Source organism: Desulfatiglans sp. (assembly GCA_012513605.1).
In the GTDB taxonomy this organism is placed as follows: Bacteria; Desulfobacterota; DSM-4660; order Desulfatiglandales; family HGW-15; genus JAAZBV01.
Map to the genome: position 1 here is coordinate 1 of JAAZBV010000010.1, position 50,165 is coordinate 50,165.

Below are 50,165 nucleotides of genomic sequence, written 5' to 3' on the forward strand. Positions count from 1 at the left end.
GCTGAAAATACAGGTGCCACGAAAACTGATAATAATAAAATCAATGGTATTAATGTTCGCATAATCATAATTATAACCAATACTCTTCTGTCGATTAAATATTATTTATAATCAAATATAAAATTTGGTTTGTGACCATAAGACAAGAATTAAAGTCTGAATAAGGTATTCAGCATTCAACTATCAGCTGTCGGCTAACTTAATGGTTTGAAAGCCTATTGCTGAAAGCTGAACACTTAAATCTAAAAACGAAAGTTTTTAGATTTAAATTAATCGGTTACTTCTATTTTAAAGTACTCATCAATCTTGGACTTGCAGTCAGGCTTGGCCTTAACTATAAACTGGATAGTCTGGCCTGCATTCGCAGAGGCATCGATTTCATAGTTCCCATCCATACCAACGACGCTGCTCACCTCACCATCCTTAAGTTTAAAATCCTTTTTAGGGTCTGCCTTCTCCCCGTAAAAAGGGCCATTACAGTAGGTAGAAGAGCGGTATTTAACCTTAAAGGTATATGTGTGCTTTCCTGGCAAAACATACATGGTTGCTGCAGATCGTACCTTCTGACCATCAATCATAACGATCTTTTCCATTTCCGGAATGATAACCTTCACCAATTGAGTAACAGGAGTCGTCTGAATGGTGTCTGGATAGTAACTGACAGCATAATTAGTACTAGTGGTGACACAACCTCCAATCAATACCAAAAAAAACAAAGCTGAAAAATAGAAACTGATGATTTTAATTTTTTTTCCCATGTGTTTTGTCTCCTTTTTTGTACCTGAAATGATGTTTTTAATATTTTTTAGGCTTGATATGGAAAAAATGCAAGGGAAAAAAGTAGATTTAATTTGACCCATAAAACTATTTTTTCTATACTCACAGGCTGAAAATAGTCCCATAATTATTTCTTAATTTTATCAAGGAGATAGGCAATGATTAACAAGCAGATGGTTCAGTTCCCATTGACATACAATGACAGGATCGGCGGTGTTATTGTCGGTTGGGGCGCTCATGAGATGGTTGCAGACGAGGCTAAAAAGGCAGGGATAAAAAATGCCCTGATTACCACCACAGGCTTAAAAGGCACAGGGATTGTCGATGAAATTGTAGGCATACTCAGGCATCATGGCATATCAACAACCGTTTATGACAAGGTATCATCAAACCCGAGAGATACCGAGGTCTATGAGGCAGCAGAGGTATTCAAGAATGCCGGTTGTGACGGTGTTGTATCTGTCGGTGGAGGCAGCTCACATGACACAGGAAAAGGCGTAAGGGCACTGGCAACAAATCCCGGCGCAAACCTGTGCGATATGGCTGCAAGGGTCGATCCTCCCTGGATGGAGGTCATTGGCAGGTTCAAGCCCAATAAGATTCCGCAGATCAGCGTTAATACAACTGCTGGGACAGGCGCTGAATCTACAATGGGAGGGGCTATTATAGATACCAAAAACAGGGCAAAGATGTTCTGCGTGGTACCCAACCTTGCACCAAGCTGCGCCCTGAATGACCCTGCTCTGATCCGCCTGATGCCTGCAAACCTTATTGCATGGACAGGCTTTGATGCCTTCTCCCATGCCTTTGAATCATATGTATGCAAGCTTTCATCTCCCCTTAACCAGGGTGCAATGATACACGTGATTAAACTTATTGCAGAAAACCTGAGGGAATTTACATATAACAAAATGAACTATAAGGCATGCGAAAACATCTGCTGGGCATCATGTTCTGCCGGTGTTGCACTGGGGTTTGGAGGTGGCGTCGGTATTGTGCATGGCCTGGGCCATGGCCTCTCTGTACTCTATGATATTCATCATGGCTTAGCAAATGCAGTGGTAACCCTTGGTATTGAAAGATACAATCAGAAATGTGTGCCTGAAAAATTCGCCGAGATGGCAAGGGCTATGGGTGTAGATACAACAGGCATGACCAAGATGGAGGCATCTGATATGTGGTTCTGTGAAACAGAAAGATTGCTTAATGACCTGGGCATCAAATCAGGAGGTCTTAAAGAACAGTTCGGGATAAAAAAAGAGGATATCCCCCATATCGTTAAGAACCAGTATGAGAATGACTTTGCACGCCAGGGAAACCCCAGGGATTTTGATTTTAATGAGAGCGTACAGCTTCTTGAAGAACAGCTATAACATAATAATTATATTTTTCACCTCTGTTTAAAAAAATAAACAGAGGTGAAAAATCACTCAAAAGCAAAATATCAGGAGAATCGAAAATGAGCGATCATGTAAAGGTCTATTTAAAAGGGAAACCCGGTCATGAAGATCTTCATTTTAAGGAGGAGGACGCAAAACTTATCCGCAAACTCAGAGAAAAAAACAAGGAGGAAGCAGACAGGGAGTACCGAAAAACCCATGCTGAACACTGTTTTCGATGTGGGACAAAAAGCCTGGTAGAGGTCGACAGGGGCGAAATAAAAATCGATATATGTGTCAATGAAAACTGTGGCGCTATTCATCTTGACCCTGGAGAGCTTGAGATCATACTGAAAAACGAAAAAACGGTTTTGGGAATGAGAAAATCCTTTTTATCGATTTTTAAAAAATAACAGGGTTTCAGATTATTCAACTGGATTCCATTTTTTATTGTATTATCACCTTTCCTGATATTTTTACTGGATCGAATCCAACCCGGGTCTAAATATGATAAACCGGGTTTTAACTCCCCTTTTTTAATAAGCGCCAAAATAATAACCTTATGCCATTATTACCAACATAAAAATTGTTATTTAAAAATGGTATCTCCAACTAATAATTAATAAAAATTAGTTTTAATACGATAAAAATCGGTAAAAAGTAGTATCAACTTCAATCTGCATCAGGTAGCATATTAATCACCCAATTTTTTTAACATCCCTTGTTATTTGGTAAAGATTTTGCATAAGTATCTTATTTTCCTTGGTCAATTTACAGTTTTATATTAATAAATTTTAAAACAGCTGTTTTCAGGTAAAATCAGGGCACTTTAAAAACAGCAGATTGGAGAGGGAAATTATGAAAAAAAGACTATTTTTATACCTCGTTTGTGTATTACTGGCTACCTCAAATATATACGGTGGTGAGGTGATCACGTTAAGGGCAGATATCTGGGAACCATATAATGCAGAGCCGGAATCAGCAAAACCCGGATACATGATAGAGGTGGTCAAAACCATTTTTACAAAGGCTGGGTTTACTGTAGATTATCAGTGCAAGGGCTGGACATGGGAAAGGAGTATAGAAGAGGCAAGACAGGGGAGGATAGATGGAATTGTCGGCGCTGCCGTGGATGACGCCCCTGATTTTATTTTCCCAGAAGAGACATTTATCAATCAGCAGATGACCTTTTTTGTTAAAAAGGAAAATGCCTGGCGCTATAAGGATATAACCTCACTTGATAATATCAGATTCGGTGTAATAAGTGGCTACGCCTATGATGATGAGATTGACTCATATATAGAAAAAAACAGCGGCAAAGAAAATGTTCATACAATAAAAAATGCCAATGCCCTTGAACTCAATATCAAAAAACTTGAAGCAGGACGTATTGATGCAACAATTGAAGATGCCTCAGTATTTGAAATGAAGGCCGCATCACTGGGTATGAACGGGAAATTTGAAGAGGCTGGCGTTGTGGGCGAACCTGATAACATCACCATTGCCTTTTCACCTGTAAAAGAAACATCAAAGAAATATGCAGAGATACTCTCAAAAGGGTTGAAAGAGATGAGAGCATCCGGAGAATTGAAAAAGATACTGGAAAAATACGGGCTTAAAGAATAGAGAACGGGGTATGAAATTGTCTAAAAGCAGAGCTCTTTTAACAAATATACAGGGTATACAGTTCAAGGTCATAAGCATCATTGTTATTGTGGTGATGATAAATCTGCTAATCTATGCAGTCTATGACTATATTAACACCAATAACAGACTGAACCAGGAGATGTCTACCCTTGAAGAGAGCATTGCATCAAGGCTATCTGTAATATTAGCCGATCCGATCTGGAATATGGATAATGGCAGTGCAAAGGCTATTCTTGAGGCGGAGATGGCAGATAAAAGGGTCTGCTGCCTGACAATTTTTGAAGGAACTACAAAAAAGATCTTTGAAGCACTCCAAAAAGATGAATCGGGAAAACCGGTTGAGGTTAAGGAACTCCTGAATAACGCAGATCGGGTTAAAGAGATAGGTATAACTTATGAAAACAAGAAGATTGCCACACTCCAGATCGGGCTTACAAAAGAGTATTTAAACCATGAATTGAGCACCCTTATTTACAGTAGTATACTGGGCGTTTCTGCTGTTACACTTATTATCTCCTATATATTGTTAGTTTTTTTGCGAATCATAATTATAAAACCTCTGAGTTTGATTATGAAAAACCTGCAGCAGATGTCATCAGGAGATTACAGATCTGACGTGAAAATCGATAAAAAAGATGAAATAGGCATAATGGCAGAGGAAGTAAACAATGTGCGTAAGACTGTTGGCGAGATGATCACAGATATTGGCCAGGGCGTAAAAACCCTTGTATCTTCTTCAGGGGTTCTCTCGAATGTCTCATCTCAACTTTCAGATGGGACACAGCAGATTTCATCACGGGCATCAGAGGTTGCTGCGGCAGCAGAGCAGATGAGCGGTAATATAGGTATTCTTGCAGCCGCAAGTAAAGAGATCGCCTCAAACATGGACAGGGTTGCTATCGGCACCGAAGAGATACCGACAACCATCACCGAGATATCAAAGAATTGCGAGAAAGCCCAGTCTATAACACTGGATGCCGTTACAAAGGCAAAGGAGGCGTCATCGAAAATAGAGAGATTCGGTACAGCAGCGATAGACATAGGAAAGGCGACCGAGGCCATTGATGATATCTCGGATCAGACCAATCTTCTGGCCCTGAACGCAACCATAGAGGCTGCCCGTGCAGGTGAGGCAGGAAAAGGGTTTGCGGTTGTGGCTAATGAGATCAAAGAACTAGCCAAGCAGACAGCTCAGGCCACAAAAGACATCAAAGAAAAGGTGGCAGGGATACAATCATCATCATCTGATGCAACAATACAGATAAATGAAATTTCAATGGTTATCGATAATGTAAGCAGGATTGTTACAGAGATATCGATAGCAATAGAAGAACAATCAGAGACGACAAAGAAGATTGCAGAGAATGTCTCTCAGGCAGCAGCAGGTATCCAGGAGGTACACAGGAATGTATCTGAAAGTTCAAATGTAACAAAGGAGATTACAGGCGATATTTTAGATATTAACAGCCGTGTTTCCGAGATCTCTGACGGTAGTTCAGAGGTAAAAAACCATGTTGCAGAACTGGAAAAACTGGCATCCAGACTTCATGAAATGGTGGGAAGTTTCATGGTCTGATTTCTTTACCAAGATTCCAGGAAATTTTTATCAGAACCCCCTCTCCTCCCTTACTTTCTCATATGCCTCCTGAATCTCCTGAAATTTTTTTGTAGCCTCTTCAACAAATTCGGGAGGCATACCCTTTGAAATAATCATATCAGGATGGTACTCCTTAACCAGCTTCCTGTAATTTGCCTTTATTTCATCATCAGGGTTTTCCTTGGTGCAGTTTAATATTCTGTAATACATATCGCTCTGCCTGAAGTGGACAGACTTAAGATTATTAAACTGGGCATCGCTGATCCTGAATGTTTGCTTCAACCTGGATAATGCGGCCTCTTCTGATTCATGAAGTATACCATCAGCAGATGCTAGTTTAAAAAGAAGATCCATAAAAGAGACAAGCACTGTCGGCTGGACCTGATTCATCTGGTATAACTGTGAGGCAAAATCATCTATGGTGTAGGGTGATTTTTTTGCTTCGTTGAAAATATTACGCGCAAACTGTTTCTCATCTTCCGGAATCCTCAGGGTGGAAAGAAACCGATCAACAACATTAATTTCCTCCCTGGTTACAATACCATCTGCCTTGGCCATCTTGGAAAGGATAGAAAAGAGGCATACAAAATAGGCTGCCTGTGCCTGATCAGCCTGCCCAAAGGGGAGTGTCTCCGGTTCAGCCCGATATTCCCTGTCAAAAAGGTGATGTCCAAGCACAGCCCCTGCTATAGCCCCAAGAGGTCCTCCCATAAAAAGCCCGAGTGTCCCAAGGGTAAGTTTGCCAAACCATCCCATTATTTATTCCTTTTCTTTAAGCAAAAGCCATAAGAATTCATTGGTGAAAATACAATATTTTTTTCACCACGGAGAGCACGGAGAACACAGAGTAAAACTAAAAGATAAATCTCCGTGACCTCTGTGTTCTCCGTGGTTAACAATAACAAGTTATTATTTAGATCATTGCATTAATACCATAGATAACCAGGCCATAAAGATAAAAAAATAGCGGCCAATAAACAGACCGCTATTTTTATCCAATTAGAAAAATTTTATTTCTTTCTGTTTTCAGGCCTGAGTTTTCTGACAGCAGCTCCCGCCTGCCACATCTCGGAATTCTTGATCCTGTCAAGTTCTACACGAAGCTTTTCCTTGTAATCCGGTGCGCTGTTAGCCTTCATGACTATCTCTGTCTCCTTGCCCGTCTTAACACTATCATACAGGGCATCAAATACAGGGGCTACTGCATCACGGAAACGATCCTTCCAGTCAAGCGCCCCCCTCTGTGCTGTGGCGCTGCAGTTTGCATACATCCAGTCCATACCGTTTTCATCAACAAGGCGGATCAGGCTCTGGGTAAGCTCTTCTACTGTTTCATTAAATGCTTCGCTCGGACTGTGGCCATTTTTCCTTAACACATTATACTGTGCCTCCATTGTGCCGGCAAGACATCCCATAAGAACGCCTCTCTCACCAACAAGGTCACTGTGTACCTCCTTCTCAAAGGTTGTGGGGAAGAGATAACCTGAACCTATTGCAATGCCAACCGCCTTTGTCCTCTCCTCTGCCCTGCCTGTGTAATCCTGAAACACGGCATAACTTGAGTTGATGCCTGCGCCTGACAGGAAATTTCTTCTGACCGATGTGCCTGAGCCCTTTGGTGCAACAAGAATAACATCAACATCAGCAGGGGGAATAACCTCCGTCTGCTCCTTGTACACTATTGAAAACCCGTGTGAAAAATAGAGTGCATCACCCGGATTAAGACATTTTTTAATAGTAGGATAAATAGTCTTCTGGGCCGCATCTGTTACGAGCATCTGGATAATTGTCCCGCGTTTTGCTGCCTCCTCAATCTCAAAGAGTGTTTTCCCGGGAACCCATCCATCTGCAACCGCCCTGTCCCAGTCAGCCATATACTCTTTTGACTGGCCAATAATAACATTAAAACCGTTGTCCTTCATATTAAGGGACTGGCCTGGGCCCTGAACCCCATAACCTATAACCGCTATTACCTCATCCTTGAGTATCTCTCTTGCCTTTGCCAGAGAAAACTCATCAACTGTGGTGACCTCTTCTTCAACTCCTCCAAAATTAATCCTTGCCATTTATTATCCTCCTTAAGTGTATTTAATTATAATATTGTAATTATTAATAATATATATTTAGATTAAGTATAAATATAAATATAACAAATGATGTATGTCTCACATATACCTATTTTTTCTCTCTTGCAAGCGCTATTGCTCCTGTACGGGCGATTTCCTTGATTCCAAATGGGCGTAAAAGATCGAGCATTGCGGTAATCTTGTCTTCGCTGCCTGTCACCTCAATGGTATAGCATTCAGGGCTTACATCAATAATCCTTGACCTGAAGATATCCACCAGCCGCAGTATTTCCGCCTTGCTCTCCTGTTTTGCCTTGATCTTGATCAGCACCAGCTCCCTCTGCACAAAGGGGGTGCCTGTAAACTCAAGCACCTTCACAACAGAGATAAGCTTGTTAAGCTGTTTCTTGATCTGCTCAAGGATAAACATGTCCCCTGTGGTAACAAGCGTAACACGGGAGATGTTCTCTTCGTTTGTCTCTGCCACACAGAGGCTTTCTATATTAAACCCCCTTCCGCTGAAGAGACCGGATATCCTTGAAAGGACTCCCAGTTCATTCTCAACAAGCAATGAGAGGATATGCTTTTTATTCTCTGTTTCATTATTCATGGACTTCACTCCTGTTAAAAAAGCATCAAATTTCCATAAACCGTTTTTACCTATACAAGCAGCATCTCTGTGATATCTGCCCCTGAGGGTACCATCGGGTAAACGCCCTCTTCACGCTCAACAACAAAATCCATTATCACAGGCTTATCCGATGCAAATGCCTTTTTGAGCACAGGCACAACCTCCTCAGGTTTTGTTGCCCTTAACCCCACAGCCCCGAATGCTTCAGCCAATTTAACAAAATCCGGTGTATGAGACATCTCTGTACAGGAATAGCATTTTTTATAGAAAAGCTCCTGCCACTGACGCACCATTCCAAGATAACCATTGTTGAGGATAGCGATCTTCACAGGCAGATTGAACTGCATTGCAGTGGCCATCTCCTGTATATTCATCTGGATGCTGCCATCTCCGGCAATATCGATAACAAGCTTGTCAGGGCATGCAACCTGTGCACCTATGGCGGCAGGAAGACCAAACCCCATAACACCAAGGCCGCCTGAAGTTATAAAACAATTGGGTTTATCAAAGTTATAAAATTGTGCGGCCCACATCTGGTTCTGACCAACCTCAGTTGTTATTATTGCATCCCCCTTTGTTATCTCAAATATCTTTTCCACTACGAACTGAGGCTTTATTATATCTCCCTGTTCATAAGCAAGGGGTTTAGTGGATTTCCACATCTCTATCTGATCAAGCCAGGATTTCCTTGATGCCTTTATTCCTTTAAAATCTTCCTCGCCAAGAAGCCCGTTCAGCCTTTCAAGGGATATTTTGCAGTCACCCACTATGGGTGTGTGAACAGCAATATTCTTGCTTATGGATGTGGGATCAATATCAATGTGCACTATCTTTGCCTTTGAAGCAAAGGTAGAGGTCTTCCCTGTAACCCTGTCGTCAAACCTTACACCGATAGAAATAAGGAGGTCGCACTCCGCAGTTGACATATTGGCCCTGTAGGTACCGTGCATTCCAAGCATTCCAAGCCATAAAGGGTCTGATGCCGGATATGCACCAAGCCCCATAAGGGTCGTTGTTACCGGGGCCTGAATCTTTCGTGCAAACTTTATCAGCTCCTTTGATGCCCTGGAAAGAATAATTCCGCCGCCGCCAAAAATAAGCGGTCTTTTAGCGTTTTTAATCATCTCAACAACCCTGCCAAGCTGTTTCATGTTGGGCTCATAGGTCGGGTTGTATGACCTCATTTTAATGGCCTTCAAGGGTTTGTATTCTGCAAAAGCCTGCACAACATCCTTTGGGATATCCACAAGAACAGGACCAGGCCTACCTGTTGTTGCTATATAAAAAGCCTCCTTTATGGTCTTTGCCAGATCCTTTATATCCTTTACAAGATAGTTATGCTTTGTGCATGGCCTTGTTATGCCAACTATGTCTACCTCCTGAAAGGCATCATTACCTATCAGACTGGTATTTACCTGGCCTGTAAGAATAACCATCGGGATAGAATCACAATAGGCGGACGCAATGCCCGTTACAGTATTAGTAGCCCCCGGGCCGGATGTAACAAGACAGACCCCTGGTTTACTGACTGCCCTTGCATAGCCATCAGCAGCATGAACGGCTGCCTGCTCGTGACGCACAAGAATATGTTTTATCTTTTCACTCTTTATCAGCTCATCATAGATATCTATAACAGCCCCACCCGGGAATCCGAAGATTATTTCCACACCCTCGTCTTCGAGGGCCTTTATTAATATCTCTGCACCTTTAATCTTGATGATAACCACCCCCTTTTTCAATTATCAGTTAACAATGATCAATTATCATTGTTCGCTGTTCATTGATCATTGTTTTTTAACATACTCAACCAGGCCGCCAGCATCTATTATTGCCCGCATAAAATCGGGTATGGGGCTTGCCTGGTATTTAACACCTTTATTCACATTTGTTATTTCCCCCGAAATGAGATCAACGCTGACAGTATCGCCATCCATAATTGCCTCCACTGCCTCTTTAGACTCAAGTATGGGGAGACCTATGTTAAAGGCATTTCTGTAAAAGATCCTTGCAAAACTTTTTGCAACAATAACACCTATCCCTGCTGCCTTGATAGCAAGAGGGGCATGCTCCCTTGATGATCCGCATCCGAAATTGCTGCCACCTACTATAACATCTCCCTTTACAACGCTACAGCCGAACTCCGGCCTTAGATCCGCAAAACAGTTCTTTGCAAGTATATCCTTGTCAGATACGTTCAGAAACCGGGCAGGGATAATCACATCAGTATCTATGTTGTCACCAAACTTCCAGACCTTTCCTTTTATATTCATAATATTCTCCTTTCCGGTTATATCTCTTCAGGTGAGCCTATACGGCCCAGAATAGCTGATGCAGCCGCAACCGCAGGCCCCACCAGGTATACTTCACTGCCTATATCACCCATCCTGCCTAAAAAATTCCTGTTACTTGTAGATGCACATTTTTCACCTTTTGTTAATATCCCCATATGCCCTCCAAGGCAGGGACCGCATGTGGGAGGGCCGATTGTTGCCCCCGCGTCCAGAAATGTCTCAATTATGCCCTGCTGTATGGCCTGTTTATAGATCAGCTGAGAGCCCGGGATTACAATAAGCCTCAGTCCATCCGCTTTTTTTCTACCTTTTAATATTTCAGCAGCCTGAGCCAAATCTTCAAGCCTGCCGTTGGTACATGAACCTATAAATACCTGATCAAGCTTTACACTGCCTGATTCTGAAACAGGCCTTACATTATCAGGCGAATGTGGCCATGCTACCTGCGGGCCGATTTCAGTTACATCGACATTGATCTCCCTTTCATAATTTGCATCAGGGTCTGCGTTGTATATTACAGGCTTTCTTGTTGTCCGGCCTTTGACATAATCCATAGTGATTTCATCCGCCTCAAAGATCCCGTTCTTTGCCCCACATTCTATTGCCATGTTTGACATGGTAAACCTGTTCTCCATTGAGAGTTCCTTCACAACAGGCCCGGTAAACTCTATTGCCCTGTAATTGGCCCCCTCCACACCAAGTTTACCAATAAGGTGGATTATGAGATCCTTTCCACCCACCCATTTCTGCAGTTTGCCTGTAAAAACCACCTTTATTGTTGGAGGGACCTTAAGCCATACCTCGCCTGTAGCCATTATTACACCCAGGTCAGTGCTGCCCACACCTGTTGAAAAGGCCCCTACAGCGCCGTATGTACATGTATGGCTGTCCGCGCCTATCACCAGGTCACCAGGGATAACAAGCCCCTTTTCTGGCAGGATAACATGCTCAATACCCATATCGCCCACCTCAAAGTAGTTTTTGATATTGTGCTTTCTGGCAAAATCACGCATGATCTTTGCCTGTGCCGCTGAAGGTATATCCTTGTTCGGCACAAAGTGATCAGGCACAAGCGCAATCTTATCCCTGTCAAAGACATCGCTTCTTCCCACCTCATAAAAGACCTTTATTGCCAGTGGTGCAGTTACATCATTAGTTAACGCAAGATCAACCTTTGCCTGGAGCAGGTCTCCGGGTTTAACACTGTTTTTACCCGAATGCGCTGCCAGAATCTTTTCAGTAATGGTCATTCCCATTTAATTTTTCTCCTTTTTTTATAAGCTTCGTTCCTGTGCATCTATGGAAGGATTTCTTTTTAGATATTTTAACCTGTTTAGCCCGTTTATATATGCCTTTGCCGCAGCAGTGATAATATCAGGATCAGTTCCCTTTCCAAGTGCCAGCATTCCGCCTTCCTCCAGCCTTACCGTAACTTCGCCCTGTGCGTCCATACCACCGGTAATGGAGTTTACGGAAAACCTGACAAGGGTTGACTTCGTACCGGTCATCTTTGCAATAGTATTATAGGTTGCATCTATAGGGCCCATACCGAAACCTGAACTTTGTGTCTTTACCCCTTCTATGAAAAGAATAACTGTAGCAGTGGGGATAGTGACTGTTCCACTCACCACATTCAGATAATCGAGTTTGTATATATCCGGGACCCTGAGATGCTCTTCTGCAATAAGTGCATCAATATCTTCATCAAGCAGATCCTTTTTCTTATCAGCCAGCTCTTTCATTTTGATAAAAAGGTTGTCAATCTCTTCCTTTGTGAGATCATAACCCAGGTCCTTGAGCTTGTCTCGAAAGGCATGTCTGCCGGAATGTTTGCCCAGCACCAGCCTGTTTGATGTTAAACCCACTGTGGCAGGCTCCATAATTTCATATGTCATCCTGTTTTTAAGCACACCGTCCTGGTGTATCCCGGCCTCATGGGCAAAAGCGTTAGCGCCTACAATAGCCTTGTTGGGCTGAACAACTATACCGGTTATCATGGATACCAGTCTGCTCGTCGGCACTATCTCATGTGTGTTAATAATACTGTCAAGATTAAGCAGGCTCTTCCTGGTGTGAATACTCATCGCCACCTCTTCAAGACTGGTATTTCCTGCCCTTTCGCCAATGCCGTTTATTGTTACCTCTGCCTGCCTTGCGCCCGCTATAAGCCCTGCCATTGTATTTGCTGTAGCAAGACCAAGGTCATTGTGACAGTGGACGCTTATTACTGCCCTGCCGATATTTTTCGTATGCCCTTTAATATAGCTTATCAACTCACCGAACTCATTAGGCAGTGCATAACCCACTGTATCAGGTATATTGACAGTTGTTGCGCCAGCATCTATGGCTGCCTCAAGAACCCTGCACAAAAAGTCCCTGTCGCTCCTGGAGGCATCCTCTGCTGAAAATTCCACATTATCTGTAAGGGACCTGGCATATTTTACCGACTCATAGGCGGTCTTTATCACCTGATCTCTATCCATCTTGAGCTTATGTTTCAGGTGGATATCGGATGTCGCAATAAAGGTATGTAACCGGGGATGGGCTGCATCCTTTATTGCCCCCCATGCCCTGTCTATATCATCCTTTGAGGTGCGGGCAAGCCCTGCCACCTGGATTTTTGTCATCTTCTGGCTTATTGCCTGAACCGCCTCGAAATCACCAGGAGATGCAGCCGGAAACCCTGCCTCTATAACATCCACTCCAAGTTTTTCAAGCTGAGTGGCAAGACGCACCTTTTCGGCAGTATTCATACTGGCGCCAGGCGACTGCTCACCATCTCTCAATGTTGTATCAAAAAAAATTACTCTGTCCATTCAGGGGATTCCTCCGTTGCTTGAAAAAGAATCATGCCTCCAATAATAAAAATCCGTTATCAGGGGGCCTGATAACGGATTTCTATTTGTTCATTAATTCTACTATCCCATTATCATGCCCGGCGGTATACCCCTAGCACCAGAAGGTTTACTACGACAGGTAGGACCTCTACTGCATTTCCGGCAATAATGTTGATAGTGTTTATATTCATTTAAGTCTTGTTTTCCTGTTTTGATCAAATTTTTAATGCATATTCCCACTATAAAGAAGCAATGTCAAATAATTTTTTATAATTTTTTGATCATTGCTTGACCTGTATAAAAAAAAATAGTAGGAAACTTTTTAAAGGGTTATGTACTAGGCAAAAGCCATCCAGACTCATAAAGTCGGGATGGCTTTTTTTATTGTAGCCGATTGAATGGCTACAATAACCACGGCCTGGCTCTTGAGAGCGATGCCGTGTAATTTCCCTGCGCAAGGGCTATAAATATGGGTATTCAAAATGGAAAAACTACTGGTCATAGATAACTATGACTCCTTTACATACAATCTTGTCCAGATGTTTATGGATTACGGGCTTCAGATAATGGTCTACAGGGCTGATAGGATATCGGTTGAAGAGGCAATATCTCTGAAACCTGATTACATCCTGATAAGCCCTGGCCCAAAGGACCCTGCACATTCAGGCATCTCTATCACTGTAATAGAAAGATTCTACCAAGATGTGCCTGTCTTGGGCGTATGCCTCGGGATGCAGTGCATAAACGAGCTGTTCGGTGGAAAAACCGTGAGGGCGCCTGTCCCTGTGCATGGTAAAACAAGTCAGGTAACACATAAAGGAGATGGGATTTTTAAAAATATTCCTTCCTGCTTCACTGCTGCAAGATATCATTCATTGATGATATGTCCATCAGATGATCAGTTAACCATAACAGCAATGAGTGAGGATAATGTAATCATGGGGATTTCACATCCTGAGCATCCTCTTCATGGTGTGCAGTTTCATCCTGAAAGTTTTTTAACTGAATATGGAGATATGCTTATAAAAAATTTTCTTAATCTGGGCCCAATGCGCCTGTAATATTAAGGCTATAAAGTGAAAAATATCAGAGAATTTACCGGGCACTTAACCGGTGTTGGAATCAAAAAGTTTTTACTAGGCATCTCTTTTGCTGAGATAGCAGCCTCTTTTGAAAAAGAAACAGGTACTGTAATACTTATGAGCGGAGGATGCCTTGACTGTGCAAGATACCACATCCTCGGCATAAGGCCATGGATGAGCCTTTCCGGAAAAGGCAATAATTTTACATTACAGGTATCAGGAACAGAGTATAAATATGAAGGAAATCCTTTTGATATACTTAAGGGGGTACTGACTGCATTTAAAATAAATAACATGCCTCACGATGTCCCTTTCGGGGCAGGCCTAATGGGTTATCTTTCATATGATCTCAAGGACTACCTGGAAAAACTGCCAAGGACAACTGTTAACGACCTGAATCTCCCTGTATTATCGCTTTATGCCCCATCGATTATACTTATATTTGATAAACATTCCGGGCAATATACCCTTTGCCTGCCAGAAATAGATGGCAAACCCTTTGTAGAACCTGATGAGGCAGAAAAGATACTCTTATCCGGCGTAGAAAGAATACGAGATACTGACGCAGATTATAAAAGCCGGTCAGCCAGCAGTTTCAGGTCAAATTTTACACAGGAGGAATATGAAAAGGTAATCCTTAAGATAAGGGAGTATATAGCCTCGGGCCATGTGTACCAGGTTAACATGTCCCAGAGGTTCGAAATGGATTATTCAGGTGACCCCTTCAGCCTTTTCATGAAGCTTTACAATGAAAACCCTGCGCCCTTTTTTGCCTTTATAAATGCTGGAGACCATCAGGTAGTCTCCACCTCCCCAGAAAGGTTTCTTACCCTCAGGAAAAGCTATGTGGAGACAAGACCCATAAAGGGTACTAAACCCAGGGGAAAGACAGAGGAGGAGGATGAGAGGTTCAGATCACAGCTTGTAAACAGCAAAAAGGATGAGGCAGAACTCTCCATGATCGTTGACCTTATGCGTAATGACATTGGAAAGGTGTGTGAGGCATCTACAGTAAAGGTAAAGGAGCACAAACGCCTTGAGACCTATGAAAATGTGTATCATCTTGTGAGCATTGTTGAGGGCAGGCTTAAAAATGGATGTGATGAGACAGACCTTTTAAAGGCCACCTTTCCGGGAGGGTCTATAACAGGATGCCCGAAGATAAGGGCAATGGAGATCATAGATGAACTTGAGCTAAACAGGAGGCATGTTTATACTGGATCCATAGGATATATAAGCTTTCATAAAAGCATGGATCTTTCCATTGCCATAAGAACCTCGATTATACATAATAACCGGATCTATTTTTCCTTTGGAGGCGGGGTTGTTTATGACTCTGACCCACTGGATGAGTATATTGAAACCCTTCACAAGGGAAAAACCATTATGGAGACACTACAAACAGATGGTAGCAAAAAAAACCATGAACCTCTTGCGTGGATAAACGGATCGCTTAACCCGCTATCACAGGTAAATATAAATATTTCTGACCTCGGATTTCAATACGGATATGGTCTTTTTGAGACCATTCGGGTAGACAATGGGCGCATTCTTTTTTTTGAAGACCACATTGAAAGGTTCAACAGTTCATGGAGAGCAATATTCAATCAACCTGTGCCAGACCTTACATGGGATGAGATTATAAGACAGGTAATCAGGGCAAACAGGCTTGATAAATCTGTTGTTGCTGTAAAAATAATGGCCACCTGTGGTGACAGGATTATCCCTCCATACAATCATAGTCTGATTGTAACAGCCAGACCATATAAACACAGGCTTACAGGCAAAACTGAAAAAGGTCTGAGACTGGGTGTGTATCCTGAACAGCGGCAAACCCCAGTGGCTGATCACAAGACACTTAATTACCTCTACTATTATATGTCAGGGAAATGGGCAGAGGAAAACAGCTTCGATGAGGCGCTCATACTCAACCCTGACAATAGCCTCTCTGAGACAAACACGGCAAATATACTCCTTTTAAAAGATCAAAAAGTCTTACGACCTGCTTCGCAGCATGTTTTAAAAGGCGTAATGGAAAAGAATACCTGCAAAATCCTTGAGGCAAATGGTTATTCTATAGAAGAAAGGTTGATATTACTTAATGATCTTTCTCACTCGGACAGCCTTATTATAACCAATTCTCTTATCGGTGTTGTACCGGTGATAAGTATCGGAGAGATGAGATTTCATATCTCCGCAGAATTGTGCGACAGAATAAATGAGGTACTTTCAGGTGTCTGACATTCTGCATCTTCTTATTTCAATCCAGTACTGCTCTAATTTCCTTGACATATATCCCTGAGGTTGTAAAAATTTCATAAAAATTCAATCCCAATAAATATATCAAAGTAAAGGAACTGAAATGCTCCTCCTGCCTTATAAAAAAAGTTTGTTATCCCTTTTTATCTGTATTCTTCTTATATCAGGGCATGGGCTCTGCCGCACGCCTGACGATCTGGATCGTGTAATTACAGAGTTTAAAAAGATCAGTAATCCTGATGATCAATTAAAGATAGCCTATCTGGGCCTGGATATATATGCAGCCATACCGCAGAAATCAGAGGTAGACCCTGATGACAGGGTTGTATTGAGCCTTATGAAACGCATTGTCCTTAAAGATGCCATGAGCAGGGCCGGAAAAAATGCTCTTGTGACAGCAGTGGGTACAACCGGGTACTGGGTTCTGGAGCAACAGGAGAGGATTGTAAATGACTATGATGCCCGGGACCAGGAGCGTATAGTAGAACTCAAACGAAAAGGCAGCTACATGGAGGGTTTGAGTGATCTGGATTTTGTTATCATGGGGCCTGATGCAGCAGTATATCAGGGCAACCTTTTCAGGATCCTTTCCCAGGGAATAGATGACGTCCGCCTTATCCCTGAAGAGCTGGAGCGCCTTGAAATCAGCTTTATCACTGATGAACAGGTAAAGGATCTCTCACCAGGTTCAGGAGGCCGAAACTTCTGGAACCAGCTCATGAACCTTGAGGCAGCATCTCCTCATCCTGAAAAATATATAACAAAGGGGGGTAAGGCGCTGTACGGCATGGAGCACCTTTTTGAAGAGGGGGCCGTGGCTGTTTCAAATCAGGGCAATTCACCAGGACTTTTCCGTGAATATGCTGATAAATCCGGTCACCGCATGGGACCCTTTGTAATATCACACCTGTTCGGCGGATCATGCGACATGGATTATTTTATACGCCATACCCTCGTAAAAAAAAGACAGGAAGGGGTAAAGACCGTTCTTCAGGTAATGAAATATCTTAAAAGGCAGGAATGGATGCTCAGGAGAGCGGCAAAAAATATAAACCAGCTTCCGGCTGAGCTTCCGAAAAAACCAGAGGCTGTAAAATCCCTTGAAAACTATGCGTCTGAAATTGCTGCATTCAACAATAAGGCTGTTAATCAGATGGTATGGAAATCGCCTGAAGCAACTGCAAGTTTTGGAAAACAGGCGCAGGAGCTGTCAGGCCTTATATGCAGTTTTGCGCATGAATCTATCATTGAAACAGGTGATACACTGCTCAATTTACGTGAAAAAAACCGGCTTACTGATGAAACAAGGGCGCTTCTCTCCTCAATAGTGTTTGACCTTGTTACAGTGGATGAAGAGAGGTATTCCAATGGATATCCTTCCTGGTATGCTAACTCTGTTTCAGTTGCAGCAAGCCAGGCTCCTATGCCAAGGGATAAAACACTGGATTTTCTAAAACGATACTTTGAAGGTAAATCCGATCACATGGCCGATGGGCCGGTTATCGCAATACCGGAGGTAAGGAAAAAGAAAAAGATGGATACAGGCCCGATCAGGCCTCCACCGGTCGCGAGTGTAGAAATAAATGAGGTTAAGGTTTCACCTGAAAAACCCCTTGCCGGGGCACCTGTAACCTTTAATATTTCGGGAAAGGTTAGCGGTATTTCAAAAGAGATGCCGGATTTTGCAAAAAATGAATACAGCGCTTCCCAGCAGAAGATAATGGAAGAGCTGGGCATGTGGTCTCTGAGAGCCACCATTCACAGGATGCAGATACAATATCTAATGGAACAGGATCTGCTAGGTAAAAAAGCTTCTTCAGGCAGCGGGCCATCAATGGAACCTGAGAACCAGACACTAAACAGGGCATCTTCATCACTGGATAAAATATATGTCTCACCTTATGAGATTACTCGAATTACTGAAGATTATCTTGAACCGGCAGAAGATGAAATCGCTAGGTTATCAGAGGAACTTGACCGGGCTGTAACCGATAAGCAGGATGGCAGATATGCCCTTCGGGTTCGTCCTGTCCCATCTGTAAGATCAATAAAGGACTATCAGAAAGCTCTTGAAGATACAATCAAACAGGCAAAATGGGCGCTGGATATTATCAACAACTTTGTATATCATTTTACAGCATCTCTTGAAATAACCACCGATAATAATGAGACTAGAATCTTTGTTACTGACCAGGGCGAATTTAATACTGTCTGGAATGAGGATGGAACCTATACAGGGACAAACCGCTATGATTCACGCCAGGATATCACTAGAGAATCACTGGCAGTGCGCCTTGCAGAGTTTCGGGAGAACACGCAAAAAGGTATCAATTATGTTGACAAGGCTATTGAATATACTGAAGAAATTAAAAAAAGGGTTGATCAGCTTGATGGCCTTCTGAAAAGAGATCCATCAACTGCCGCTGAAATTGCGGCTGAAATCCAGGGGCAGCTTGAGGTGCTTGCCGCAACTACCTCGGTTACCATCAAGGGTGTTCAGGACTTGAGAGTAAGGCTTGTTGAGGGGGTTACAGACGCCCATCTATATGTCTCAAAGTATATAGATACAAAAAATGATGGAAAGTACAGCAGAAAAGTCCGTTCTCTGGTAAAGGAATGGAAAGTACGTGAAAAAGAGTTGAGCGAAAAGACCCTGCCGGATCTGGAAAAAAAAGAGATATGGCTGAGAAGGGGTGCCTGGGCCGCATGGGGTGCAAAGTGGGGGTTTGAAGCCCTTTCTATTTATCAAAAATATGAGGAAGACAAGGCATCGCTGACCTCCACAGACTTGAGCGCCGAAATGGAAAATGCAGTTCTTGCCTTGAGCTTAATAGGTAAGGCAATAGAAAAGATAGTGGATTTAATACCTATCCCTATATTAGAGAGCACACTGAAAAGCTATGCAAAACTTCTCTCTGACGCTTCGACCTGGGCCTCTGCAATGGATTCGCTTCAAGCCATGCGATATCAGGATCAGGATTTTGAAATACGAATGGTAATCCCTCCTGCTGCCTACAAGACCCTTATGCAAAAATACACGGATCTCGACTCAGATCAGTTCTATCGTACACGCATGCCTCTTGCCGAATACAACGGGCTTACCATACTGGCCTATCCCCGCCCTGAGCCCACAGAAACCGGAGCAAAAAAACGTCACATGATGTGGCTGATATGGGATAAGCATAACCCTGCTGGATACCTTTTTCTGGATAAAAATACCTTTGAAAAATTGTCCCTGTATACAGCATGGTACCGGAGGGTTTATGGAGAAAATATCTCAGGAGAAAACCTCTACGCATTAATTACTAAAGGTAAATTTGAGACAGGATATATTTTTAAGGAGACCGTCACTCCGGATTCTTTAAGATTCAAGGCTGCAACCCTTCTTCGAATCAAGGCGCTTGAGGCCTATTGTTTCTCTCTTACAGGTAAAGGAAAATTTAAGGAAGAAGAGCTCTATACTTACATGAGCATGCTTTACCATGCCTCAGGAGAATTTGCCCGAAACGGGTTTTTACTTTCTGACCCTGATGTAAAAGAGATAATGGAGGCTGTTTTTTTTGAAAAACCCATAAGCGGCGCATGGGAAACTGTTTTCGATATTTTTACAATAGGAACAGGAAACGCGGTTCGTATAAATGATGGTGCTGCCGCATGGGATAAGATTTCAGGAGGTGAAAAGGAAAGGCTTGAGGTATTCCTGAATAAATTTATCCAGAAAAAGGTTGAGGTGCGTGCCAAAGAGAGGGAAAAGAACTGGAAAGAGGCAAAGGTCAGAGAGGACAGCAACACACCTGTTGCAGCAGGCCTTTTATTTTCCGAGACAGGTCTTGTGTTTAATCATGCCTTTTTCTCAAAGGCAGGTGACAGTTATGCGGATGATTTTCTGGATATAAATTCCAATGAGTTTACCATTTCCTGGAAAACCACTGTGCCAGATGACATTGACCTTAAGACTGTAACCTATGTATGTATCGCAGAGATAGCTGGCTACCCCAATACCCGTATACAATTTGCCCTGCCAATGGATACCCTTGAAAACGATATACTTAAACAGATGCTTGAGCTTGCCGAAAAGGCGGAAGAAAAAGGTAATAGTGCATGGAGTGCCTGTCAGAGGGCTTCTTCAGGAGTAGATGCATTTGAGGAGAGAAAAGAGGATTTTTTAAACCTCCTGGAAAAACTAAAAAAGATGGCGCAGAGCTTTGATTCCAGGCTTCAACAGGCAGAACAGGCCCCCGGTATTCTTAAGGTCAATTCTACTGAAGCAGAGAGGCTTTCAGATCTGATACTAAAAGATCAGGCTGAAATTGAAAAACTCAAGACCGAAATCTGTGAACTTTCAGGTGTTACTTCCCAGGCAGAAAAACAGAGACAAACACAGCTTTTTCAGCAGTTAATAAAAATTATGGAAAATATCAGGTCAAACTTCAGTCTGTTTATAAAACTCTTTGAGGAATCAGACAAGGCCCTGAATGGCTGGAAAGATTTCGAGAGAATGATTAAGGAATATGATGCATTGCTTAATGAAAACCTTGGCTGGGCAAGAGATTTATCAAATGGATTTTCCAGGAGTCTTGACGTCTTCAGAGAGGTTGATAAATCAATTAAAGAACTGGTAGAGATAAAAGAAAAGGCAGATACACTCCTTGTGGAGGCAAAGCAGGTTTATTCAGATCCTGAAAGTGCCCCTGTATTGCAGGAGATTCAAAATGCCTATAACCGTGTGGAAAGACCCTTAAATGAATTAAAGGATTGTCTCACCCTGGCCAATGAAAAGAAAAATCAGAATTTACCATTCTGGGAAACAGTCAATTCCGAACTTGTCAAATCAGAGTTAAATATAAAAAAGGGTAATGAGAAGTGGTCACTCCTTGTTTTAAAAAATGAAGATGTGGAAACTCTTGCTATTGAGATTTCAAATCTATGGCTGACATCCCAGGCACAGCTCCTTAAAGCCGAAAACAACATGGCTGATTCTGAGGCATGTATGGGAGAAAAAACATCTGATGATTCCGAGGCAAGGATGCCCGATCTTATCGGCATGGACATAGCAGCAGCAAAAAACAGTGTAAATAGTGTAGGATTAAAGCCTGTTTTCAGGGGTGGAGATCCCGCACCTTCAGATAATCAGGCATATACTGTAGCATCACAATCTCCTGCTGCTGACACAATTCTGAAAAAAGGGGAGAATGTAACTATTATCCTGTATGGTAATTTTGCCGGGTTTACTGTCCCTGATGTCATTGGGCTCTCTTCAAAGGAGGCAAAGGAAATACTGGAAAAGAGAGGCTTTAAAGTATCTCATGAGGGAGGTGATCCAGCGCCCGATGAGGGTCTTAAATATAAAGTGCAGGCACAGGTACCGGGTGCAGGTGAAAGGGCTGAAAAGGGTTCAATTGTAAGGGTGCGTATCTATGGAGATGTACATTATGTAGTTGTCCCATCTGTTTTCTCCATGACATCAGCGCAGGCAAAAAAAACAATTGCTTCCGCAGGTCTCATACCATCACTTTTTGGCGGGGACCCTGCCCCTAAAAAATCAATGAGCTACCGTGTGCAGAACCAGTCTCCTGAGCCTGGAACAATGGTTCCCCATGGAAGCAGGATCAACATACATGTTTATGGGAATTTTAGCCAGGAGCGTGCACTTTCAGATTCCAACTGCAATCACCTTCCTGGAACCATTCTTATATGGGATGACCAGAATGATCGTGCAGCATGCGCCTGTCCTCAGGGCATGGTCTGGAACAGTGCGAATAGCGCATGTATTAAAGACCCGCGTATAGAGGAAGACAGAATCCGCAGAGAACAGTTCTGGACAGGCCTTGCTGCTACTGCCGGGACTATTATTGCCAATGAAATAAATAGAAACAACAGACCTTCAGGAGGAAATACAACAGGGGGAGGTGTTCCCGGTGGATCCACATCAGGAGGCAGTACCAGTACACCTACTATCCAGTCAGGAGGAAGCACCCCCACACCAACAACAGGTGTTGGCGCGCCAGGCCTGAGCAGAGAAGAGTGTGAAAGAAAGTTCTGTCCGGAGTGCACCAATTCAGTCAGCTTACTGGGTCAGTCGGTTTCGCCACAATGCATGGATTGCAGAAAAAGAAAACAAAATGACATTGAAAAATGTATGAGAGGAGAAAAAACCGGGCCAGGTACCCAGCATGTTGAAAAGGAATACATGGTTATCTGTTATTTGAATGATAAAAATGAATGTACAACCTTTGATGTAGTTAAAACTAATGCTCGCATAAATGGTCGTTGGAAAATAATGTACGATGCGGATACATGGGATAAATGTCATGAAGAAGAGGAGCGCCTGAGATACCTCATATTACAAAACAATCCCTTGATAAGATATTAAACGATATTTTGTATCCACGCTATAGCGTTAATAATGTTTCATGAATGAAAATTAACAAGGTAACAGGAGATAGAAGATGAAATCATTAAAGTGTTTGATAATATTTTTTTTATTCTTTACCATATCAACAGCCGTAACCGCAGCACAACTTTCAGGGACTGTCACAAATGTCTCGAATCTTGATGTCACTATCAAAGTTGATGGCGGGCTAGTTCCTGTAAAAGGAGACACACTGGAAATATTCTTTACCCTGCCGGACGGTGAGTCGCTTTCCATTGGGACCTGGGTAATAACACAGGTAACAGGCAATATTGCACAAGCATCGGTAAAGGAAAACACAGGCAATCCGGTAACAGGCCAACGGGCCGTTATTTCCTCTGAAAATCCTTCTGCTATGTCAGTTCCCGGCAAAAAGGAAGATGTGGCAAGCGCATCCTTCAGTACAGGAAGTGTATATGACCAGTCAGGTGGAATCGAACAGATTATCAGTCAGCTACGATCATCTAACCCAATACAGAAAAGGGACGGTGCAAAGATTGCATATAGAATATTTTACGGTGATGCTTCAATAGCCGCCATTGCAGCAGAAGAGCTTGAAAAGGGGTATATGATAAATCACCGTGACCGGCATCATGTTGATGCAATGGCCTGGCTATGCAATATACTTGGCGCATCAAATAATAAGGAGTACAGGCCATTTCTTAAAAAGGTCTACAAAAACACCAAATCTGACAAAATAAATGATTATGCAAAAAAAAATTATAAGCTATTAAAATAAATGCCCTGCCCCACCTCAAACAAGGGTATCAATGCATGAGACAGGGGAAAAAACCTAAGCCAGCGGGCTTCAGAATTTAATTTATATGCATACCCTGAGTATGCGACCTTGCATGGAATATGGTCGGCTGATTTCCCAATTTATAATATTGCCTGTCCCTTCCTTCATGAAATACTTACCAAGTCTTTCAAAGGTAGGTCTTCCCGGGTCGGCAAAAACTATGGTCTTAACACCGCTATCCAATGCCCTGATCATCATTTGCTTAAGGGTGTCAACCATATCATCCCAGAAGCAGATATCTGAACCTATCATGACATCTATATTCTTGAAATCTTTGCCTGTAAGATCACTGAAGTCAGCCTCAATGGTTTTAACCCTCACATCATTTATCCCTGCAAGCAGGTGCACGTAGGGGAAAACAGCAGAATCACTGTCTATGCAGGTAACAACAGAGCCAAAGTTTTTCACACAGCATATTCCGGCGATTCCCCATCCGCACCCTAAATCAACAATATTTAACTGGCTGGATAATCTGATTCGTGTGAAGTAATCCAATAATAACCAGCTGGAAGGCCATATCCTGAATCCATGTATCGAAGGTTTGTGTATACGCTTTAATTCTCGTATGGATCTGTGACTTGAGCGGAGAACCTTTACCCCATTGCAGGTATAATCCTTTTCTCTGGTTTTAAACATCTATATACCTGTGATCCCCGCCTGGTCAGATTCAGCATAAAAGACAGAAATAATATTAGTATCGCCTTTTACCGAAATTACCGCCGCCACCCTGTCTGCCTCTTCCACCGCCGTCTCTGCCACCACTGCTTCTTGTATCACGTTTTGGATTGGCCTCATTTACCTTTATTGCTCTTCCCTTAAGTTCAGTATTATTCAGGGCATTAACAGCTGCCTCTCCCTCTGTCTTATTGGTCATTTCAATAAATCCAAAGCCCTTTGACCTGCCACTGTATTCATCTTTGATAACCTTTACTGATGTTACCTCTCCGAATGCTGAAAAGGCATTCTTCAGATCTTCCTCTGTCACTTCGTAAGATAAATTTCCTGCATAAATGTTCATTAATCATTCTCCTTTTAAATTAAAATAGCAAAATTACTGTTCCAACTGGAAACAGATATACCACATCTAATACGGTTCTAAGACAATGGAAGCTCATCCGGAGAAAATGAAAGCCAAATAAAAAAAATATACTGGCGAAATAGGCTGGCATGTGTCAGATTATACTTAATATTGTCCCTCGGATCACTCTTGGAAACATTGCTTTCCAAAAGAATGTAACTTTTTAAGATCATCAACTATTGATTATATAAAATTATTTAATATCTTTTTTTTTTAATTTTACATAATGTGGGAAACTTTATTTTATTAACATTCATAAGTCAAGTTTTTATTTTCTATTTTTAATTCAAACTATGAATCGCATGTAAATTTTAATTATTACTTACTTATATTAATTTTTATTAATAAAATTAGCTTGCATTTATAAAAATTACCGGTTAAAAAAAGGAGAAAATGATCTGGATTTTATCCAAATCTCTTTCGTTCAGAAGGAAACGGCTTTTAAATTGGCATCCTTTGTGTATTGAAACTTATATTTTATATGGAAGGAGGATGTCACCATGGCTAATGGAATTGTAAAATGGTTTAATGATCGCAAGGGTTTCGGCTTTATCGAACAGGATAATGGCCAGGATGTATTTGTTCATCATTCAGGGATTGCATCAAATGGATTTAAAAGCCTGAACGAAGGCGATCATGTTACATTTGAAGTAGAAAATGGACCAAAGGGTCTTTCTGCAAAAAATGTTGCAAAAGTATAAATATATCCATTTAGGTCTGAATAAAAGGCGTTTCATTTTAAAGGGACGCCCTAAGTATTATGTTTAACCGACTTAAAAAGATAATGAGACGCCCGAGCATAGCCATTGACCTTGGCACTGCCAATACACGTATATTTTCTTCTGATATAGGGCAGGTCATGGAAAAACCTTCTACTGTGCGCCCATCTGAAGTCTCAGAGAATAATTCATTTTCAGACGATTATATAACCTATCTGAACAGTAAGATTTCATACAATCCGCTGCGCGGGGGTGTAATAGTTGATATCTATAATGCCATCAATCTGCTCAAACCCCTGCTGAAGGAAACAAAAAGAGGCTTCAGGCAGCCTATCTCTCTTGCCTCCGCTCCAACAGATACCTCATCAAAAGAACGTGAACTCCTAGCAAAAGCAATTATTGAGGCAGGTGCATCTCAGGTGGCAATAATCCCTGAAGTATGGGCTGCGGCAATAGGGTCAGGCATTGATGTAAGCTCCGAACAGGCTCAGGCGCTGATAGACATTGGTGAAGGCGTTACGGACCTTGCGATAATCCGTGACGGGCAACTGATATATACTGCCGCTATCCGCACTGCATGCAGCGACCTTCAGAAGGCTGTGCGGTCTGCAATAGTTTCAAGACATAAAGCGTATATTTGTGCTGCTGAAGCAGAGCGTCTTACAAATACTATTTCAATAATCCTGATGAGTGAATCAACAGACCCCGGATACATAACTGTACAGGGTAATGATATCTTTAAAGGCAACGATGTAACAATTGATATATATGAAAAGGATATTGTAAGTGCCATGAATCCTGTAATAAACAGGATACTGAAGATGGTGGAGTTTAACATTAAAAGGCTGCCGAATTCAGTCTATGATGAGATTACTGAATCAGGCATCTGCCTGTCAGGAGGAGGCGCTCTAATATCCGGGATAGATAACCTGATCAAGTCACGTATAAACCTTGATGTCAGGATAGCATCTGATCCTACGCGTTCTGTGATAAATGGAGAGATCGAGACGCTTAATTACTGGCAGGGGCATAAAAAATGGTGGCAAAATATCTTCTGGCCCGACCTCTAGAGGTTTTATTTTTATAATATACACTTTCACACAATCGATTTAAGCATTTCTATATGGCTATTGAGCCGCTTTGCAGATACAGGGAAGGCAGTGCCAAGCTCCGGGGCAAAGACAGAGACCCTGTATTCCTCTATCATCCATCGTAACTGTTCCACACCCTCTTTTTTGTCGACTGATGCATATGGAGAGATTGACTCAGAGATCTGTTTCAGGATATTCTCATACTCATCAAAAGGTTTTGCCTTGAGAGCGTCCTTATCAGGGTTATTGAGACCCCTCGCAAGCCTAACCTCCATTGCCTTGAGGTACCTCGGTATCTCACTCATTAAGCCCGGAGAATAAACATCAGCGAAATTAAGGGGTACAAGGCATTCCGCCTGTTGCCTGATTTGAGCGCAGAGTATAATGCCAGCCTGGATGGTCCTTTTTGACCCCATCATTTCATCGATAAAACCCCTTGTACTGCTGTAAGCAATGATGACAGCTATCGCCTGATCCCTCAGATTTCTATATTCATCAAGCATCAGGGCTGGCAGTTCATTTGCGTATTTATCAAACTCCTCTCTGCTGCGTATATTTTTTCTGAACAATCTTTTTATAACAACTTCATGCATCACATTGGATAAAACCGCTTCACCCCCAAAATATACTGCTGCCTTTGATGCCTCTTTAGTAAAAGGCCAGTCACGTTTAAGAAATCTGATATCCTTTGCAAGTCTTGTTTTAAGTAGCTCCTGAACGCCCTCGCAATGCACCATTAATGCAAATACCTTATCCTGATACAACTTCATATTTACCTTTTCACTGTCCGGTTCAAGTGCAGGGTAGAGAATAACCGGGGTACAAGTCTCAATAGATTCAGGAATCGTATCAAATTCCCATTCTTTTATCCCTTTTCTCTCCCATCTCTCTTTAAGGTCAGTGAATTGATTTGTGTCAGCATGCAGTGATGAACGATCCTTTAATATCTCATGAATATTTCTCCCTGTTTTGAGTTCCTTACCCCTGTTATCAGTTATGGCAATCCTTGTACGCAAATATTCCGGTATTTCTACCTCTTCCCAGACTGATGCAGGTATGCTCACCTTAAACCTGTTATAGATAAACTTTGAAAGGGTATTTATCAGGGACTCTTCACCTGTTTTCATCTCATTCATGATTATATCGACTGTGTTTGATACAGGTACAAAAAGTTTTCTATAACGTTTAGGAAGCCCCTTTATCAGGGCAGTAATTTTTTCTTCCAAAAAACCATCCACACCCCACTCAAGGTGTTCAGGTGAAAGGCTAGATACTATATGAGAAGGAACCTTTATGGTGACTCCATCATCTTCCTTGCCGGGTGAAAAGCTGTATGACAACCTGAGCACTGTATTACCGATCTTCAGTTCATCAGGAAAAAGTTGAAGATCAGCTGTTTCAGGCATAGCCAGAAGAATATCCTCTTCTGTCATCTTGAGAAAATCATCAGAGCCCTTTTCCCTGATCATTCGGGCGAGGCTTCTTGAATCACATATACTATCCAGTCTTTCAGAATAAAAGGCAGCAAGGGCATCCTCATCTGCCAGCAGGTCCCTTCTCCTGAGCTTGTTTTCCATGTTCTCCAGTTTTTTGAGGAGGTTCATGTTATGTTCAAGAAATGAGAATCTCTGGGTAATATCATTTTCTATCAGGGCTGATCGTACAAATATCTCATGTGACTCCTCTGGATTAATCCTGCCATAGGATACTGACCTCCCTGTTACAACAGGCAAACCATACAGTGATACACTCTCAAGGGCCCTTACCTCTCCCCTCTTCTTTTCCCAGTGCGGGTCTGAATATGAATATGTACAAAGATTACCTCCAATGGCTTCAAGCCATGCAGGGTTTATTTTTGCGACATTCCTCGCAAAGAGCCTTGATGTCTTTACCATCTCGCTTGCAACTATCCACTGGGGGTTTTTATTAAAGAGGGCTGAACCTGGAAAGACCATGACCTCCCTGCCCCTTGTTGCCCTGTAAATATTTTTTTCTTTCAGTACAGCAATGTTGGATAAAAAGCCGCTGAGTATAGCCCGGTGAACCCCGGCATACATAGAGGACGAATCCATTTTTTCCGGCGCTTTAGCAACAGGAATCTTCTGGTCCCTTATAATGGTCATTATCTGGTCATATGTATATGCCCACTCCCTCATCCTTGGGAATGATAGAAAATAATCTTTACAGAACTTACGCATCCTGTTCTGTGTTTTGAGCTCATTCCACTCGCGGTGATACTGTTTCCAGATCTTAAGCATGGTAAAAAAATCAGAATCATTGTCCTTGTAAGGCGCATGCATCTGGTCAGCTAAAGCGGCCTTTTCAATGGGCCTCTCCCTCGGGTCCTGGATACTGAGTATGCCTGCAATAACAGCGGCATCTTCAACGCAGCCCTCTTTACACGCCTCGATCATCATCCTGCTGATCCTGGGGTCAAGCGGCATGGCTGCCATCAGGGCGCCTTTTTCAGTAAGTGCCATCCTCCCCTGTTTTCTTTCGATTGCGCCAAGTTCGTTAAGGAGATCAAAACCATCCTTTATGCTCTTATCTCCCGGAGGATCAATAAACGGGAACCCGGCAGGTTCTCCAAGCCTGAGATCAATCATGCGGAGTATAACCTCTGCAAGGTTGGCTCTCAGTATCTCCGGGGGTGTAAATTCCTCACGGTTTTCATAATCCTTTTCAGCATAGAGCCTTATGCATACACCGCTCTGTACACGGCCCGCACGCCCCTTTCGCTGATCAGCGCTGCTTTTAGAGATAGGGCTCACAGGCAGGCTGTTGGTCCTTGTCCTGGGCAGATACCTTGCTATCCTGGCGAGCCCTGTATCTATAACATATCTTATGCCGGGTATGGTGAGCGATGTTTCGGCTACATTGGTTGCAACAACTATCTTACCTGTCTTTACACTGTATATCCTTTGCTGCATGGTAGATGGAAGCCTTGTAAACAGAGGGAGGATTGCCGGGTTATCCCTGTAGTTTCTGCCTGATAATCTTTCGCAGGTCTCAAGAATATCCTGTTCTGTGGGCATAAATACCAGTATGTCGCCCCTCTCCCTCTTACCCTTCAACTGATCAATGGTCTGAAGGGCCAGATCAACATAGGTTATCTCCCCCTTTTCCTCCAGCTCAGGGTCAATGGGATTATAAATAACCTCAACAGGATAAAGCCTTCCGCTTACATGAATGACAGGCGCATCATTAAATGCCTTTGAAAACTTCTCAGTGTCAAGTGTGGCCGATGTAATTATCACCTTGAGTTCCGGCCTTTTCGGAATAAGTGTCCTGAGAATGCCAAGGATAAAATCTATGTTGAGGCTCCGTTCATGTGCTTCATCAATTATCAGGGTGTCATACTCATTTAAATATGCATCCCCCTGTGTCTCGGCAAGGAGTATCCCGTCAGTCATTACCTTAACATAGGCATCATGTGGCGTTTTATCAGTAAACCTTACCTTGTACCCTATTGATTTACCAAATGGTTCACCAAGCTCTTCTGCTATCCTCCTTGATATGGAGGATGCAGCTATGCGCCTTGGTTGAGTGCATCCTATCTTGCCTCTGATTCCTCTTCCAGCATCAAGGCACATCTTCGGGATCTGGGTGCTCTTACCTGATCCTGTCTCTCCGGAAATAATTACAACCTGATTATCCCTGATAGCAGCAATTATTTCATCCTTTTTTGCTGTGATAGGGAGTTCTTCAGGATAGGATACCTTTGGGATTAAAGCCTCCCTTTTCTCTCTTTCGCGGATGGATCTCTCTGCAATTGTAAGAAGATCAGCAAGGATATTGGCTGGAGACCTTTTTGCACCCCTGCCCTTTTCTCCTGGTTTTTGTAATTTTTTTAACCTGTATACAATAAATGCCCTGTCCCGAAGCATTGTCCGGGAAAGCATGGATCCTATTTTTTTAATTTCTTCGGGAATACTCATATTATTATCTTGCGCCAGGTTATCTTTATTTTTAAAAAATTATAACATGACGAATGGCATGGCAAGAAAATCCTTACAGTATGAAAAGAGAATAGTATTTTATTCTGTCCAGCCCTTCATGAGTTTTACAATGACCTCTGCGGCCTTTTCCATGTCTTCAAGGGCAATCCATTCAAGCCTGGAGTGTACATTGTTACCGCCTGTAAAGAGATTAGGAGTGGGAAGCCCCATAAAGCTAAGCCTTGCCCCGTCTGTACCTCCCCTGATACCCTTTCTTAAAGGGGTTAAGCCTGCCTCCCTAATGGCCTGTTCAGCCTTTTCTAAAACAATCGGGTGATTATCCAGCACCTGTTTCATATTTCGGTAGGATTCTTTTACAGAGACGGTGATTTCTACGCCCCTGTATTCATCCTTAACCTTATCAACAGTCTCGCTGATCAGCCTTTCCTTTTCATAGAGTGCCTCTTCTTCAAAATCACGGATAAGGAACTGTATCTGCGCCTCTTCAACACCGGCAGTGAGTTGGTTGGGATGTATATAGCCGTCCCTGTCATCACTGTTTTCAGGAGAGCCAGCCCTTTCGGGTAATGTCTCTATAATCCTTGCGGCTATCTTGATAGCGTTTATCATCTTCCCTTTTGCATAACCAGGGTGAACATTGATGCCCCTGATAGTGATGTCAACCGTATCAGCGCAAAAGGTCTCATCCTCAATCTCTCCCAGGTTTCCGCCATCCACAGTGTACCCGTAATCAGCCCCTATCTCTTTAATGGAAATTTTATCTGTCCCCCTGCCTATCTCTTCATCAGGGGTAAAAAGGACTCTGATATCAGGCCTTGGGAAATCAGGATTTTTTACCAGGAAATACAAAGCGCTCATGATCTCTGCTATGCCTGCTTTATCGTCGGCACCCAGTAGGGTGGTTCCATCTGTGGTGATAACTGTTTTATTATTCTTTTCCTTAAGAATGGGATTATCAGCAACTGTAAGCTTCAGACATTTGGAAACAGAAATATCACATCCATTATAATCATAGTGAACCACAGGATTCACCCCTTCGCCTGAGACATCCGGCGAGGTGTCCATATGGGCAACGAGGGCAATAACAGGCATACTTTTTTTCTGGTTGGTCTCAAGAAAAGCTGACACATATCCGTATTCGTTTACATTAACACCTGTAAGACCAATCTCATTCAGTTCAATAACAAGCTTATGAGCGAGATCAAACTGCATGTTTGTTGATGGAAAGCTCTTTGAATCATGATCAGAGCGTGTGTCAATCTTTACATATGATATAAATCTATCAAGCAGATCAGGAAACTTCATTTTTTTATATACCTTTTTTTATATCCTATCATGCAGAAAAGACCTGATTTTTTTATTACTTAAGGCTGTTATATATGGTTTTAACCTGCATGCAGAGCTGTTCAAACTGCTCAGGGTACAGGGACTGTGCGCCATCGCTCAATGCCTTTCCGGGCTCATGATGAACCTCAACAATAATACCGTGTGACTCAACCGCCACAGCAGCCCTGCTTAAGGGTATAACCTGATCCCTTTTTCCGGCTGCATGGCTGGGGTCTATTATAATAGGGAGATGACTTTCTGTTTTAACAACAGGGACAGCAGAAAGATCAAGTGTGTTCCTGCTGTGATTCACAAATGTCCTGACCCCTCTTTCACACAGTATAACCTGTGAGTTACCTTCAGCAAGTATATATTCAGCGGCCATAAGCCACTCCTCTATTGTAGCAGCCATACCCCTTTTTAAAAGAATGGGCCTCTTTGAGGCCCCTGCCCTTTTTAGCAGGCTGAAATTCTGCATGTTTCTTGTGCCTATCTGTACAAGGTCTGCGCTTTCCTCTACCTGATCAAAGGTTGTTATATCAACAACCTCTGTTGCAACAGGCAGCCCTGTCTCTTTTCTTACCTTTTCAAGTATCTTAAGACCCGCAACTCCAAGGCCCTGAAATGCATAGGGAGAGGTCCTAGGCTTAAAGGCCCCCCCTCTAAACATGTCAGCGCCAGCCGCCTTTACCTTTTGAGCAATAGTAATGGCCTGTTCCTCGCTTTCAACAGCGCATGGCCCTGCAATAATGGTCATATGCCCATTACCTACCTTCACACCCCCAACTGACACAACAGTATCTTCCGGTTTAAACTCCCTGCTTACCAGTTTATATGGTTTTGTAACAGGGATGGCATCCTGTACACTGGGCATTCCGAGAAATAGAGAGCCATCCACAGGCCCTTTGTTATAAAGGATGCCTATGGACATCCTTTCGCCTCCGGGTATGGGTCTCGGTATGTACCCCTGTCCCTTTATCGCGCCTATTACATCTTCTATCTCTTTCTCAGTTGCGTTTTTGCTCATCACAAGTAACATTTTATCTCTCCCTGTGTTAAAAAAAAGAAAAGGGCTGATGGTTTCCCACAGCCCCTGAAACAAAAAACCGCGGGAATTATTCTAAGTCCGCGGTCCTTATATTATTTACAGCCAACAAAAAATATATATCAAAGGACAGCAAACTCCTTCATTCGCCACCAGCGCCACCACCAGTATCTGTTATTGATATTTCTGCTTAACATCTTTTATCCTTTTTCATCTGCCTTTGAATGGTGCTGAATCTAAATCAGCGGGGCATTATTGTCAAGGCTTTTGTTGAGACAATATCTGCTTCCTTTTTAGAGAGAGACATGTTAACTTGCAGACTTATCGCACAATTAAAGGAGAATACTATGAACAGAACTCGGTTTTTAACAGGATCAGGACTCATACTTTTACTGATTATATGGTCCGTTGTCTCATTATATCCTGACTGGCTCTGGTTTGACACCCTTGGATTTTCATCTCTCTTCATGACAATGCTCGTGAGCAAATATGGATTTGGGGTGATAGTGTGGGTCTTACTGATTCTACTAATTACAGTGAACATCTTTATTGCCAGAAAACTGAATCCTGAATATTGCTCCGGCGCTTATCTGAAGGAAAAGGGGCCGGAGGCAATGCCATTCGGCCTCTCTGAAAAGGCGCTTAACTCCCTCACTCTTATATTTGTAGTTATTCTGAGCATCATTGTTGCATTCAAGAGCAGTAAACACTGGGACCTTATTCTGAGATATCTTTATCAGGCGCCATTTGGCACCACTGACCCTGTATTTAACAAAGATATAGGGTTTTATATTTTCACACTGCCGTTTCTGATCCTTATAAAAAACGGACTAATTTTTCTAATTGCTGTTTCCACGGTTATTACAGCCGGCTGGTACCTGAAAAACGGGGTGCTCCAGATAGAGGGGGATATGACCCCCATGGAAGGGGCGCCGCCATCCATGCCCAGTATTAAGATCACTGCAAATGCAAAAAAACACCTGATCTTTATATTCGGGATTATAGTATTGATCGTAGCATGGAGCTTTTATCTTAAGACCTATGAACTCCTTTTTTCCACCCAGGACCCTGCATTTGGCGCAGGTTATACTGATGTAGCTATAAGGGTATATACCTTCAGGATAATACAAATATTCTCCCTTATATATGGTGTTTTGCTCATATATAATTCATTCAGAACCAATATGAAGGTGATCTCTAAAGGCGGTATCCTGTGGATCGGGGCAATTATATTTCTTTCCTTCGTGATCCCCTCATCAGTACAGAAGCTTGTCGTTAAACCCAATGAGCTTGCAAAGGAATCTCCTTATATAGAACGGAATATAAAATTCACCCGTGAGGCCTATAATCTGAACAAAATAAAAGAGGTGGATTTTAATGTCAGCAATAATTTAACACTTAAAGACCTTGAAAAAAATGATGTCACCATACAGAACATTCGCGTATGGGATGAGAGGCCACTTCTTCAGACCTACAGACAGTTGCAGGCAATACGCCTTTACTATGATTTCAATAATGTGGATGTTGACAGGTATACGATAGACAACAAATACAGGCAGGTCATGATATCTGCAAGAGAGCTTGTTGTAAATCAGCTTCCTCCTGAGGCAAACACATGGGTAAACAGACACCTGAAATATACACATGGTTACGGTGTGGTCTCAAGCCCGGTTAATGAGGTATCAAAGGAGGGGCTCCCGAATCTATTTATCAAGGACATCCCGCCTGTTTCTGTGCCGGATATAAAGATAGAGAGGCCTGAAATATATTTTGGTGAAAAAACAGATGACTACATACTTGTAAAGACAAAGACCGAGGAGTTCGACTATGCAAAGGGGGATAGCAATGTATATACAATTTACCAGGGAAAAGGCGGGGTTGTAATAGGCTCATTTATCAGGAGGCTTCTTTATGCGATAGAATTTATGGACCCACAGATACTGTTTACAAATTACCTCACTGCTGAAAGCAGGATCATGTACAACAGGAATATCCGGAGCAGGCTCAATATCATCGCCCCCTTTCTTACCTATGACAATGACCCCTATATAACTGTTTCAGACGGGAAACTTTACTGGATAATAGATGCATATACCACATCTGACATGTATCCATATTCAAGCAGGTCATTGATGCCTGGAACCAGGAATGAGGTCAACTATATCAGAAACTCTGTGAAGGTAATTATTGATGCATATAATGGCATTGTTGATTTCTATTCCCTTGATGACTCAGACCCCGTGCTCAACACATACAAATCAATTTTTCCCGGTTTTTTCAAACCATTCAGCGAGATGTCTGAAGACTTGAAAAGGCATGTAAGATACCCAAAAGACCTGTTCAGTATTCAGGTCAACGCATACCTGAAATACCATATGGAGGATGTACAGGTCTTTTACAATCAGGAAGACCTTTGGCAGGTGCCTAATGAATTATACGGAGATGCCCGGATTGAAATGGAACCCTATTATATTATTATTAAGCTTCCTGATGAGGCGCATGAAGAATTTTTTCTATTGCTTCCCATGACACCTTCAAGAAAGGACAATATGATCGGATGGCTTGCTGCCAGGTGCGACCAGTCAGACTATGGTAATCTTATTGTTTATAAACTTCCAAAGGATAAACTTGTATACGGCCCCATGCAGATTGAGGCAAGGGTAAACCAGCAGACCGAGATATCAAGGGAGTTCAGCCTGTGGGATCAACGAGGTTCAAGGGTGGTAAGAGGCAATATGCTCGCGATACCTGTTGAGGATTCATTTATATACATTGAACCTGTCTATCTTGAGGCAAAACAGGAAGCACTTGATAAAACAGCCCAGGTTCAACAGCAGCCCAGAGGAATGTTCGTAAAGCCCCAGGCAGGCACACAGGGAAGGGCCATTTCTTCCAGTGGAAAACCAGCCATATCCTCTGCATCCCTTCCTGAACTCAAAAGAATAATTGCAGCATCAGGAAACAGGGTTATCATGCATGAAAAACTTGAAGGGGCATTAAGGGCAATACTGGGAAGCGACTTCGCTGCTGAAGAACCTTCTGCCCCTGAATCAATCCAACCACAGACAGAACAGGTTAAGGGTCTTGGCGAAATAGGTAAAAAGGCCCTGATCCACTACAGAAAGGCAAAGGAGTATCTGCGTGAAGATAACTGGGCCGGCTATGGCAGGGAGCTTAACGAACTTGAAAAGATATTGACTGCCCTGGAAGAAAAAGAGGCATCTGAGAAAGAATAAATGTGATTTACCTGAGGTTCTAAATAGACCAAAAGACCGGGGCAGGTATTAAACCTGCCCCGGTTTAATATTATCGGGGCAGTATCAGATTTGATTTCTCTCTCTGCTCTGCCCTTTCCATCTCCTGATGCATCTTTTTTAAGTGTTCAATCATCTGTGCCATTTCCATTTCCATTGCAGAAGGGAAACGATCTATAGCCTCTTCAAGTGTTGAGGCGTTAAGCCGCGCCTGCAGAGGCAGAGGTCCATCCTGTGACATTAGCTGGGTATGGCCGATAAATATTTTTGTGCGGGTTTCATCTAATATCCCATCCAGCTTCACAGGGGTAAGTATTCTTATTGAAGCGGTTTTGAGATCTGTTACATTTTCTTCCCTGTAAAGGTTGTTCTTATCAACCTTGAAATCGATCCGGTTATTTTCCATCTAGTGCTCCTGATATTTAAAGGGTTTATCTTTTATTTATCATATTTTTAAGGAGATCAGCTATAACCTATTTGAGTCATTTATGCAAACAGGGTTTTAAGGGATATATCATTGAAAATTTTTCGTATTAATGATACACATCCTCGCCTGATTAAAATTTAATATTTTGGGGTTATTTTTAATGAAGAAACTTATTACATCAGCGTTGCCTTATGTCAACAATGTACCTCATCTTGGGAATATCATAGGCTGCGTTTTATCTGCTGATGCATATGCAAGGTTTTGCAGGCTTATGGGCTATGAAACCCTCTATGTATGCGGGACAGATGAATACGGCACTGCCACAGAGACAAAGGCAAGGGAAGAGGGGTTGACTCCCCGTGAGATATGTGACAAATATCATGCGATTCATAAAGAGATATATGCGAATTTTAATATCTCCTTTGATATTTTTGGCAGGACATCAACTGATAAACAGACCGAGATAGCACAGGGAATTTTCAAAGACCTTGAGGCAGGAGGGCTCATTTTAGAAGAGACAACAAGCAGGGTCTTTTGTGAAAAGGATAATATATTTCTGGCTGACAGGTATGTTGAAGGGATATGCCCGGCCTGCGGAGAAGATGGGGCAAGAGGAGACCAGTGTGACGCCTGCGGTAAACTATTGGAACCGGAAAACCTGAAGAATCCCCGCTGCAAGATCTGCGGCTCCACACCTGTGTTAAAGGAGACATCACACCTGTATCTGAGGCTGGATGCTCTACAGGAGAGGCTTAAGGAATGGACAGAGGAGGCATCCAGAAAAGGCAACTGGACAAACAATGCGATACAGACCACCCTCTCATGGTTTGAGAAGGGTCTACAACCAAGACCGATTACAAGGGACCTCAAATGGGGCATACCAGTGCCAAAGCCCGGTTATGAGAATAAGGTTTTCTATGTATGGTTTGACGCACCTATAGGTTATATTTCTATTACCGCAAAGGCGCGGGATGACTGGAAGGAGTGGTGGCAGAACCCTCAGGATGTAACCCTTTATCAGTTCATGGCAAAGGACAACATACCCTTTCATACGGTGATATTCCCTGCATCACTTATCGGCACAGGTAAAAACTGGACACTGCTTCACCATATTAATGCCATAGAGTATCTCAATTATGAGAACACCAAGTTTTCAAAATCCAGAAACATCGGTGTATTTGGTAATGATGTAAAGGAAACAGGGATTCATATTGACCTGTGGCGTTTCTACCTTCTGGCAAACAGGCCTGAAAGGAATGACAGCCAGTTTACATGGGATGATTTCATAGAAAAGGTAAACTCTGAATTTACCGATAATATTGGCAATATGGTCAACCGCACCCTTGTTTACCTGAAGAAAAACTTTAATGGCGAGATCAGAGACCTTGATCTGCCTGAGTCACACAGAATCTTTATTGAAGAGTGTAAAAAGGAATTTGAGCAGGTTACCGAGGCATATGAGGCGGTCAGGCTTCGTGATGCGGTTAGAACTATACTTGCCATAGGCAACAGGGGAAACAAGTTCTTCCAGGATATGCAGCCCTGGGAGCAGATCAAAACAGAACCTGAGAAGGCCCATGCAACCGTCTCTGTATTAACCTATCTTGTTAAGAGCGTTGCAATTGCCCTTTGCCCGATCATGCCTGAAACCGCAAACGGCATCCTTGAAATAATGAACATAAAGCAATACTCATGGCAGGATATAGGTCAATTCAGTGGTTTGGATGGACATACAGTCAATCAGCCCTCTATAGTACATAAAAAACTTGATCCAAAGCTTGCTGAAAAATTCCGCAAACAGTTCAGCGGCAAACAGTCTGATTTTGGCCGTGTTGAGTTAAAGATCGGGAAAATTGAGGAGGTTAATAAACATCCCAATGCTGATCAGCTTTACTGGCTCTCAGTTGACCTCGGAGAAAAGACCCCGAGGAGCATAGTGGCAGGTCTTGTGAAGAGTTACTCTCCTGAAGAGCTCCAGGGGCGCAAGGTGATTGTGCTATCAAATCTAAAACCAGCGAAATTAAGGGATATAAAGTCAGAGGGGATGATACTAGTGTGCAAGCACAGAAACAGGATGGAACTTCTTGACGGCACCCCTTTTGAACCAGGTGATACAATTACTGTTGATGGAGAAGAGGTTGATCATACGGAAATAACCATGGAGGAATTCAATAATATTGATCTCCTTGTTAAGGATGGTTTTCTAATGTCAGGAGAACAGAAATGCCATGTTAAAGGCATTCCGGTTGTGACACATGAGCTCAAGAGCGGAAAAATATGCTGAGACCATAGATAAGGACAAATTTATCAGGCTTTCATCTGTAAGGCAGCATGAATATCTTGCCTTTCTTGCACATAAAACCATTGAGTCAGGCGACTTCAAGGATTTTTTAAAAAGGTATGATAAGATGCAGTCATGGGTTGAGCTTGATAAATATACACCGCCAGCCTATCTCACAGAGGAAGAGGCAATCCATGAATACCTCCTGTTTCACAGTGGTTTCAGCAGCAATCCTGGCATCCATAAAATTAAAACAGATATTTCCATACAGGCAGAGGCCATTTCATGGGAACCTAAGTTTGATGTAACCATTGTACTGGATCAGGTGAGGAGCCCCTATAATACAGGTTCTGTGCTCAGGCTCATTGATAATTTCGGATTCAGTAGACTTATTCATAATGCAGAATGGCTCAGGCTTGATCACCCGCAACTGTGCAGGGCAGCAAGGGGCGCTCAAAATTGGATACCTGTTGAACATAAACCTGACCTCCCTGAATGGATAGACAGCCTGGATATCCCTGTAACAGGAATAGAAAATTCTGATGATGCAATAGTTATTGATGAATGGCGACCTGAAACGCCCTGTGTTCTTATAATAGGAAATGAGGTTTACGGGATAGCAAAAAAGCTGCGTGATCTGTGTAAAACCATGGTAAAGATACCCATGTTCGGGTTCAAGCAGTCAATGAATCTCCACCATGCACTTGCTATTGCAGGGTATAAAATCACATCAAGAGAATGATATAAATATAACAGTTAAATCAGTTACTCTATTCAGAGATAATCTCCCATCTCTCCTCTGCCTTTATCAGTAGCATGGTTTTGCCAGATTTTACCGAGTAATTTGAGGAGCTGTATTCCTGCCTGAACTTTACTTTTACCCTGTTTTTTGCATCCGGCTCAGATACCCTGATATCTGTTATATTGATCCTGATCCATTTCTTATCTTTGTTTCTTTTTGATTTATCGTCAGCCCACTGCTTTTTATCAAGTCTCCCGGACCTGAATTCATCTGAATAAAATGAGATATAGGAGTCCATATCCCCATCCTCTCCAGCACTGGCCTCCCATGCACTCTTCCAGTCCATCAGAAATACCTGAACTTCATTTTTTATATCATTGAAATTATTTATATCACTCTTTTCGGCGATATCCATTTCAGCTGATGCAACCCTTTCAGCTATTTTTGACTGGATATTCTCATCAGTAGGGGCCACAGGTTCTACCGGTTTTTTCTCATTCCTGGAATTTAAAATAATCGGCTGCCTTACCGCTGATACATTTACAGATTCTGGTGAACCTGTTTCCTCCTTATTCGCAAGGCCAGTATTATCAACATTGAGTTCCTCGACAACAACAGGACCCGCTGTTTTGCTGCCGGTTTTCCGGTAGTTATCATCATGGTAAACAGATATATAACCGAACACAATGGCCATGATAACAAGGAAATATATGAGATATATGGAAAAAACCTTTTTCAGCCATTTTGGTACAATACCAAACCTGATTATACCCAGCGTGAACCCCCTGTCGCCCCCCTTTCTCCTGAACAGCTCAACAATGGTCTTACCCATTTTCTTGGGGTTCCTGATTTTTTTTGAGAGCCATAACATATCCCTGTTTGTAACCCTTTCAGTGAGCCTTTCTGTTGTGAGGATTATGCTGCCCTTTTTATCAAGGGGATATTTCTTGATATATATTTCAGGGTTCTCATGTATACCAAGCCCCTTTATCAGGGCCTGAAGGGCGCGGGGATCATCATACCGCCTTTCTGCAAATGGGTCCTCTTCCCTCAGGGTATGGTCTCGTGTGAGCTGATTAAGCTCATTATCCTGAAATGCATATATCCTTGCATCTCCCAGGTGAGAAAAATACATGATCTTTTCCTGTAAATAAAGGATGCAGACAGAAACAGCCATCTTCTCTTTTATCCGCAGCCTCTCTTCATAGACTGCCCTGTTAGCCTCCTTTAGTGATAAAAAAATTGCATCACCGGGGGAGTTGTTCTCTTCAAGATATTTAAAAAAGATCTCCAGAATCGTCTCACGGGTGAGGTTCGCTGCTTTTTTACCTAGATAGTCCCTGCCCACACCATCAATTATGGCAAATAAATTATTATAAGAGATATAGTTATTATCTTTATTTATATAAAGGCTGTCAGAATATGTAACAAATGAATAATCAATGTCTTTCATTGATTTAACTTTCTTACATTGAACTTGTTGTTCATAATAATCACCGGAAATCGCGGTTTCAGCTTAAACACCATTACAACATAGAGCATTCAGACCAAAATGTACACCGTTCATTATTGTTTTTCTTCAAAGCTCCTAAAAAAATACCAAAATTTTTCATATGCGAATAGTTAAAAGGTTAGCAGAAAGTTAGCACTGATAGTTATCAGAAACTGTAACAGTGAGTCAAGTTTAAATGGCTGAAAAAATGGGTATTGAGCAGTGATAATGGGTGAGTCAGGGTAAGCGTTATACCCATCCCGAAGACATTAATGTTTCCGGGATAGGTAGTAACAAATATTATGACTTTGAATCTACATAGATATGATCTTTTATTGCCTCAAACTTTTTTTCACCGATACCTTTGACATTCATGATATCTTCTATCTTGGCAAACTTGCCGACACTTGTTCTGTATTCGATAATCTGTTCAGCAGTCTTTTCACCTATGCCTTTCAATTGGGAAAGCTCCTGTACGGTCGCCTTATTGATGTCAATTTTGACTGCAGCGTCTCCTGCCTGGACAGTGCCAGCAATGGCAAAAATAAATAGAAAAATCATTACAATAACCTTTTGAAAATTATAAATCTTCCTCATACATACCTCCTTTTTGTTGTAAGTTATTAATTTTACCATCATAATACCATTATTATGGTGGTAACTGGGTAATATGATACCCTGAAGTACACTTTTATTACAATTTTAATGCCAGAATTATTACAAGGTGAACTATTCAATGGTAAAATTTACATACAGGCTTTTATTTTCTGTTTTATCAATATGTTACAGTAACAGCAGGTAGAAAATAATTTATTAAAGAGCTTTTCCAACCGGGGAAAAGAGTTTTATTTTTAAGAATCCAACTGTTCTTTGCACATATTTATGTGCACCAATGCACAAAATTCAGTGCAATACAATGAAGGCCCAAAGTCTTTATTTCACGGACCAGAATACCTGAAAATATCCATGAAAAGATGCAGGAATGTTTTTTGCATAAACAACATTAAAAAGGAGACAGGATGGTTAAGGCAGGAAATATAATGGAAAATGAAGAGATCATTCAAAAAATCAGGGCAATAACACCTCTAAAGTTAATTCGTGATGATGACCTTAAAGGGTTATTAAGGTCCAGCAGGATGATCAAATATGACCCCAATGAAATCATTTTTTCAGAAGGGGAAAATAGCAGCTGGATGTACTTTCTGATCACCGGTGAGGCCGGCATCAAAAAGGAGGGAGAGATAATCGGCAGCTTAAGGAGATGTGGAGATCTTTTTGGTGAGATGAGCATAATAGACAATTCACCCAGGTCTGCCACTATTGTTGCGCTTTCAAACACCGTATGTCTTGCCATAGATACATCCTATGCGGAAAAATTAAAGGGTCATGAAAAAAATGCCTTTAACTCGATACTCTACAGGATATTTGCTGAGATACTTGCCGAGAGACTTAGAAAAATGGATGAAGAGATGCTGAGAGTAAAGAATGAAAACTACCGTCTCATAACCGAGATTGAGATGATGAAATCCGGATCAAATGCGGAGATGCTGCCCTGACATGTCACCAAATTGCACCAGATGTGAGCATTATTATATAACCTGGGATCAAAAATTCCCTTATGGTTGCAGGGCTATGGGTTTTAAAAGCAAAGAGATGCCCTCCATAGCGGTATTAAATAATTCAGGTATGGATTGCCTCCAATTCAAGGCAAAAAAAATAAAAAAAAATGTGGGCAGAGGGTATACAAGGGCGAGACTTATCTGACATCAGCTTTTACTTGATGATTTAAAAGTATTCCTGGTGGAATTAATAACAGCGGGCCTCTCCTGTGGGGTATTTCTCCTGACATATACTATTCTCCTTTAACTTATAACCGACCTAGCAGATTTTGAACTGGGTACACGTTAGCCTGGTATGATGAACACAGGGCCTCCCGATTCCCGCTCAGATGACTTCCATGCATGCATGAGGTCTCCGACCCAGTCAAGTCCTTACAGCCCTTACCATGACAGTCCATAAGGTGTTGCCTACTGTACAATTGAAGTACATCGGCACTTGAACTCAAACCTATTACGAGGCTCAATACTCAGCCTGCACTGTCCCTTGTCAACGCTTCAGCTATAATGTTCCCATTATTGCCACATGACTCAGGGCTGGTGTGGGTGGTTAGCCCTTCACCATAGTGTAATATTTAAACCTGTCATATCTTAACCTCCTTTAAAAAATTATTGGACAATGAACAATAATCAATAAACAGATATCAATAATCAATAAACATAAAACAGGTGAAACAAATTATTGGGAAAAGATGGGGCATTATTAAAAAGAATCGATCTTATGTCAACTGGTTCGCAGGGGTGCTTGGAACTTTAATAGTTTATTTGCCGGTAAATCGTCAAAGCCCAAATGCCTGTCGGTCATATGCCTTTGCTAAGGCTTCATTGGGCCAAGCAGCAGAGGCATCTAAGATATTAACACTCAAATAAAGGGTTAAAAGAGTCAAACATCCGAATATCTTATTTAGAGTTTTATTAATGCCCTTTGCCACTGCCTGAACAGCAGGTTTATGACTTGCCAAAACTATAACTCACGTGATATATTTTGCCCTCACTAAATAACACTAAATAACATGTGCCCTGTACGGCACACACCTTGTTTTACAGCAAAGAGCCCTGATGAGCCGCTGTCTAACTCTAAGAAACCCGGCAGAAAGGAATCAACCATGCTAGACTTACTAAAAAGGTTTGAACGGTTTCTAATTCAAATACTCATGATTATGATGGCTATTGTTTTATTGCTTGTAACGATAGATCTGGGCTGGACTATCTACAAAGATATATCACAGCCACCCTACCTGATCCTTTCAGTTGACCAACTGCTGGAACTATTCGGGCTCTTTATGCTTGTTATTATCGGGATTGAACTACTGGAAACAATCATGAAAACCTACCTGACTCAAGGCATACCGCATTACGAGGTTGTCTTGTCAGTGGCAATTATAGCCATTGCCCGAAAGGTTATCATACTCGACCTTAAAGATATAAATGGACTATATCTCATCGGGATAGCATCTATAATACTGGCCTTGACTGTTGGTTACTACTTCATGAAAAAAACAGAGAAGGGCATCACAGAGAATGCCAAAGGCATCCCGCAAATAAAAAACTCTGTATCAAAATAATTGTGGATGGTTATATGAACACGCGACAGGCTCAATGTGAAAAAAGTACTACAGTCTTCTTTAAAAACGTGGTGTACCGTGGGATATGATTCCCAAGTATTATGGTGACGTCATAACAAATCTGGGCACAGGTTCTCTTTTTGAATTAATTTTGGATCATAATGGTGCAGTGTCTAAAAATTTAGGATATTATATAAACTCAAATGAGCTAATAGAAACATACTATAACATCCTGTCAAATTCATTATTTTTTCTGAAAGACTATTTATTAAAGCACCAGATTTTAACAACCACACTGGCATGTAGAAATATTTTGTGTCAAAGGAACAAATCCGGAATTTGTAGGTTATTCATTGTCGATAATATAGGGAACACGGACTATATACCAATTTGTGATTATGTCAGATGTTTGGCAAAGAATAAAATACTTCAGAGGTGAGACGTTTTGAGGAGACATTATTAGATGTATACACACAAAACAAAGCATTGAATCGAATGATTACAGGTTTGAGAGGTTATACTTAACCAGTATCTGTCGAAAATGAGGCAAGTTCTGTATGGGCACTATAACTAATGGTTATCATATTTAACAATGAGAGGCAGAACATCAAATTTGACTGTGGGAATAAGATCGAACCCAATAATAAAATATTCAATCTGGAAATGATATGAGATCATTAAAAACATCAAGGCTATTATGTCTATTCCTCGTTCTGGGTTTTTCCAGTTTGCTTTTTTCATCATGCGGTTTAATTGCTACTTCTTATCTCATTGTGACAGCGCCATACAAGGTGACAAAATTCACTGTAAAAACAATATATGGCACAGGAAAGGTCATTTATAAAATCGGGGAATTCACCTTTAATGTGGTGAAGGCCCCTTTCAACTGGCCTTTTACCAATGAGGGGCTTGAGTCTATTGATGGCCTCTCTCCAAAAGAGGCAATAGCGCAGGGTCGTGTAAAAATGGCCCCCTATGTTGTTAATGGCAAAGAATATGTACCCATGTCCTTTAAAGAGGCAGGTGAATATAGGGAGGTGGGGATTGCATCCTGGTATGGCAAAGAGACCATGAAAAAGAAGGGGGGACACATGACCGCTAATGGTGAGGCATTTGAACCTGATGGTCTTAACGCCGCCCACAAGCACCTTCCCCTCCCTTTCTATGTGAGGGTTACAAATCTTGAAAACAAGAAGTCAATAATAGTAAGGGTAAATGATCGCGGCCCTTTTGTAGATAACAGGATAATCGACCTCAGCGCGGGGGCAGCAAAAAGATTGGGATTTTATAAAAAGGGAACGGCCAGGGTACTGGTTGAGGCTATTGAGGTAGAGGGAATCGAATAAGGATTTGGTCAAACAGGAAGTCCCTATCATTAATAATCTTAAGGAGGCTAAAAACCATTCTAAATAGATTCATTTAGCGAGAAATTTATATTGCCTTGCACCATGAATAATACGAAGAACCTGAATAGCAGAAACTTTTATCACATAAAAAACAAAATAATTGGTAAATTGATTTAATATTTCAACCGATATCTGTTATACTTTTGCCACTTTTGAAAATTATTTCCATTTACAATTAACAACCTCCAGACACGGAGAGATATATGCCGTCAAACGCCCTTGAGGCAAATATAAAGAGCAGCCGGGTTGATGTGATTATCCGGGAGGAATACCATATCCTTATGGAGGTTATGGAGAGATACACCGGGGTTACTGACAACCTCAGGGTGTTTATAACAGAGCTGTGCCATCCTTATAAAAACTGGAGATTCATAATAAAAGAGGCTAGGGGTTATTCCCTTGATTATTTTCACCTTTTAAAAGGGCATGAAAAGGGGCCGATAGCCGCAAGCCTTTTTGTTGATATCTTTCTTGACACCATTACAGAATCACAGGATACAACAGTTTATCAGGATGGGGCTGATAACCTCCTGGTATACATTCAGAAGATTATCAATGAGGCAAAAGAAAACCTGGCAGACTTTTTACCGGTAATTGAGCATGGTCTTACAGAGATATGCAGCCTTGATGATGACAAATTTCTCCTGTTTGTGAAAAGCTTTTACCAGATAAACCGGATCATCTCGCCCTTAGCTGAAATAACTGATGATGGTCTGTTAACCGCTGCTAATAATCTTCTTATAAGGTATCTCAAGAGATCATATGATTTCTGGGCAGGGCATAAGGACCCTCTGGAATGGTTTATAAATGAGGCAGGCATACCTGTTGAGGCAAAAAAAAATCTTGATGTGATTTTTGCCAGCGTATCACACGAGGATCTTAAAAAACTCAATGAAACACTGGAAAAGAATACCCACGAACTTAAGGATGATAAAAAGGGGCTTTTTAATGTACTGATAAACCTGCCCGGATACAGGCAGATTGCAGATCATTACAGGAAGATCCCAAGGCTGCTCTTTAAAAAGGGCGAAGAGACAGGGCACGGGCAATACTGGAAGCTCATCTTTCTATTCCATATCATGAATACTGACGGGCTTAATGTAATACATGAAGAGACTCTCAGGGAGGTAAACAGGACCTTAACCCTGCTTATAAACACTGAAAAGCCCAAACATCTTCGGCCTCTGATCCTTAAGACCTTTGGAATTCTGAAGGAGAGTGTAAACCTCTACCCCGGCACTGCGCTTAACTGTGTTGGAAATATGGGGAATGCAATTTACAGGACAGACGAAAGTGAACTGGTCGACTTTTTTCTTGAGAGCGTAATGGAGCTGGGCTTCCAGACACCTGATTTCAAAGGTGTTGGAAATGACTGGCAGGCAAAGGTCAACATGGCCCATATACTCAATATCAGGACATGGCTTGAGATCATTGAAATAAACCCTGCATGGTCAAAAAAACTGTTATCATCCCTGATAATATATCTCTCTATAGGAGGGGTATATATAAAGGATACTGACCTCTTCCCACGGGATATCACAAACCTGCTCAACAGTGATATTGCAGGTGTATACAACCTTATTAAACAGCTTACCAGGCTTTTCCCTGCCTATTTTAACGAGATAGGGGCAGAGGGACGGCTCAGGGATATCTCAACAAGGATAGACGAAATAACATTCAGGAAGGATGCACTAGTACACTTCCTGCGCAAGCAGAGCCATGTTGAAAGCAGCAACAGGATCATAGGCCTGATGGAGGCAATGCTCCATTTCTGGCTCACAAAAGAAAGAGGTGGCCTTGAGGAGTACCTGCCTCCTGACATATACATGCAGATAGAAGAGGAAGGCCCCTATTTTGATGGGGTTCACGAATTGATTAACGAGCTATTTCAAAAGAAAGGGCTCCATAGCACAAAGGATCTCCTTGATCTTGATATAAATGCTATAAAAGAGATAACCGGTGTTAAGCCTGTTGATAAAGAGCGGCTTGAGCTTTCTGTTATCCTCTACAGGCTCCTTGTGCAGAAATATTCCATTGATTCACTTGAACTGGAAAGCTATGTGAACCAGCTGACAGCAGGCTCATTCCCTGAAATAAACCTCCTCCAGGAGGCGTTAAAACAGGAAGAGACCTATACAAAGATAAATAATCTCCTTGCTTATCTTGAAAGGTTAAAGGGGATAATACTTTCACAGGAGAGGTATGACATAAGAGAGGACATCTATCATAAACGCCACTTTACAGTGGATATACCATCCATGTACGGCAGTTATCATGAAAAAAAATTTGATGCCCTTGGCCTGACATTCAGGCTTGAATCCTTTGTTAACACCCTTTTTGATGACCTTGTGCAGAATACTGACCTTAGCCTGATCACCCGTGAAACCTTTTTCAGGATCAATGATTACCTGATACTTTTTTACAGAGCACTGAGGCTTGACGGGATCATATCATCAGAGATAGAAAAACAGCTTGATCTCCTCGGCCATTCGCTCAGGGTGAGGGGGTTCACATTTACCCAGTTTATCGATATATTCAGGGGATTTTCACAGGCAGTAAGCAACCTGGTAAATGATTACTTTAACTCCATTCATGAAGAGAACCTGACAAAAATAATAACAAGGCTTCCCGGAGAATCACTTCTGCCCAAGTATCACCCTGAGGGCGGGATATTTGACAGGGAGAGGCTTACCCACCGGGTCTCAGAGGTCTTTTTAAGGGAAAGGATAGCCTTTGCACTGGGTCTTCAGCAACTGGATCTGTTTTTAACCAGGATCATGAGCACACTCTTCAGGCAGGCGGATGAACTACCCAATGAAAAACTGCACCTGCTCCTCAATTATGACCCCCAGAAGGCTATCTCACCCATAGTATCCCCCAACCCCTCTGTCTCAGGGGTGATACACATGGGCAACAAGGGGTATAACCTTGTAAGCCTGCATGAGAATGGTTTCAGGGTGCCTCCCGGCTTTATTATAACAACCGAGGTCTACAGATACTGGGAGATAATAGAGGGGTATGAGCCCGCAGAGATAAATTTCAGGAAACAGGTGGAAAGAGAGCTAAAAGAGATTGAAAAACAGACAGGGAGACTATTCGGCAACCCTGAAAAACCCCTGCTCCTCTCTGTAAGAAGCGGAGCGCCTATATCACAGCCCGGTATGATGGACACATTCTTAAATGTCGGGATTAATGAAGAGATAGTGCATGGGATTATTGATATTACAGGGAATGCATGGTTTGCCTGGGACTGTTACAGGAGGTTTTTACAGTCATATGGTATGGCATTCGGCCTGAACAGGAATGACTTCGATGATATTATCGGAAGGGCAAAGGAGGAGCGCAATGTACTCCATAAAATAGAACTTTCCGGTGAAAAGATGAGAGAGACCTCATTCAAGTACAGAGATTTCATTATAGGACAAGGCATTAAGCTTGAAGAATCACCTGTCAGGCAGCTCTATATCATAATAGACAAGGTAATGAAGTCATGGAATACAGGCAAGGCAAAGGCATATCGTAAAATCATGAAGCTCTCTGATGACTGGGGAACAGCAGTGATCATCCAGCAAATGGTGTTTGGCAACAGGGCAAAAGATTCAGGCTCAGGTGTTCTCTTTACACATAACCCCAGGCTTTCAGGAGGTCTTGTGACCCTGTGGGGCGATTATACATTAGGCAACCAGGGAGAGGATGTTGTGTCAGGGCTTGTGAATACCCTTCCTCTATCAGAAAGACAGGCCGAGATTGAAAACAGGGATGTTGAGAGTTCATTACAGAATTCATTTCCTGAGATATACAACGCCATGAAGAATTATGTGAGCGCGCTTATATATGAGAAAAACTGGAGCCCCCAGGAGATGGAGTTTACATTTGAATCAGGAAAAGAAAAGGACCTCTATTTTCTCCAGACACGTGACATGGCAATAAGGCATGGCAAAAAGGTATTATCATTTGTCGGTAAGCCTGAGACAAACGCAAGGTTTATAGGGCACGGAATAGGGGTGAGCGGCGGGGCAATGAGCGGCAGGGTGGTATTTAATCTTGATGAAATCAGGGCATACAGGAAAACCGAGCCTGAAACACCACTGATACTGGTGAGGGGAGACACGGTCCCTGACGATATCCAGGAGATATTTGAGAGTGATGGGCTGCTTACTGCAAGAGGAGGGTCAACCTCCCATGCGGCAATAGTTGCGCACAGGCTGGAGAAGACCTGTGTGGTTGGAAGCCCCAATCTGGTCTGCATGGAGCGTGACAGCAGCTGCTCCATAGAACAGATTCACCTAAAAACAGGTGACTGGCTGAGCATTGATGGTAGAGAAGGTTCAATATATCTGGGTAAACTTCAAATAGAAGAAATGTCAAGGAGGTAAAAAATGGAACA

At 42.1% G+C, this 50,165-nt stretch carries 35 protein-coding genes; 18 read left to right on the forward strand and 17 right to left on the reverse strand.

Going from position 1 to position 50,165, the window contains the following annotated elements; genetic code table 11:
* Positions 1-269 precede the first annotated feature (269 nt).
* The gene (locus GX654_01015) at positions 270-758 is read right to left on the reverse strand and encodes a hypothetical protein (GenBank protein ID NLD35430.1); all 489 of its coding nucleotides are present in this window, start codon (positions 756-758) and stop codon (positions 270-272) included.
* A gap of 177 nt (positions 759-935) precedes the next feature.
* Between GX654_01015 and GX654_01020 the strand changes: the two genes are divergently transcribed.
* The 4 genes from GX654_01020 (at position 936) to GX654_01035 (ending at position 5,379) form a co-directional block, all read left to right on the forward strand.
* Entirely contained in the window at positions 936-2,150 is a 1,215-nt protein-coding gene (locus tag GX654_01020) for an iron-containing alcohol dehydrogenase (protein ID NLD35431.1), read from the forward strand.
* A gap of 86 nt (positions 2,151-2,236) precedes the next feature.
* On the forward strand, positions 2,237-2,569 hold the full coding sequence (locus GX654_01025; protein NLD35432.1) for a zf-TFIIB domain-containing protein: 333 nt from the start codon (positions 2,237-2,239) through the stop codon (positions 2,567-2,569).
* 445 nt (positions 2,570-3,014) lie between these two features.
* The gene (locus GX654_01030; GenBank protein ID NLD35433.1) at positions 3,015-3,782 is read left to right on the forward strand and encodes an amino acid ABC transporter substrate-binding protein; all 768 of its coding nucleotides are present in this window, start codon (positions 3,015-3,017) and stop codon (positions 3,780-3,782) included.
* 16 nt (positions 3,783-3,798) lie between these two features.
* Positions 3,799-5,379, forward strand: a complete 1,581-nt coding sequence (locus tag GX654_01035) for a methyl-accepting chemotaxis protein (GenBank protein ID NLD35434.1) — start codon at positions 3,799-3,801, stop codon at positions 5,377-5,379.
* 30 nt (positions 5,380-5,409) lie between these two features.
* On the opposite strand, the gene djlA is transcribed toward GX654_01035, so the two are convergent.
* The 7 genes from djlA to GX654_01070 form a co-directional block, all read right to left on the reverse strand.
* Entirely contained in the window at positions 5,410-6,156 is a 747-nt protein-coding gene (djlA, locus tag GX654_01040) for a co-chaperone DjlA (GenBank protein NLD35435.1), read from the reverse strand.
* Between the two features lie 254 nt (positions 6,157-6,410).
* Positions 6,411-7,466: a ketol-acid reductoisomerase gene (gene ilvC / locus GX654_01045; GenBank protein ID NLD35436.1), complete on the reverse strand. Its 1,056-nt coding sequence runs from the start codon at positions 7,464-7,466 to the stop codon at positions 6,411-6,413.
* A 109-nt stretch (positions 7,467-7,575) separates the two neighbouring features.
* Positions 7,576-8,076, reverse strand: coding sequence for an acetolactate synthase small subunit (gene ilvN, locus GX654_01050; protein ID NLD35437.1), 501 nt, complete (start codon positions 8,074-8,076; stop codon positions 7,576-7,578).
* A gap of 50 nt (positions 8,077-8,126) precedes the next feature.
* Positions 8,127-9,815, reverse strand: a complete 1,689-nt coding sequence (gene ilvB, locus GX654_01055; protein NLD35438.1) for a biosynthetic-type acetolactate synthase large subunit — start codon at positions 9,813-9,815, stop codon at positions 8,127-8,129.
* Positions 9,816-9,881: 66 nt separating this feature from the next.
* Positions 9,882-10,367, reverse strand: coding sequence for a 3-isopropylmalate dehydratase small subunit (locus tag GX654_01060; protein ID NLD35439.1), 486 nt, complete (start codon positions 10,365-10,367; stop codon positions 9,882-9,884).
* A gap of 17 nt (positions 10,368-10,384) precedes the next feature.
* Positions 10,385-11,644, reverse strand: a complete 1,260-nt coding sequence (gene leuC / locus GX654_01065) for a 3-isopropylmalate dehydratase large subunit (GenBank protein ID NLD35440.1) — start codon at positions 11,642-11,644, stop codon at positions 10,385-10,387.
* An 18-nt stretch (positions 11,645-11,662) separates the two neighbouring features.
* A complete protein-coding gene (locus tag GX654_01070) occupies positions 11,663-13,204 on the reverse strand; it encodes a 2-isopropylmalate synthase (GenBank protein NLD35441.1) in 1,542 nt (513 codons plus the stop codon).
* Positions 13,205-13,707: 503 nt separating this feature from the next.
* Between GX654_01070 and GX654_01075 the strand changes: the two genes are divergently transcribed.
* The 4 genes from GX654_01075 (at position 13,708) to GX654_01090 (ending at position 23,717) form a co-directional block, all read left to right on the forward strand.
* Positions 13,708-14,286: an aminodeoxychorismate/anthranilate synthase component II gene (locus tag GX654_01075; protein NLD35442.1), complete on the forward strand. Its 579-nt coding sequence runs from the start codon at positions 13,708-13,710 to the stop codon at positions 14,284-14,286.
* A gap of 15 nt (positions 14,287-14,301) precedes the next feature.
* Positions 14,302-16,548, forward strand: a complete 2,247-nt coding sequence (pabB, locus tag GX654_01080; GenBank protein NLD35443.1) for an aminodeoxychorismate synthase component I — start codon at positions 14,302-14,304, stop codon at positions 16,546-16,548.
* A gap of 121 nt (positions 16,549-16,669) precedes the next feature.
* Complete coding sequence (locus tag GX654_01085; protein ID NLD35444.1) at positions 16,670-22,939, forward strand: PASTA domain-containing protein; 6,270 nt, start codon at positions 16,670-16,672, stop codon at positions 22,937-22,939.
* 76 nt (positions 22,940-23,015) lie between these two features.
* Positions 23,016-23,717, forward strand: coding sequence for a hypothetical protein (locus GX654_01090; GenBank protein ID NLD35445.1), 702 nt, complete (start codon positions 23,016-23,018; stop codon positions 23,715-23,717).
* Between the two features lie 81 nt (positions 23,718-23,798).
* On the opposite strand, the gene GX654_01095 is transcribed toward GX654_01090, so the two are convergent.
* Both GX654_01095 and GX654_01100 read right to left on the reverse strand, forming a co-directional pair.
* Positions 23,799-24,413, reverse strand: coding sequence for a methyltransferase (locus GX654_01095; protein NLD35446.1), 615 nt, complete (start codon positions 24,411-24,413; stop codon positions 23,799-23,801).
* A 55-nt stretch (positions 24,414-24,468) separates the two neighbouring features.
* On the reverse strand, positions 24,469-24,795 hold the full coding sequence (locus GX654_01100; protein NLD35447.1) for an RNA-binding protein: 327 nt from the start codon (positions 24,793-24,795) through the stop codon (positions 24,469-24,471).
* 560 nt (positions 24,796-25,355) lie between these two features.
* Here GX654_01100 and GX654_01105 point away from each other — a divergent pair.
* Positions 25,356-25,556, forward strand: coding sequence for a cold-shock protein (locus GX654_01105; GenBank protein ID NLD35448.1), 201 nt, complete (start codon positions 25,356-25,358; stop codon positions 25,554-25,556).
* A 59-nt stretch (positions 25,557-25,615) separates the two neighbouring features.
* Positions 25,616-26,644 (forward strand): hypothetical protein, encoded by a 1,029-nt coding sequence (locus GX654_01110; protein NLD35449.1) that lies wholly within the window; start codon positions 25,616-25,618, stop codon positions 26,642-26,644.
* Between the two features lie 26 nt (positions 26,645-26,670).
* Here the strand turns inward: GX654_01110 and hrpA are convergent, their stop codons facing one another.
* From hrpA to aroF, 3 genes are all read right to left on the reverse strand, one after another.
* Positions 26,671-30,552, reverse strand: a complete 3,882-nt coding sequence (gene hrpA / locus GX654_01115) for an ATP-dependent RNA helicase HrpA (GenBank protein ID NLD35450.1) — start codon at positions 30,550-30,552, stop codon at positions 26,671-26,673.
* Positions 30,553-30,702: 150 nt separating this feature from the next.
* A complete protein-coding gene (pepT, locus tag GX654_01120; GenBank protein ID NLD35451.1) occupies positions 30,703-31,929 on the reverse strand; it encodes a peptidase T in 1,227 nt (408 codons plus the stop codon).
* A 55-nt stretch (positions 31,930-31,984) separates the two neighbouring features.
* Positions 31,985-32,989: a 3-deoxy-7-phosphoheptulonate synthase gene (gene aroF, locus GX654_01125; protein ID NLD35452.1), complete on the reverse strand. Its 1,005-nt coding sequence runs from the start codon at positions 32,987-32,989 to the stop codon at positions 31,985-31,987.
* 353 nt (positions 32,990-33,342) lie between these two features.
* On the opposite strand from aroF, the gene GX654_01130 reads away from it, so the two are divergent.
* Positions 33,343-36,231 carry a UPF0182 family protein gene (locus tag GX654_01130; GenBank protein ID NLD35453.1) on the forward strand — a complete coding sequence of 963 codons (2,889 nt, stop codon included), beginning with the start codon at positions 33,343-33,345 and terminating at the stop codon, positions 36,229-36,231.
* A 70-nt stretch (positions 36,232-36,301) separates the two neighbouring features.
* Here GX654_01130 and GX654_01135 read toward each other — a convergent pair whose 3' ends face one another.
* Positions 36,302-36,655 (reverse strand): cytoplasmic protein, encoded by a 354-nt coding sequence (locus tag GX654_01135; GenBank protein ID NLD35454.1) that lies wholly within the window; start codon positions 36,653-36,655, stop codon positions 36,302-36,304.
* A gap of 181 nt (positions 36,656-36,836) precedes the next feature.
* On the opposite strand from GX654_01135, the gene metG reads away from it, so the two are divergent.
* On the forward strand, positions 36,837-38,960 hold the full coding sequence (metG, locus tag GX654_01140; protein NLD35455.1) for a methionine--tRNA ligase: 2,124 nt from the start codon (positions 36,837-36,839) through the stop codon (positions 38,958-38,960).
* A complete protein-coding gene (locus tag GX654_01145) occupies positions 38,932-39,699 on the forward strand; it encodes an RNA methyltransferase (GenBank protein NLD35456.1) in 768 nt (255 codons plus the stop codon). The genes metG and GX654_01145 overlap by 29 nt, the downstream gene beginning before the upstream one ends.
* Before the next feature lie 28 nt (positions 39,700-39,727).
* On the opposite strand, the gene GX654_01150 is transcribed toward GX654_01145, so the two are convergent.
* Positions 39,728-41,152, reverse strand: coding sequence for a hypothetical protein (locus GX654_01150; protein ID NLD35457.1), 1,425 nt, complete (start codon positions 41,150-41,152; stop codon positions 39,728-39,730).
* Positions 41,153-41,491: 339 nt separating this feature from the next.
* Positions 41,492-41,788, reverse strand: coding sequence for a helix-hairpin-helix domain-containing protein (locus GX654_01155; protein NLD35458.1), 297 nt, complete (start codon positions 41,786-41,788; stop codon positions 41,492-41,494).
* A 422-nt stretch (positions 41,789-42,210) separates the two neighbouring features.
* On the opposite strand from GX654_01155, the gene GX654_01160 reads away from it, so the two are divergent.
* On the forward strand, positions 42,211-42,747 hold the full coding sequence (locus tag GX654_01160; GenBank protein ID NLD35459.1) for a cyclic nucleotide-binding domain-containing protein: 537 nt from the start codon (positions 42,211-42,213) through the stop codon (positions 42,745-42,747).
* 839 nt (positions 42,748-43,586) lie between these two features.
* Here GX654_01160 and GX654_01165 read toward each other — a convergent pair.
* Positions 43,587-43,769 (reverse strand): hypothetical protein, encoded by a 183-nt coding sequence (locus GX654_01165; protein NLD35460.1) that lies wholly within the window; start codon positions 43,767-43,769, stop codon positions 43,587-43,589.
* Positions 43,770-43,913: 144 nt separating this feature from the next.
* On the opposite strand from GX654_01165, the gene GX654_01170 reads away from it, so the two are divergent.
* The 4 genes from GX654_01170 (at position 43,914) to GX654_01185 (ending at position 50,154) form a co-directional block, all read left to right on the forward strand.
* On the forward strand, positions 43,914-44,372 hold the full coding sequence (locus GX654_01170) for a phosphate-starvation-inducible PsiE family protein (protein ID NLD35461.1): 459 nt from the start codon (positions 43,914-43,916) through the stop codon (positions 44,370-44,372).
* 85 nt (positions 44,373-44,457) lie between these two features.
* Positions 44,458-44,811 carry a hypothetical protein gene (locus GX654_01175; GenBank protein ID NLD35462.1) on the forward strand — a complete coding sequence of 118 codons (354 nt, stop codon included), beginning with the start codon at positions 44,458-44,460 and terminating at the stop codon, positions 44,809-44,811.
* Between the two features lie 229 nt (positions 44,812-45,040).
* Complete coding sequence (locus tag GX654_01180; GenBank protein NLD35463.1) at positions 45,041-45,718, forward strand: septal ring lytic transglycosylase RlpA family protein; 678 nt, start codon at positions 45,041-45,043, stop codon at positions 45,716-45,718.
* Between the two features lie 263 nt (positions 45,719-45,981).
* Positions 45,982-50,154, forward strand: coding sequence for a pyruvate, phosphate dikinase (locus GX654_01185; GenBank protein NLD35464.1), 4,173 nt, complete (start codon positions 45,982-45,984; stop codon positions 50,152-50,154).
* Positions 50,155-50,165 lie beyond the last annotated feature (11 nt).

Excerpts from the sequence above, each read along its gene's own strand:
- GX654_01150 (NLD35457.1), bottom strand. The coding sequence starts at position 41,152 with ATGAAAGACATTGATTATTCATTTGTTACATATTCTGACAGCCTTTAT.
- GX654_01025 (NLD35432.1), top strand. The coding sequence starts at position 2,237 with ATGAGCGATCATGTAAAGGTCTATTTAAAAGGGAAACCCGGTCATGAA.
- GX654_01180 (NLD35463.1), top strand. The coding sequence starts at position 45,041 with ATGAGATCATTAAAAACATCAAGGCTATTATGTCTATTCCTCGTTCTG.
- GX654_01020 (NLD35431.1), top strand. The coding sequence starts at position 936 with ATGATTAACAAGCAGATGGTTCAGTTCCCATTGACATACAATGACAGG.
- GX654_01090 (NLD35445.1), top strand. The coding sequence starts at position 23,016 with ATGAAATCATTAAAGTGTTTGATAATATTTTTTTTATTCTTTACCATA.
- ilvN (NLD35437.1), bottom strand. The coding sequence starts at position 8,076 with ATGAATAATGAAACAGAGAATAAAAAGCATATCCTCTCATTGCTTGTT.
- GX654_01015 (NLD35430.1), bottom strand. The coding sequence starts at position 758 with ATGGGAAAAAAAATTAAAATCATCAGTTTCTATTTTTCAGCTTTGTTT.
- GX654_01175 (NLD35462.1), top strand. The coding sequence starts at position 44,458 with ATGATTCCCAAGTATTATGGTGACGTCATAACAAATCTGGGCACAGGT.
- metG (NLD35455.1), top strand. The coding sequence starts at position 36,837 with ATGAAGAAACTTATTACATCAGCGTTGCCTTATGTCAACAATGTACCT.
- GX654_01155 (NLD35458.1), bottom strand. The coding sequence starts at position 41,788 with ATGAGGAAGATTTATAATTTTCAAAAGGTTATTGTAATGATTTTTCTA.
- GX654_01145 (NLD35456.1), top strand. The coding sequence starts at position 38,932 with ATGAGCTCAAGAGCGGAAAAATATGCTGAGACCATAGATAAGGACAAA.
- GX654_01060 (NLD35439.1), bottom strand. The coding sequence starts at position 10,367 with ATGAATATAAAAGGAAAGGTCTGGAAGTTTGGTGACAACATAGATACT.
- GX654_01070 (NLD35441.1), bottom strand. The coding sequence starts at position 13,204 with ATGGACAGAGTAATTTTTTTTGATACAACATTGAGAGATGGTGAGCAG.
- GX654_01100 (NLD35447.1), bottom strand. The coding sequence starts at position 24,795 with ATGAACATTTATGCAGGAAATTTATCTTACGAAGTGACAGAGGAAGAT.
- GX654_01105 (NLD35448.1), top strand. The coding sequence starts at position 25,356 with ATGGCTAATGGAATTGTAAAATGGTTTAATGATCGCAAGGGTTTCGGC.
- GX654_01095 (NLD35446.1), bottom strand. The coding sequence starts at position 24,413 with ATGTTTAAAACCAGAGAAAAGGATTATACCTGCAATGGGGTAAAGGTT.
- GX654_01110 (NLD35449.1), top strand. The coding sequence starts at position 25,616 with ATGTTTAACCGACTTAAAAAGATAATGAGACGCCCGAGCATAGCCATT.
- aroF (NLD35452.1), bottom strand. The coding sequence starts at position 32,989 with ATGTTACTTGTGATGAGCAAAAACGCAACTGAGAAAGAGATAGAAGAT.
- leuC (NLD35440.1), bottom strand. The coding sequence starts at position 11,644 with ATGGGAATGACCATTACTGAAAAGATTCTGGCAGCGCATTCGGGTAAA.
- GX654_01135 (NLD35454.1), bottom strand. The coding sequence starts at position 36,655 with ATGGAAAATAACCGGATCGATTTCAAGGTTGATAAGAACAACCTTTAC.
- GX654_01160 (NLD35459.1), top strand. The coding sequence starts at position 42,211 with ATGGTTAAGGCAGGAAATATAATGGAAAATGAAGAGATCATTCAAAAA.
- GX654_01185 (NLD35464.1), top strand. The coding sequence starts at position 45,982 with ATGCCGTCAAACGCCCTTGAGGCAAATATAAAGAGCAGCCGGGTTGAT.
- pepT (NLD35451.1), bottom strand. The coding sequence starts at position 31,929 with ATGAAGTTTCCTGATCTGCTTGATAGATTTATATCATATGTAAAGATT.
- GX654_01130 (NLD35453.1), top strand. The coding sequence starts at position 33,343 with ATGAACAGAACTCGGTTTTTAACAGGATCAGGACTCATACTTTTACTG.
- GX654_01075 (NLD35442.1), top strand. The coding sequence starts at position 13,708 with ATGGAAAAACTACTGGTCATAGATAACTATGACTCCTTTACATACAAT.
- GX654_01170 (NLD35461.1), top strand. The coding sequence starts at position 43,914 with ATGCTAGACTTACTAAAAAGGTTTGAACGGTTTCTAATTCAAATACTC.
- GX654_01085 (NLD35444.1), top strand. The coding sequence starts at position 16,670 with ATGCTCCTCCTGCCTTATAAAAAAAGTTTGTTATCCCTTTTTATCTGT.
- djlA (NLD35435.1), bottom strand. The coding sequence starts at position 6,156 with ATGGGATGGTTTGGCAAACTTACCCTTGGGACACTCGGGCTTTTTATG.
- GX654_01030 (NLD35433.1), top strand. The coding sequence starts at position 3,015 with ATGAAAAAAAGACTATTTTTATACCTCGTTTGTGTATTACTGGCTACC.
- hrpA (NLD35450.1), bottom strand. The coding sequence starts at position 30,552 with ATGCTTCGGGACAGGGCATTTATTGTATACAGGTTAAAAAAATTACAA.
- ilvC (NLD35436.1), bottom strand. The coding sequence starts at position 7,466 with ATGGCAAGGATTAATTTTGGAGGAGTTGAAGAAGAGGTCACCACAGTT.